This window comes from Myxosarcina sp. GI1(2024) (assembly GCF_053543375.1).
Map to the genome: position 1 here is coordinate 1 of NZ_JBKGTY010000010.1, position 56,865 is coordinate 56,865.

Consider the following 56,865-nt stretch of genomic DNA (forward strand, 5'->3'; position numbering starts at 1 on the left):
CAGCAAAGGTATTCTATCTTATTTTGTCTGTTTAAATTGTTTAAGTACCGTTATGAAACAGAATGTCCAATTCTGTTTCATCAATCCGTGCGCTCTGCCCTGCCCTATCTGCTCTCTCGCTATGCATTTTCAGGCTTTGCCGGCCATAGGGGTTTATGATATTGAAACAGTAATCATGGTATCTGTTTCAAATGGCCAAAATGACCTCCTTCAACCGCTGGAAAACACGCCGCTGGATATGTGGCGATCGCCACTATACCGCCTGCCTACAGCAAGACCTGTTTGGTAGCTGGTGCATCATCAAAGCGTGGGGTAGCTGCTCTTCCGCTCGTGGCCGTAGCCAGACTGTCAATGTATGCAGCTATAGCGACGGGCTGCAGCTGATGGATGCGATCGCCGGTCGGCGCGAGAAGCGTTTGTATAGAGAGGTAGCGGCATGACCACCTCTCTCTATACCGCTGACGGGCATCGCAAGTATCAGCTCGAGGAAGAAGGGGTTTGAGTAGAGTTGTATTTTGGACATTCAATGTCTCATATTATGGACTATTTACCATTACTTTTCATCAACGCCAGAATTCGGAGCAAAGCTTAGCGAAACGACCTTGAACCTACTTACGCTAGAAAAATAGTATCTATTTATGGAGATACTCAGTTACGTTGACAATGCCTTGAAGTTCTCACTGATGAAAATTATCTGTCAATGTTTTGAGGAAAGCTACCACTGCTGCTTCTTCTTCAGCAGTCAAATCGAGATTTCCTAGTTCATTAGTGTTAACATTCTCAGGCACTTCTGGTGGCGGCCAACCCACATTACCAGATCCGGGATCGTCCGCGCTTTCGACACGTCCAAGAACATCCCGAGTATTGTAAAAATGCACGATTTCTTCAAGGGTGGCGAAAATACCATTGTGGCCATAAGGAGCAGTAAGGGCAATATTACGCAGTGTTGGCACTTTAAATTTGCCATTCTGAGAACCATCGGGATGCTTTTCCTTAATATCTGGGCGACTGCCCAAACCGAGATCTGGAGGTAGTTCTTGTTTAGCTAATTCATCGATACGAGGATTTTTGGGAATACCAAGGTTGTCATAAGTGAAATCGGTAAAGAGTGCCGGAATAGTATCCGTTGACTCACTAATATGACAGCTAGCACAGTTGGCTTTGCCGTTAAATAAATTTAAACCTAGTTTTTCTTGGTCATTTAGGTCTAAATCCCCTGCCATCCAGAGATCGTATTTTGAGTTAAATTCTACAAACAGACTAGTCGGTTCAAAGTCGGCTATGGCTACACCAAATTTTTCGTATATCGCTGGTTGAATTGCCTCGATTTTTGAGCGCAGGTCTACACCATAAAGCCGTTGAAACGCTTCCAGATAGGTTGGGTTTTCCGCAAGACGATCGAGCACTGCGTGCCGGTTAGGAAACGCCATTTCAAGAGGATTTAAAGGAGGCCCTGAAGCTTGGGCAGCAAGACTGTCGGCGCGGCCATCCCAGAATTGACCGCCCACATAGGTTTGATTAACTTCATCCCAATGAAAAGGGGGGCTAAATACCGCGTAAGCAGCACTCATAGCATTACGACGGCCAAATGCATCGGGGAGAGAACCCGGAGAGACAGGCATTTGACGGGGGTTATTGGCACTCCTTGGATCTGCAAAACCGGCAGATTTATCGTGACAGGTAACACATCCCATGTTGCGCTCGACAGAAATATTTTTATCTAAGAACAGCATCTCGCCTAGTTGAACGCTGGTGATAGGAGAGTTAGGAGAGTTAGTTGCGTTGGCACCGATTTTGTGCATACAAAACCAAGCGCTCAGAAGAATACTGAGAATAAAATAGGAAAGACGTCTTTTTTGCTTCATCATAAATATCACAAATAAAGAATCAGGATTTAACGATTGAGGGCGTTGTTCAAAAACAGGTTTTTTGCGGAAGCATAAGCAGCGTTGTTATTAGCATCTAGTCTACAGCTATAAAGAGGGGTAAGACCGAGATATGTGCGGAAAAGTGCAAGATAAGTGTCAAAGCTTTACTATATAAAGCTTTGAGGAGTAGGTCATAAATTTGGCTTACTGCGACCGCTAGCAACGAAATAATGGGCGTTTCAGGCTTCAACTTTAACCAAAAATAATTGGCTAGCTTTAGGTTCTGTTGACGTAAAGAGGCAAAGATGAGAAAGTACCTGAAGTTGCTGATTTTAGTCAAAAAATTCTTCATGAAATCTCGTGTTAAGTTGGACGATTCTGCTTGGCAGCAAATTTTCGTTGTTCTGAGCCACCAACAAGACATCCGTATCAAAGACCCCAAAGCTTGTCGTCGTTTTCTGAATGCGGTTCTCTGGATTACTCGCACAGGTGCTCAATGGCGTGAATTACCCAAACGTTTTGGCAACTGGAACAGCCTCTACAAACGATATCGGCGTTGGTGTCAGAAGGGAGTTTGGCATCGTCTCTTGCAAGAAATGTCCCACTCTGCTGACTTAGAAAGTTTAATTCCCGATAGCACCATGATTCGTGCTCATCCCTGTGCAGCAGGAGCAAAAGGGGGTCAGAAAAACACTCTTTAGGAGGTTCTTGTGGCGGATTTAGTACCAAGTTACATGCTGTGGTAGATGCGTTGGGCAATCCGCTGCGGTTGCTTCTGACTCCAGGGCAAACCGCCGATATCAGTCAAGGAGAGGCATTGGTGGCTGGTTATCGAGCTCAACAGGTAATTGCCGATAAAGGCTATGATTGTGATGCTTTTGTGGTCTTGATTGAGGAAACTGGTGCTCAAGGCGTGATTCCGCCTCGTTCTGGTCGCCTCAACCCTAGAGATTACGATTCACATCTGTACAAGGAGCGACATCTAGTTGAGTGCTTTTTTAACAAACTTAAATACTATCGTCGCGTTTTCAGCCGTTTTGACAAAACTGACGAATGTTATTTGGGATTTGCCGAATTTGCTTCGGCTTTAATTTGGTTGCGTTAATTGTGTCAACAGAACCTAATAAAAACCATTTTTTATAATTTTTAACTCAAATTTAACAGGTCCACTACTAAGCTCGACTTTATAATTAAAATTAAAACTGATTTTTTTTAAACCGCACCGCTATTTTTATCAAAAACAACCGCAATTGTTTTAAAAATTAATTTAAGATCGTATTGCAAACTCCAGTTGCGCTGATAGTGCAAATCCAATTTAATCACATCCTCAAAATTACGTACTTGCGATCTACCGTTGACTTGCCATTCTCCTGTCATACCAGGTTTGACATCTAACCTTTGCCATTCTGGTACTTGATAGACTTCTACTTCTTCTGGTGTAGGAGGACGAGTTCCCACTAAGCTCATATCGCCTTTAAAAACGTTCCAAAACTGGGGTAATTCATCCAGACTAGTGCGCCGTAGAAAACGACCGACTTTGGTAACCCGAGGATCGTTATCGTTTTTAAAAAAAGCACCACTAGCCTGATTTTCTATTTGATGCTTCATAGCTTCGGCGTTGGCATACATGGAGCGAAACTTCCAGATTTGAAACTTTTTCCCCATCCATCCGCAACGAGTTTGATGAAAAAACACCGAACCGGGACTATCGAGCTTAATGGCAACTGCTATGGGTACGAAGATAATTGCGGTAAGAGCCAAACCTACCATCGAGCCCACAATATCGATCGCTCTTTTGAACCAAGAACGTACTGAGGGATGTGTTTCTGGTCTTTCTCGATTAGACCATTTTGCCGAAGAATTAATTTTAAGTACCTCGATTAAGCCTGTCATTGACAGAGTTGCCATTACCGGAGGCTGTACCGCTTCTAAAACTAATTCTATTTCTGCTGTTCGTGCCGCTTTATAATTGGCGACCAATGCCCCGATCCCGCTACTATCAATAAATCTGGTTTGACCAAAGTCTAAAATTAACTTTTGATGGGTTTTAACTCGGGTTAGCAGTTGGCACACGGTTTGTTTGAAGGCTACTGCTTCTAACAAAGTTAGACGCTCTGGGAGTTCGACGACAGGATTGTCCTGGGAATATGTAATGGGAAATTCAATTTTAGAAGTTTTATCGGTCATTACTTCTTGAGTTTAACTTATAGCCTACAACCAGAAATCGTTAATCGAGAGTTGTTTGATGAAGATTACCCCATCTGGGCGCTCGAACAAGTTTCACCGCCTAACATCCTTTAATGCTTGCCTAAAAAATAAACATTCAAACAATATTTATTATTTAGGTTAGATTATTCTAAATACACATGTATATTATATTATTGGTAGGCTAGCTTCGCTCTACGATTTTATAATTCAATGCAGATTATAGCTCGAATAAATTTTTAATCGTCTAAACCCTCGCGAACAATGTCTTAGCTTTTTGCGAGACGATTGACACGCAGATAGAAAAAACAACTCTCTCCTTTGTTGCGCTATTTAGGGCTCGGGAAACCCGAGCGAGTTAGATCGCTTTTACAGCGGCGGGTGTTGCTTAACTTCTTCCTAAAGGTTCGCTGCTACGTTCTTTCATTCGCGCTTTAGCTTTAGAGGCACTACGACGTAGAGACTGTAAACGTTCTTCGTATTTTTTACGTCGGCGACGACTGGGAGTTTGTTCGATGAGAGTTTTTAAAGCACTACCCAGACTTTTATAAGCATTGGGTAAAGAATAACCAAACCGAGTTGCTAGGGCAATGGCTTTTTCGTCTGCTTCAATTGCTTCTGTGAGAGTTTTTTCAGCATTGTTTTTTTGCCAGAGTCGATAGCCAGAAACGCCGCACAAAGACAGAGCTAGTAAAAGCAACAGACCATCTTGCACCCACAGTTCCCCTACGGCACCACCCAAACCGATCGCCAAAGCTGCCATTTCCCATCCTTCTCGAGGAATGGTATCGTTTTGAATTCTGGCTACTTCATGCCAAAACAGTAAGTTGCGCTGATCGATCGCCAAACTATCCCATTTTGCCAAATCGATCTGAATTTCGATTTCGTCTTTACCGATTTCTTCACTGCGAATTAGAGGGGGGTTTACTTCTGTCGTACCTTCGACAATTACCCAGCTTTGTAGTTCGGGAGGCAATAGAGTTTTTAAACGTCGTAGTTCGTTTATTTCTGCTCTAGCTGAGGTTGCATAACTCATATTAGATTTACCAATAATTAAATTTCGAGTCTAAATTTTGTAGTCTAGCTACTTTTTTTATCATATCCAAATTTATCGGCTCGATAAAATACCTATAGCTTCGAGAATTCTCAGACCTAGTAATTTTCTAGTAAATAAATTCTCCAGCCAGCTTTAACCGCTGGTAAACTTAGTTGAAGTTTAAAACTCGGAACGGTTGTTTATATGTTTAAGCAGCGCGATCGCTATTTGACATCGATGGTTTTTTTGGGCTTAGGCATTTTGTCTAGCTGGATTTTGAGTTATTCGCTCGAACATATTGCTGCTTGGGCTAGTTCTCCTCAGCTCGTAAGCCAAGCCAATAATGGAGTCGAACTAGGAGCGACAGTATCTCAAGTCAACTGGTTTCAAGCAATTGTCTTGGGTTTCGTTCAAGGGGCAACTGAATTCATTCCGATCAGCAGCACGGCGCACCTTAAAGCCGTACCGGTATTTTTAGGTTGGGGCGATCCTGGAGTGGCTTTTGCCGCAACGATCCAGTTGGGCAGTATTGCTGCAGTCCTGTGGTATTTTTGGGCGGATTTAACCCAAATTACCAGGGGGATGATAACCGCAGTAGCTAAATCCAATTACCAATCTCAAGATTTTTGGCTGGCGGTAGGAATTGCGGTAGGAACGATTCCGATCGTGATTGCTGGTTTGGGAATTAAGATTTTTATTCCCGATTTCGATAATTCTCCTCTCCGCAGCATGACGGCGATCGCCATTGCTTCGATTGTCATGGCTTTGTTGCTGGCTTTAGCTGAAACGGTGGGCAATCAAAAACGGGATTTTAAGGATTTAACGGCAAAAGATGGGGTTGTTGTGGGCATAGCTCAGGTTTTAGCTTTAATACCTGGAGTATCTCGTTCTGGTTCGACGATAACCGCGGGATTGTTTTACAACTTAGAACGGGCGACAGCGGCGCGGTTTTCTTTTTTGTTGGGTATTCCTGCTATTACTCTAGCAGGGTTGGTAGAGTTAAACAGCCTATTAGAAGAGTCCGGTACGGGAAATTCGGGATTGGTACCTTTAATCGCGGGGTTAATTTCTTCGGCAATATTTTCTTATTTGGCGATCGCCTGGCTAATTAAATTTTTACAGAACAGAAGTACTTGGGTATTTGTCTGGTACCGATTGGGCTTCGGGGTGTTTATTTTAATCGCTTTGGGTTTGGATTGGCTGTAAATAGCTAACGAATTAGCTAGAATATAAACCGCTGCGATAACTAGCTTTGAAGAGACGCTCGCAACTATTAACTATTTATGAGTCAAGCTTCGATTCAACCAGCTAAGATAAATAAAGTTCTACCGGGTTCGATCGCCGCGGAGATTGGCTTTGAACCTGGAGATGCGATCGTTTCGATTAACCATACCCGTCCCCGCGACTTAATCGACTATCGCTTTCTCTGTAGCGATGAATATTTGGAATTAGAAGTAGTTGACGAGTCTGGTAAAACTCATTGGGTAGAAATCGAAAAAGATTATGATGACGATTTGGGCTTAGAATTTGCCACTGCTTTGTTTGATGGCTTGATTCAGTGCAATAATCGCTGTCCTTTTTGTTTTATCGACCAACAGCCCCCAGGTAAACGGGAAAGTCTTTACTACAAAGACGACGATTATCGTCTCAGTTTTCTTTATGGCAGCTATCTCACTCTAACTAATCTGACCGAAGCCGAATGGCGCAGGATCGAACAGTTGCGTCTGTCACCTTTATATGTTTCCGTACACGCTACCGAACCAGAAGTCAGAAATCGTCTCTTAAAAAATCCCCGTGCGGGACAAATTATGTCTCAGTTACGATGGTTTCAGGAAAGACGCTTGCAACTCCACGCTCAAGTAGTAGTTTGTCCCGGTATTAACGATGGGATACATTTAGAGAGAACTTTACTCGATTTAGCCTCTTTTCATCAGGGCGAACTGCCTACTGTAGCTTCGGTGGCGGTAGTTCCCGTCGGTTTGACTCGTTTTCGCCCCCCAGAGGATGAATTAACACCCCTCAGTCAGCAACAAGCTGCCGAGGTAATCAATTCCGTAGGGCAACTACAGTCAAAGTTTCGCCAACAGTTTGGTAGTAACTTAGTTTGGTTAGCAGATGAATGGTTTTTAATGGCCAGACAGAAAGTTCCTTCAGAGTCTCACTATGAGGAATATCCTCAAATTGGTAACGGTGTAGGCTCAATTCGTCTGTTTCTTGAGGAATTTCAAGCTACAGCCAACCAGATGTTGCCCAAAAGTATCGCTAAATTCCGTTGCTTGACTTGGGTAGTAGGTAATGCTGTAGAACGGGCTTTTCAACCTCTAGTGGCAAGATTAAATATGGTAGAGGGGCTGAGAGTTAACTTAGTTGCCTTGCGTAGTGAGTATTGGGGACAGGATATTACAGTAACTGGTTTGTTAACGGGACAAGATTTACTCGCCGGTTTGAGCGAGCGAGAATTGGGCGATGGAGTGTTATTACCTTCTGTAATGCTGAAGCATGACGATACTAGATTTTTAGACGATTTCACTGTCAAAGAGCTAGGCGATCGCTTGAGTATAGATATATTTCCCGTCAGTAGTGTTAGGGAATTAATTGAAAAATGTCTTGTTTGAGTTAATTTGTGTCTTGGGTAGTGCTAAAGATGTAATGAAGCATTATAGTAATGCACGAAGTGCCAGATAGCACCTAGATGATTCTCTAATGATTTGGAAAATGATAGGGTTTTTCCCACTAATCGAGATACTCTTTGTCTAAGAGTATTGTTAAACCGTTCAATATAACTTGTTCTTCCTGTTTCTTTTCCCACTGCTTGATGGGGTTGTTGAGGAAATACCGTCTCATAAGCTGCCCAAAAATCAGACGATAGACAGGAGGTAGCGAATTCCACAGTTCTGGCGCTGCTTGTTCGCTGCGATTGCGCTCCGCGCAGTGGCAAAGCCAATCGCCAATTGTTACCCCAACGATTTCACGAGTTTTGGAATCCAAAGCTAACCAGACCCATTGTTTATTTCCTTGATGGTCTACAAATGACACGGGGCTTTCAAGGTGCGGAACCTGTGTCCGCACACAGCCCCTCCACATTGCATCACACTGCTTCGTCAATTTCCCCTTTTTTTGGGTGTGACTTTTATTTCTCTGGGAACTAGAGCATATTTATTTATGGTTAACATAGGTTTGAAGCCACTTTTCTGACACTTCAACTGCTCGTGCAATACCTGCCAAAGAAATTCTTTCTAATCAGAGCCTGTCAATCAACTCCCGTTTCTCTTGATTAACGACGATTTTTTGCGGTTTCTCTACAAATTGACGATGACATTGATTACATCTAAACCTTTGTTTTCCGTTGTGAATCCGACCATTTTTGACAATTTTCTCAGAATGGCAGCTTGGACAAGTAGGCTTTGCTCTCGAGTTATTTAAGCTCGACGTTTATTTTAGATCGTTACTTCTACAGGACTACCGATAATTTTTAGAGCGAAATAGCTGGAATTGTAGCTTTCGAACAATTGAATTTTTAAAGTATTGTTCGCTCGCCAATTACCTCGTCGGTCTTAGCTGCGGCTAAATTGGTCTGGCGAAAGTCGGCATTGATTAAAATGGCTCTTCTAAAATTGGCTCCTGCTAAATTGGCACCGCGAAAATCAGTTTTGGTGAGATTGGCACCGCTAAAGTCGGCTCCTTGCAAATTGGCATTTTTGAAACTGGAATAGCTGCAGTTCGTCCATCGAAAATCTGCACCAATAGCGATCGCCTCACTGAGATCGACGGCAAATAAATAAGCTCGGCAAAAATGAGCGGCGATCGCCTTGAGACGATGTAAATTAGTTTTGTAAAAATGGGTCTCTTGAAGTTCGGCTTCGTAAAAATTAGCCGCTGCTAAATTAGCTTCCATAAAATTGGCTTGAGTTAGCTCGGCTTCACTAAGATTGCTGCGATCGAGCTTGGCTCCGATAAAACTAGCCTGGTAGAAATTGGCTTTTCTCATCGAAGTTCCAATCAGATTGGCATGGTAGAAATTTGCCCGTTGACAGTTAGCTCGACGTAAATCTGCACCAATTAAATTACTCAGACTGAGATCGGCAGCGATTAGGTTGGCAAAACGTAGGTCGCTATTGCTTAAATTGGCTTGTTGTAAATTGGCATCGCTCAATTCGGCTGCCTGCAGATTAGCACTGCTGAGGTCGGCATCACTCAATCCTGCCGCACGCAAATTAGCGCGAGTTAAATTAGCTTTCGCCAGATAAACTTCTCGCAAACAAATGCCGCTGAGATTGGCATCAATCAGATCTGGTTCTTGGCGATCGCCATCGTCGATCCATTCAATCCAGCTTTGAGTACCTCGTTTTAATCTCGTTAAGTGTTCTACATTTGCCATCTCCATTACCTCCGCTATGCTAGCGGCTACTGCACTCCGATCTACTATCGCTCATTAAGATCTTTATTATCCCTCGAATTAGTCTTTGACTGTTCTCGATACTAGAAATAGAAATTAAACTGGAGCTATTCATGCCCATTTTGGCTAAAACTATCTCGTCCCGCTACGCTTTCAATTGCTGTTAAAGCTGCCTGGGAACCAGCGATGATATCTCTTTCTTCTCCTCCTAAATACAATCGCCCAAAACTACCTACTGCATTGACCTGAAGAATATTAATCAGTGCTGCTTTTTCTGCTTCATTAGCTGCTAGCGCGGCATAGGCGGCAGGCTGAACTTCTAAAACGTAAAGAGTTTGTCCCGCTAACAACATCTGACCGCGACGATTGCGGTTGACCAACTGAGCTTGATAAGCATCGATATTGCGAATGATTTGACTAGAGACTACTTTTGGTTTGAGACAATCGCTTTGACTGGCTTCTAAAGCCTGTAAAATTGCTCTTCCGGCCGCTCTAACTTCTCCTTGTTTGTTGGCATGAATTTCTAACAAACCATACAATCTCTCGACAAATTGAACTCCCGGTCTAACTACAGCCGCCTTGAGAGCTACATCCGTAATTCGATTAATTTCAATACCAGGAGAAATTTCGATCCACAAAGAGGCATCTCCAGGCAAAGGTAAAAAACCCAACGCTACAGTACCAATATATGCTGCGTGCTGGAGTTGTAATCTGTCTAAATATACATAACTGCGAAGTTCTACACCCAAAGCATCAATCCTCTTCTCCAAAATTAAGTCCAGACCACCAAAGTAATCTTCGACCATTCTCCAGCTAAGCAGTTTCTGTCTGCAATTGTAAAGACTCAATTGCTATTTGAGAGGCTAAACTAAAATTTAATCCCCTCAGCTCGTTTGGTAGCAAATAACTGAAAAGGAGGTTATATTTTAGGCTTGATATTTTCTGTTTCTTTCAGACTTAACGAATACCTAGTTCGTTGGACGCTCACGTATATTTAACCGAAAATATTATAAATTTATTTTGTTTGGTAAGAGTGAGCGAGCTTCAATCTTGTTAGGTAAAACTTAAAAATTTCGACTGTAATTTTAAAGTATGCAGAGATGAATCCATTTTTATTTGTAACTGACTTGGACAATACATTAGTTGGAGATGATGGAGCTTTAAAAACTCTCAATCAACTCTTAGCCGCTCACCGCCAACAGTTTGGCACTAAGATCGTTTATGCCACCGGACGTTCTCTCTATCTCTATCGGCTACTGGCAAAAGCGAAATTTTTGTTACCTCCAGATGCTTTAATTACTTCTGTCGGTACAGAAATGTATTTCGATTCGAAGCGAGAAGTTTGCGATCCTGAGTGGGCAGAGATTTTGTCTCAGGGATGGAATCGCGAAGAAATAGTATCGATTGCAAGTAATATAAAAGAGCTACAGTTTCAGCCCGATTCCGAACAAAATCCGTTTAAGATTAGTTATTATCTAGCGCAATCGATAGCCGAGGAAGTAATCGATAAATTAAAAACCAAGCTGAGCGACCGCGGTTATCAAGTAAAATTAATTTACAGTGGCGGTCAAGATTTAGATTTATTACCTCCTAATGGTGATAAGGGTTTGGCGGTCAAATTTCTACGAGAGCGATGGAATATTGCTGCTGCTAAAACCGTGACTTGCGGCGATTCTGGCAATGATATCGCTCTATTAGCAGGTGAAGAAAAAGGAATTATTGTCGGTAATGCCAAACCCGAATTAAGTCAGTGGTATCGAAAAAACCAACATCAATCTCTATATTTTGCTCGGGCAGCTTGTGCTGGAGGAATTTTAGAAGGCTTGAGATATTTCAAGTTTCTTGAAAGTTAATTGCCAACTTTTTAGCTCGCAACCTTACTAATGATTAGTTATCTTAAAGGAAAGACCGCCGAGATTATTAAAACTACTAACAATCGCCTCATCTTAGTCTTAGAAGTTAATCACATCGGCTACGAAATTCAAATTCCTTCGCGTTTGGCACGTCAGCTATCGAGCGAAAACCCGGAACCCGTAAGAATTTTTACTCATTTGCAAATACAAGAAGACAGACAAGTTCTCTATGGTTTTGCCACTGCAGCAGAAAGAGATTTATTTCGTCAGTTAGTGGGGGTTAGCGGTATTGGAATGCAGTTGGGAATTGCAGCGATCGATACTTTGGGAATTTCCGATTTAGTAGGAGCGATCGTTTCGGGTAATGTCTCTACACTGTGTAAAATTCCTGGAGTAGGCAAAAAGACTGCTGAACGGATCGCCCTCGAATTAAAAACCAAACTCGCTCAATGGCGAAAACTAGCTGGAGTAGAAATCAAAACATCTAGCTCTTCTTTGATGCCTCAGCCAGAAATTCTCGAAGATTTGGAAATGACTTTACTGGCTTTAGGATACACCAATGAAGAGATCGAACAGGCAATTAACGCGATCGCCCAAAACGAGCTACTGTTAAAAAATCCCAATGTTGAAGAGTGGATTAGAAGTGCCATTGCTTGGTTTGGCGAATAACTTCAAGATTCATACTCAACGTGGTAAGCAAGATTAAGTATCTCTGCTCAGCAATTCTCTGACTGCCTCTCTAATAAATCTCTCATCTTCAGGGTTTTGAGCGGGATTGCCTGCCCGATGTCCCCAAATTGAGGGAATGGGGCGATATTCGGCATTGGGAATTAATTGGGCTTCAGTATGACAGTCTTCAGGAGTGAAATATAAATCTGTCGTTCCTGGCATTATTAAAGTTGTAGCGGCGATCGACTGTAGTGCTCGTTGATAATCTCCTCGGTAAGTTGGGTTATCGCTGACATCGCAGTGCAGCCAGGTGTCGATCGCTGCCAATAAATCGTGAGGATCCCGTCTGCGGTAGTTAGCTTCCCATCCTCGCAGCAAATAATCTTCTAAAGTCGCGTATCCAAACTGATAATAAATTCCCTCTCGATAGTATGCCTGAGATGCCGCCCAACTGGCATAAATGCGGGCAAAAGCTCGAAAACCGCGCTCTGGTATACTCTCAAACTTAGTGCCATTCCAAGCAGGATCGGCGGTTAGTGCAGTACGCAGGCTTTGTAGAAAAACTTTATTGTGATCGGTAGTACGAGCGGTGCCACAGAGGACAACGATACGCTCGACGCGATCGCGATATAATCCTCCCCAATGATAGGCTTGCTGCGCCCCCATCGACCAACCATAGACTAATGCTAGCTTTTCAATTTGAAATACTTCTCTTAACAACTGTTCTTGGGCGCGAACGTTATCTAAATGGGTAAACCAAAACCCCGTTTCTGCCAAACCACAAACTTCACAGTTACTTGGAGAACTGGACAAACCATTGCCAAACATATTGGGAATGATAATAAAATACTGGCTCGGATCGAGAATACTGTCAGGACGAATTAACCAGTCAATATCTGTATGTTGCGCTCCGTAGGAAGTCGGATAGAGAATGGCATTAGTGCGATCGCTGTTTAGTTCTCCGTAAGTTTGGTAAACTATGGTTGCTTCTGGCAATATCGCACCGCACTGCAAAGAGAAATCGGCGATCGTCAATTGGCTCTCCTTGTTCTTCATGAGATTAATTCTCAAAAGTCACTGGAGACTTAGCATAGATTATGCACATATTAAAACTGCCTCAAAAATCTTAAATCGCTATTATACAAACGGCGAATATCGTCAATTTGGTGTAATACCATGGCAAATCTCTCTACACCAAAACCCGCAGCAAACCCCGCGTATACTTCAGGATCGTAACCGACTGCTTTGAGTACGTTAGGGTCTACCATACCGCAACCCATGACTTCCAACCATTTTCCTTGCCACTGCACGTCTACTTCGGCTGAGGGTTCGGTGAAGGGGAAGTAGCTGGCGCGAAACTGAACTGGTAACTCCGAACCGAACATTCGCTGTAAGAATTCTTTAATCGTACCTTTGAGATCGGTAAATTTTAATCCTTTGTCTACTGCTAATATTTCTACCTGATGGAAGACTGCTGAATGAGTAGCATCAACCGTATCGCGGCGATATACGCGACCGGGGGCAATAATTCTTATTGGCGGTTCGTGATTCTCCATGTAGCGAATTTGCACCGAGGAAGTATGTGTACGTAGTAAGTTTCCCCCTGGCAAATAAAAAGTATCCTGCATATCTCTAGCGGGGTGGTCTGGGGGAGTATTGAGAGCCTCAAAGTTATAATAGTCACTTTCTATCTGAGGTCCCGTAGCAACCGTATAACCCAAACCGACAAAAATATCTAAAACGCGATCGACCGTACCATTTAGGGGATGAATTCTACCCAAAGGACGACTGACTCCAGGCATAGTAACGTCAATAGTTTCAGCGGCGATCTTGGCGGCAATTTCTGCTTGCTGTAGTTTATCTTTTTGCTGGTCTAATTTAGTTTGAATTGCCTCTTTGACCACGTTAGCTTTATTACCTACAGCAGGACGTTCTTCGGGGCTTAATTTACCCATTCCTCGCAAAATTTGGGATAGTTGTCCCTTTTTGCCTAAATATCGAACTCTGATTTGTTCTAGTTCATCTAAGCTACTAGAACCAGCGATCGCACTGATGGCTTCGGTTTGTAGTTTTTCTAGTTGGAACTGAATGGGGGAGGTACTCATTACTAATTAGATTTACAATTTGGAGGGATCGAAGATAGATGTTATTTAATTGCGGCACATCTTAGTTTACCGAAAATTACCAGCCAAATATTTAACCAGGTTAAAAAATACTCTATTACTGTTAAACATGACTGACCGACAATCGCTTAATATTTTAATCAGCAACGATGATGGTATTTTTGCTTTAGGAGTGCGGGCTCTTGCCAATACACTAGCCCAAGCAGGTTACCAAATTACCGTCGTCTGTCCCGATCGCGAACGTTCGGCAACAGGACACGGACTGACTATCCATCACCCACTTCGCGCCGAGCAGATCGATTCGATGTTTGACGAGAGAGTTACTGCCTGGTCTTGTTCTGGTACCCCTGCCGACTGCGTCAAGTTTGCTCTCAATGCAGTATGTAGCGATCGCCCCAGTTTGGTTCTGTCGGGGATCAATCACGGTCCCAATCTCGGTACAGATGTATTGTATTCGGGAACGGTTTCGGCGGCGATGGAAGGTGCTTTAGAAGGAATACCCAGTGTCGCTTTAAGTTTGGCAAGCTTTAGCAACTTTGAGTTTCAAACTGCCGCTAATGTCGCGCTTAAGTTAGTCAATCGCCTAGTCAAAACTGAGTTTTCCCAACCGCCCTTACTCAGCGTCAATATTCCGCCAGTAGACGAAACAGAGATTGCGGGAATGCTGGTCACTCGTCAGGGATTGCGCCGCTACATCGAAAAGTTTGAAAAAAGACTCGATCCTCGTGGCAAAAGCTACTATTGGCTGGCAGGAGAGATTGTTGAAGATATCGAGCAACCAATAGATAACAACTTACCGCCCTATATTTTGACTGACGTACAGGCAATCCGCGAGCATTATGTTACTATTACCCCTTTACAATATAATTTAACTAACGCCGCGATCGCCAAACAGCTTTACGGACAAAATTGGCTGAAAGTGTAATATGGTTTATTTTTTAGTTAATACAAATGATTAGTAGGGAGATGGGGAGATAAGGAAATAGGGAGAAATTATCTGTCTCATGACTAGTGGAGCTTAGCTTAAATACAACCACGATTAAGATGGTCTCAATTTATTTACCGCTCGGCTTGGCTATGGTAAGGATATTTACGCTCTCGTCTACAGGGATTAATTTAAATTTTGTCGCTCTAAAGTTAAATTATTAAATTTTGTCGCTCTAAAGTTAAATTAGCAATCTCAAACCCGCAATTATTAGCAAAGCCAGGGTAATGCGCCTGAAAATAATAGGATTTAGTTTAGTAGAAAATACGATCCCCAGCCATAGTCCGCAAGCAAAACCAGGAAGGCTACAAACGGCAAACTTCCAGACGGATACGGTTATGTTTCCCTGCCAGCCATGAGCGATCGTGGCCAGTAAAGAATTAAAGAAAAATAAAGCAGTTAAGTTACCTTTAAATTCTTTCGAACTCCAGCGACGACAGTTAGCATAGATAATTACTGGAGGACCGCCAACGGTGTACGCTCCAGTAAGAAGCCCCGATACGCCACCAAAAATATAAGTCCAGATAGTCGATTTCAAACTAGGCAAAGACAAATTGAGCCAATCATAGACAGCGTAACTAATAATTAAAATGCCCAAACCTTTTAGGGCAATTGCTTCAGGAAGGCGATCTAGTAATAAAGTACCCGTGGGAGTAGCAATTAAACAAGCGAGCGTCAGTCGCCCCACTGCTTTGAAATTGCAGTCGCGCCGATGATAATACCAAATTATCGCATTAAGCGTAATACTGACTAGGGTAACTAATGGTACTGCAATTTGTAGACCGATCGCTTGAGGCAAAAAAGACATGGCAACAATGGCAAAGCCAAATCCAGTAATGCTTTGAGTCAATGCTGCCAGAAAAGTAATACCACTAACAATCAGATATTCATTTCCATACAGATCCATTTATTTGAGAATCAGAACTGGACAGGGAGACAGCCGGACTACCCGCTCCGCTACCGAGCCCAGTAGAAAGCGACTTACGCCCTTGCGTCCGTGAGAAGGCATGACGATTAAATCCGTTCCAATTTCCTGAGCATAGTCTACAATTTCCGTGCTGGGATCGCCAATCTCCACGCCAATTTCGACTCCTTTATATCCCATTTCTTCGACCTTACTTTGTAGAAAGGCTGTAACTTTTTGCTTGCGTTCGGCATCGTTTAGTGTATTCCACATCGCTGCGGGATCGGCTGGATGGAGTGGAGTTAGAACGTGAATTAGCTTGAGAGATGAAATATCTTCTACGTATTCTTTAGCTGTGGCGATCGCCTGATATGACAGTTCCGAAAAATCAATCGGAACGAGAATGGATTTTTTAGTAGTGCTCATAGTTTACTTCCTCTATTTCAACAAGGGTTCTCTGGCTTCTATCGTCTCTGCTAGCATTTCTCCAGACTTGAGTACGAGACATATAATTTTTTAGCTCTCTAGCAATTAACCCCGACATAAAAAAACAGCCTAATAGATTGAGTAGGGACATAACCAGTGCCAAAATATCGCTAAAATCGAGCACGGAACCGAGATTGACTACCGAACCGATGAAAATGCAAAGCAGAAATAATATTTTGTAAGAGTTAATAGTGCAATTGTCATAATTTCAGTGATTTGGGCTAAGAACAACTCGGCAATCCAAGTAGCCTAATTTATAAATATTCGTTTTACAAAAAAAATACGGAAGTAAGAAGATCTGTTTCTAAAATCTCGATATTTTTTAAAGATAGAGCGGTAGAGGCAGGATTACCGGCATAGGTATTAATTAATATGGCGAAAATGGCAAGTAGCATCAGTTTTGTCTAAAAATGCTTCAAAGATATGTTCCTGGGTAACTGTTGCCTACAGGGGTAAATAATCACTGGTAATACCTTTTCTCAAAGTAATTATATCTGGTTTGACTTCCCAGTGTTCGTGTCCGAACATCTTGCCCAAGCTTCCGAAACCACTAACCACCTCATCAAAGATTAATAGAATACCGTAGCGATCGCAAATATCCCTCAGCATAGGTAAGTACTCATCGGGAGGTATGATAACACCACCGCCAGAAATCACTGGTTCGACAATAATTGCCGCAACGGTTTTGGCTCCTTCGGGAATAACCGTATTTTCAATTGTTGATTATCGATCGTCGGAAATTTCGAAATTATAGTCATTCGAGTTAATTTCCGTACGCTTTGATTATTGTCAATTTATAGTTATGTTTGACTTTTGTTAACCTTCATAACTACGATTTCTATTGGAAATCACTATAAAATTGAGTCTGCGATCGCGCTGTAGGTTCTTAAAACATCTAGAAAAGCAAAAACTGCAGGAGTATGGAGAGCATCTTTTAGCATTGCCGCTTGAATGTTTCTCTCTAGAGGAGTCGGTAAAGAATAAACTGTTAATTGTTCGGGAATGGGTTCGGCAGCTAGTCGCGGCATAATTGCCGCACCCAAACCCTGCATGGCTATAGCAACTATAGTAGAGTCTTCCCGCATTTCATAGGCAATATTTACTGGTTTTGGCGACTGCTGTAAGTATTTACGAATTGCTAAAGAACAGCTACTTTTTGCCGAAAGAATTAAAGGAAATTTAGCCAGTTGTTTCCAAGTTAACTGTGTCTGTTTTAATTTTGAACTGCGACGCAACAAGACTACATATTCATCGCGATAAATTTCCCAGGTTTCGAATTCTTCGGAACAAGGTAAGTCAACTATTCCAATATCAGCTTGGCTCGAACGTAGAATACTTTCAATCTCAAAATGTTCGTCAACATCGTTAACATCAATCTTAATTGAGGGAAACTTACTGCGAAACTGAGCCATTAATGAGGGTAATATATGAGTCGCAGCACTGCGAAAGGCTAGTAATCTAACGTTACCTCCTCCCAAACCCTTAGCTCGATTGGCTTCTGTCGCTATCTTTTGGAGTAAACATAGTATTTCTCTAGCTGGCACGATTAACTGTTTTCCTACAGAAGTGAGATTTGCTCCATTACGTCCGCGATGAAATAAAATGACTCCCAATTCCGTTTCTAAAGTTGCGATCGCGTGACTGACTGCCGACTGAGAAATCTCTAAATGTAAAGCCGCCTCACTAAAATTGTGATAATCTGCTACCGCAACCAGAATTCGTAGCTGTGAAATTTTTAGTTTGTATGGATCGATCGCGCTCATAGATTTAATTGTCAATCTCTGGGAAATATCCAGTGAGATTAGTAATTGGCGTTCTCAGTCTTATTTCTACAGATTATCGTAAGAGCCGAGTAAGGATAGAAATATTTATCTATTAATTTTATTCATGTTTACCATGCAAACAATTTTTTGTTACTAAAAACTTTAATCGCTACAGTTTATTTAAAGCAAGTAAATAGAAGCAAAACATGAAAATTATTTTACGATCGATTGTAACTGGTAAAATAAGCACGAATTAAACTAATATAGCCAAACACAACTTATAGGCAAACTTTTTTGTCTATTCGCCAATTGAGTAAAAACAATACCCTATTTTTCTAAATTCAAAATTACGATGAATCTCAAGTTGTTTTTTATTCTAAAAGTGAATGAACCTTTTGTTTTAATAGTTGCTATTAATTAACCATTTTTGCTGGAGGTTTTAACTGTGAAAATTATTAGCTTGGTTGCCAAAACCTTGAGAAACATCGGTCATAACTTGCTAGTTAAAAAAACCGAGTTTCAAGTCGAACAAAAACGCGATCGCTACGGAAATTCATTTTGGCGGGTTTACGATTATACCACTAAAAAATCACATACTTTTGGTTCAGATCGAGATGTAAGAGCCTGGATTGAAAAACATCATCACAGTTTATAGAGCTATTTGTAAAAAACACCCAAACAGGAGAAAAAAATGAATTATTCTAATAATTCTTTAACCATTTCTGGATCGAGTGCCGAGGTTGGTTTGTCAAACAGCATTACTTTGGGCTGCCTCGCCAAAGCAGGACCGATCGCCAGTTGCTGTTGTTGTCCGCCAGAAAGCTGACCTGGATATTTATTGGCTTAAAGTTTAAAAAATACTGTGTTTTTCTATACGTTTACCCCAACTCGTAGTTACAAATCTTCATTAAACCAAGGCAAAACTATTACAATAAATACTAAAGAGCATATTTTAAACCTAACTGTATAAAGATATATGGCTGCTGCCGTCGTAATCGAACATTTACAAAAAAGTTATGGAGATGTCCAAGCCGTCAAAGACATCTCTTTTACTGTCAGGCAGGGAGAAATCTTTGGTTTACTCGGACCTAATGGTGCGGGTAAAACTACCACAATTCGCTGTCTGTGTACTCTCACTAAACCCGACGGGGGGAAAATTGAAGTAAGTGGCATTAGCGCGATCGCCAATCCCAAAGCAGTACGCAACCGATTGGGATATGTGGCACAAGAAGTAGCGATCGATAAGGTGTTGACGGGTCGAGAGTTACTGGAACTGCAAGCCGCACTGTATCATCTTCCCAAACAGGGAATGAAGCAGAGAATCGATCGATTAATCGAAGTTTTAGGATTAACTGACTACGCCGATAAAAAAACCGGTACATATTCGGGCGGTATCCGCAAACGTTTGGATTTAGCGGCGGGATTATTACATCAACCAGAAGTATTGGTTTTAGACGAACCTACCGTTGGTTTGGATATTGAAAGCCGCATAGTAGTATGGGAATTTTTGCGACAGCTAAAAGCCGCAGGAACTACAGTATTAATCACCAGTCATTATCTCGAAGAAATTGATGCTCTAGCCGATCGCTTGGCAATTATCGGTGACGGATTGGTAATCGATGAAGGTAGCCCTTCCGAATTAAAAGATAAAATCGGTGGCGATCGCGTCACTCTCCGTATCCGTGAGTTTACTCCCGACTCAGAAGCCGATAAAGCCAAGCACGTTTTGGAGTCTTTGCCCTTTGTTGAAGAAGTGATTATTAACCGAGTTCAGGGAAACTCAATTAATTTAATCGTGCAATCGGGACAGAGTTCTCTTAGCAACATCGAGCAATCTCTGGCTGAAGTAGATTTACCCACCTTTAGCCTCGCCCAATCTCGTCCCAGTCTCGATGACGTTTATCTCGCAGCCACGGGACAAACTATATTAGATGCGGAAATGGCAGCAGCGAGTACCAGAGATTTGAAAAAAGAGAAAAAACAACAAATGAAGTAATTTTTTATTTTGTAGGGGCAAAGGGTGAGGTGGCGTGGTCTTGGAAGGGGCTTAGCACCTGAAATTAATTCAGGTGACAGCCCCTCATCTTTCCCCTATGAGCGACTACCGAACCCGAAGGGCTATTTGCTCTATCTCAAAAGATCGATAATCAGAACATCAAGTAAACATTATGGATGCCAGTCAAAAAATTGATTCAGTATTAGCTCCCAACTCGGCACTCGATCGGGAAACTAAATATCGCTCCAGTCCGATTCAAGATTTTATCCAAGAGACTTCAGCACTTACCAAACGACTATTCATTCAACTGCAACGTCGTCCCTCGACTTTAATCGCAGGAATCATTCAGCCCTTTATGTGGTTGGTCTTGTTTGGTGCATTATTTAGCAAAGCTCCTCAAGGACTATTTGGTAACGACCTGAGTTATGCTAAATTCCTCGCCCCTGGAGTAATCGTGTTTACCGCCTTCTCTGGTGCCTTAAATGCCGGTTTACCCGTCATGTTCGATCGCGAGTTTGGCTTTCTCAACCGTTTGCTCGTTGCCCCGTTAGCAACTCGCTATTCGATTGTCGCGGCTTCAACGGTTTATATTATTGCTCTCAGTGTCATTCAAACTGCAGTAATTATTGCTGCCAGTGCCTTTTTGGGTGCGGGATTGCCAGGCATTGCTGGCTTGAGCGCGATCGCGGCGATCGTATTCCTCATTGTTTTAGGCGTAACGGCATTGAGTCTGGGTTTGGCATTTGCCCTACCAGGACACATCGAACTAATTGCAGTAGTATTTGTCACTAATTTACCTCTCTTGTTTGCCAGTACTGCTCTCGCGCCTTTAGAGTTTATGGCGGGTTGGCTACAAGTTATCGCCAGTTTCAATCCTCTGACTTATGCGATCGAACCAATTCGCTACATCTACCTGCATGGAGATTGGGCAATTGGCAGCATCGTGTTAAGTACTCCTTGGCTGGAATTTAGTTTTGGAGGTGTTATTCTGGTGTTGTTAGTTTTTGATGCTGTAGTCTTACTAACGATCCAACCTTTATTGCGCCGCCGCTTTGCTTAACGAATTTTGTTTGAATGTCTTCCCTCGTGAGGAGTTAAAAATGCCAATCAATAAAAGTCTTTTCTTGACGTTTGCCACAGCTTTTACCGTACTGGGTTCTGGTAGTTTATACGAATCTGCTTTGGCGCAATATCGCGAACCCGCCGATTCTGGTTATCAATCCAATGAAAAAGATTCTCTTTATGGTGATGGTATTACTGGAATCGATCCTGTAGATTTAATTCACCGCGCCAATCTGAGAAATAGTCGTACTGCTGAAGAGTTTCAAGTAGAATCCCAAGGACAGATTAATAATTCTGCTGCTGAATTCAAACAACTACAAGAGCAGAGAATCTTAGAGCAGCAGCGCTCTCCAAACGATGAAACTACTGCCAATTAATTATCATAGCCCGCCTGGCTGCTGGGGATTTAACTCGGACATTGGCAAACAAATCGGGGCGATCGCTATAGCGATCGCCCCAAAAAACTAATTGAATTAAATTATCAGACTTATAGCTGAGGAACGAATTGTTCTTTTTCTGGTACTTGAGTGTATTCAGAAACAATTTGTTTGAGCTCTTCACCGCTAATAGTTTCTTTTTCAATCAACAGATCGACTAAGCGATCGACTACTTCGCGGTTTTCTCTGATGATTTTGCGAGCTAAGTTGTGTCCTTGTTCGGTAATTTGACGGACGCGATCGTCAATTAAAGAAGCAACTTCTTCTGAATATTCAGAACGAGAGGTCAAACCCGCACCGAGGAAGACTTCTCCTCCTTGTCCTCCCAAGGCGATTGGACCGAGATCGCTCATACCGTAAATCGTAACCATTTGTCTTGCCATTTGGGTAACCTGTTGTAAGTCGCCCCCAGCACCAGTAGTCACTTCATCGTGACCGAAAACTTCTTCTTCAGCAGCTCGTCCGCCCATGGCACCCGCAATTCTCGCCATTAACTGCGATCTGGCAATCAATCCTTGCTCTTCACTAGGAGTAAACCAGGTCAAACCTTGAGCCTGTCCGCGAGGAATTAGAGTTACTTTCTGAACCGGATCGTGGTCTTTAACCAAAGTTCCTACGATGGCGTGTCCCACTTCGTGATAGGCAATTAAACGTTTGCTCTTACCATCTACTAAAGGCGTTCCTTCCATACCCGCCACTACGCGGTCTACGGCATCATCGATTTCTAGCATGGTGATAGCTTCTTTACGTCTTCTGGCGGTGAGAATGGCTGCTTCATTGAGTAAGTTAGCTAAGTCAGCACCAGAGAAACCGGGTGTCCGACGAGCGATGGTTTCTAAAGAAACTTCGGAGGCAATTTTTTTGTTGCGAGCGTGAACCTCTAAAATTTCCAAACGTCCTTTAATATCGGGATTATCGACGCTAACCTGGCGATCGAAACGACCGGGACGCATTAATGCCGAGTCTAGTACGTTGGGACGGTTGGTAGCAGCAATAATAATAATTCCTGTATTACCTTCAAAACCATCCATTTCGGTCAGTAACTGGTTGAGAGTCTGTTCTCTTTCGTCGTTACCGCCACCGATACCGGCACCTCTTTGACGACCGACTGCATCGATCTCATCGATAAAGATCAAACAAGGTGCGCTTTCTTTGGCTTTTTTAAACAGGTCGCGGACGCGAGAAGCACCGACACCGACAAACATTTCCACGAATTCCGAACCAGAAATACTAAAGAAAGGTACGCCAGCTTCACCAGCGATCGCTTTAGCGAGTAGGGTTTTACCAGTTCCAGGAGGTCCGATTAACAATACTCCTTTAGGGATTTTTGCCCCTACGGCAGTAAAGCGTTCGGGCTGTTTGAGAAAAGTAACGACTTCTTGTAATTCTTCTTTAGCCTCGTCAATTCCGGCGACATCATCGAACATAATTCCCGTTTTCGCTTCCATCTGGAAACGAGCGCGAGATTTACCAAAATTCATTGCCTGACCGGGACCGCCTGGCATATTGTTGGAACGGCGGAAAAGGAAAAATAAGGCACCAATCAACAGTACGGGAAAGATCAAGTTACCTAAAAGTCCCCAAACTGCTCCATCATTGCCGGCAGGATGATAATCAAAATTAACATCTGCTTCTCTCAGTTTGGCAATTAGTTCCGGGGAATTAGCCGGTAAATCGACTCTTAATTTTTGCAAACGATTATCTAACTGTGGATCTGCTGCCTCGACGATCGCCGTACGACCGTTTTCGTATAGTTCTACACTATTGACTCTGCCAGAGTTTAGATAGTCGAGGAAACGACCGTAGGTCATTCTAGTGCTAGCAGTATTACCTCCCAAGCCAGAATTAGCGACTGAGGAAAAGCTTCCCTGCCAGAGGAAAAAACCCACGACTAGCAAGGGTAATGTCCACAGGATGACGATTCTCCAAGAAAATTTTTTCATAAGGTAGATTGATTGTTATTTGAATTGAATATATTTAAGATTATTTTGGTTTTTATGGGCAATCGATACCTAATTATAATTTTTAGCGATGGTTACAACACGCTTAGTGGTATTATCTAAAGCCGATTGAATTAGTTTTTGTTCTTATTCAAAAAAAAAAAATTGTCAAGTCTATTTTACCTTTTATTATTTCTTCTTAATTAAATTTAACGTAATTCTCATTTTTAAAGCAAGCGGTAAACCGAAAAGCTAGAAAAATTAGAGGGCTAGTTGCCAAAAATTGAGATAAACAGTAAGTTTGATGGGCAGTACTTTACTGTATGGCTAAGCTTCCTCTTCTGATCATTGGTCAATATCTATAGTGCATACTAGGAACGAGAATCGAGATCGGGGTTTCTACTACGATAGTTGATGTTCGTCCTTAAATGGGGCAAATAGTAACGACCCATAACACTCTAATATCGAGATGAAAAATTCATCTTTACCGAAGAAAAAAAGTTTTCGTAGATCGAACCGTTGGTATAAGTGGCTATCACCTGGATTGTTTATCAAACGCTGGCTGCTGCTTAGTGCGACCGGCTTTTTTTTGGCAGTTATTGGTAGCGCGATTTGGGTCAAGCTAACTCCAATATACCGCCTATTAGAATTGACTTCACGACTTTTGGGATTTTTAGCTACGATTATTCCCAACTATATTTCTGGTCCGCTTGTCTTAATCGCAGGACTATTTTTAATGTTTTGGGGTCAATCGCGCACTGTAGGATCGATTAGCGATGTTTTCAAATTAGACAAAGATAAAGAATTAGTCGATCTCCTGCTCGCTCGTCGCCGCTTAAATCGCGGACCCAAGATTGTTGTCATTGGCGGTGGTACGGGGCTTTCAACTCTGTTAAGAGGGCTCAAACAATATAGTAGTAATATTACCGCAATCGTGACTGTAGCTGACGATGGGGGGTCTTCAGGGAGATTGAGACGAGAAATTGGCGTACAGCCCCCTGGAGATCTGCGTAATTGTCTGACAGCTTTAGCTGATGAAGAAGAGTTGCTGACAGAATTATTTCAATATCGCTTTCAAGCCGGAGATGGTTTGGTAGGTCACAGCTTTGGTAACTTGTTTCTCACGGCAATGAGTGAAATTACTGGCGATTTAGAACAGGCTGTGGCAGCTAGTTCTCAGGTATTGGCAGTTAGAGGAAAAGTCTTACCTGCCACCCTTAGCGATGTAAGTTTGTGGGCAGAGATGGAAGATGGCAGATTAATTGAGGGAGAATCGAATATTTCCCAAGCTGGCGGTCGAATTCGCGGTATCGGTTGTACGCCAGCATTTCCACCAGCATTACCTGCGGCAGTAGCGGCAATTAAAGAAGCTGAGTATATCATTATCGGTCCCGGTAGTCTCTATACCAGTATCATTCCTAATTTTTTAGTACCAGAAATTTGTGATGCGGTAGCTCGTTCTCGCGCACCTAGAATTTATATTTGTAACATCATGACCCAACCAGGAGAAACCGAAGGTTATACTGTTAGCGATCACATCAAAGCGATCGATCGCATTGGTAAACAGCAATTATTCGATGCGGTTTTAGTCCACCATGAATCTCCTTCTACCAAGTCTTTGGAACGTTACGCTAGAGAAAATTCTTATCCCGTTTATCTCGATCGCGAAGAAGTTGGCTATCTCAATCGCAGGGTTGTAATCGCTAATGTCATGGAAGAAGACCAGAAAAACGGTTATGTCCGACACGATCCGATTCAGTTGGCTAGAGTGCTACTGCGCTGGTATAGCGGTAAGTGGCACCCTAAGCTTTAAATACAACTATTTTTTTACTTCTAACGATTAACTGCTTTGTAGTTCGAGCGAGAAATAAAATTAAGTTTGACTAGGTTCTGTTGACACAATTAACGCAACCAAATTAAAGCCGAAGCAAATTCGGCAAATCCCAAATAACATTCGTCAGTTTTGTCAAAACGGCTGAAAACGCGACGATAGTATTTAAGTTTGTTAAAAAAGCACTCAACTAGATGTCGCTCCTTGTACAGATGTGAATCGTAATCTCTAGGGTTGAGGCGACCAGAACGAGGCGGAATCACGCCTTGAGCACCAGTTTCCTCAATCAAGACCACAAAAGCATCACAATCATAGCCTTTATCGGCAATTACCTGTTGAGCTCGATAACCAGCCACCAATGCCTCTCCTTGACTGATATCGGCGGTTTGCCCTGGAGTCAGAAGCAACCGCAGCGGATTGCCCAACGCATCTACCACAGCATGTAACTTGGTACTAAATCCGCCACAAGAACCTCCTAAAGAGTGTTTTTCTGACCCCCTTTTGCTCCTGCTGCACAGGGATGAGCACGAATCATGGTGCTATCGGGAATTAAACTTTCTAAGTCAGCAGAGTGGGACATTTCTTGCAAGAGACGATGCCAAACTCCCTTCTGACACCAACGCCGATATCGTTTGTAGAGGCTGTTCCAGTTGCCAAAACGTTTGGGTAATTCACGCCATTGAGCACCTGTGCGAGTAATCCAGAGAACCGCATTCAGAAAACGACGACAAGCTTTGGGGTCTTTGATACGGATGTCTTGTTGGTGGCTCAGAACAACGAAAATTTGCTGCCAAGCAGAATCGTCCAACTTAACACGAGATTTCATGAAGAATTTTTTGACTAAAATCAGCAACTTCAGGTACTTTCTCATCTTTGCCTCTTTACGTCAACAGAACCTAGTTGTCTGTTGAATTTTTGGCTGAGTTTGGGCATGTATTAAATGTTGGTTTCTAATCTGTACTTTATAACTAAACTCAATGGTGATTTTGTACCGAATTTTTGTGATAAGTTTGTTTTCCATGGGGACAATTTTCTGGTTTGATGCTTCTGTTTTAGCCGTGTCCCAGATAAATACTGTCGATATTTTTAATGCTGGAGTCAATAATCTACGTCAGCATAACTATCGACAAGCTTTAAATAATTTTACTCAAGTAATTACTCGCCAAGATAATTTTATTGATGCGGCTTATAGCAATCGCTGTTTGGTTAATTTGCAGTTACAAGACTATGCTGCTGCTGAAGCTGACTGTACTATGGCTATCGCTGGCAATCCTAAAAATGTTGAAGCCCATCTTAATTTAGGATTGAGTTATTATCATCAAGATCGATACGAACGAGCGATCGCTCAATATCGGCAGGTTGTTCGACAAAATACTAATGACTATCGAGCTTATTACAATTTGGGTTTAGCTTATTTTGCTTTGAAAAATTATCAACAAGCCAGAGAAAATTACAATTTAGCTTTAATATCTCCTCGTTCTATTCCTACTCCACAAAAAACTCTAATTTATAACGATCGCGCTCTAACTTATATGATGTTGAGCGATTACAAACGAGCGATCGCCGATACCGAACGAGCTATTGACTTGGAACATCGTAACTATACAGCTTACTTTAATCGAGGTTGCGCTCATCATCGACGGGGAAATTATCTAGCAGCCATTGAGGATTTTACTAAAGTATTGCAGCTAAAACCCGAATTTACTCAAGCATACGTCAATCGGGGAATTTTGCAGCATCGAATGGGAAACGACCGTGCGGCATTTATCGATTTGGATGCTGCCTTACGGCAATACAAAGAACGAGAAGAGCTTTCTGCTTACGAACGAGTTTCAAATCTCAAACAGCAGCTTATTTACTCTCAACCGAGTCAAATAGGGTAAATTCTAAGTACTCGCGCGATCGAGTAGCACGAAGTCAAATATAATTTGACCTTACAAGACACTGCTAAAATTTTAGCTCTAACAAAATGAAGAATTCGTTTGAAAAAAATTTAGTCATAGGGTTGTTGTTGACCACGTTAGCAATTCCAGTAGTAGCTCATAATGTAGAAATATCAAATGAAGTAGCAGCTACATTTCATATCGAACCCAATCACAATCCTCGTGCGGCAGAATCAACTGTAGCTTGGTTTGCCCTTACTCGACGTGGTGGCAAAACAATTCCCTTATCTCAATGCAACTGTGAATTAAACGTGTACACTCTACCTCGTGCTGCCAACCCTAGCCCAGTCCTAAAACCTACTTTGCAAGCAATTGATGTGGAAAAATATCGAGAAATTCCTAGTGCTAGTATTAGCTTTCCTCAAGCGGGAGCCTACGAACTAGTAATCAGCGGCACGGCAAAAGATGGAACTTCCTTTCAACCATTTGAGTTAAGCTATACAGTTAATGTCAGACCTTAAAGTGAACATATTACTCCTTAAAAGGATTACTAAGAGCGGGATTATTAATAAACTCTTTATCAGTTAAACTACGTAAGAAAGCCAGTAAATCTTGCTTTTCGGAAGAATTTAGTTTGAAACCTTTAACAAATCCGCTTTTGTAGGGGTTATAACCTTTGGAACTCGCTCTACCTCCAGCTTCGTAATGTTCGATAACCTCTTCTAAAGTAGCAATACTACCATCGTGCATATAAGGAGCGGTTAGAGCTATATTACGCAGGGTAGGAGCTTTAAAATGTCCCATATCTTCAGGGTTTTGCGTAATTTCATGTACTCCCGTATTTTGTGGGGGATAAGAGCCTTTACCGTCAATATTGTACAAACCAGTATTGTGAAAGGCAATCTCGGTAAATGCCAAGCGCTCGTGAACTACCGAGTCGCTGAAATTAATCCCGCCGTGACAGTGAAAGCATTCCAAACGCTCGCTATTAAAAAGTTTTTTACCTCTTTTAGCTGCCGCACTAATCGCATCGCTTTTGCCTTCATAACGATAGCGATCGTAAGCTGAATTAAAAGATAGCAAAGTTCTTTGAAAGCTAGCTAATGCTTTGGTTAAGTTGTCAATGTTTACGGGATTTTCTGCTGAAAAAGCCTTGGCAAACATTTGAGAATATTCAGGATCGTTTTGCAACCGCTCGATTATTTCTCGCTCTCTACCTACCATACCCATTTCTAGGGGATGTTCGCCAAATATGGGAATCAGTGCTTGACTTTCCAGGCGAGTTATTAGAGGATTTGCCCAAGTCAATACTGGATTATAGGCAATATTGGTCAAGCTCATAGTGTTACGGGGGTGGAGATCGTCTTTAGCTCCAATTGCCACTCGTCTACCATCGGTAAAAGCTAGGGATTGTTTGTGACAGGTAGCACAAGAATATTCACCCGTAATTGACAAAGCGCGATCGTAGAATAAATGTCTGCCCAACTCTACTTTAGCGGTACTCATGGGGTTAGTTTCTGGAACGACTGGTTCGGGTGTCCACTGTGGTAAATTCCAGTCGTATTCTGTAGCTACAGCCGAGTTACCGTCCATTGCCATAACTCGGCTCAAACCAATTGACAGGCAAATAGACAATGCAAAAACTAAAGCCCAACTAAACCAGCGATCGCGCATCAAACCAAACTATTTTTACTTCCACGGTTATTATTACTCAACACGAAAGAAAGTAAGTTCCTCGACAGTTTCTTCATTAAAGGACAAACCGAGGTTATTAAAGATCGGCATACAGTCCATGTCCTCTGGAGAAGACATACAGCCAGCAGGGGTATCTGGTTGATTGCTAGTTAAATCGGCTTGCGATACTAGGTTGGCTAAATCTGCTACTACAACATTGTTTTCGGGGTCAAAATTTTCTAACACGACATCGCTGCGATTAGGGTTACTGCATTCATAAGATTGGCTTCCTGTCTCCTGGCAGCCAGTACTACCAATATGAATTAAGAAAGTATTATTGCTACTGACATTTCGCTCGGTTTCACCGTGCTGCATTTCGCCATGATTCATTTCACCGTGATTCATCTGTTTGTTATTCATCGCGGTAGCTCGATTTTCCCAATCTACTCGTAAGAATTTATAGCCTCCTTGCCAATTCCACCACATTGAAGTGAGGTTTAAAGGCGAAGGTGCGATCGCAGCATCTTCGTGATTGAGTTGAGATGGTACTCCCAAGGTAAACTGTAAACCTCGATAATCTACTTGAGGCACCGTACCTACTACTATATTTCTGGTTTCAACCGTACCGTTAGCACAAGCACCAGTTTTATCTTCAAAGTCGAGCAGGGCAACATTTTGATACTGCCATTTACCGTCTTGCTCTAATTCTACAGGGACGGGATTTCCCTCGACATCTATTACAGCTACATCGGAAACATAAAAGCGAAAATCTGTAGCAGTTACGGCGGCTTCAGAACTACCTAAACCCGAATAGGTTTCGCCACAGCTAAATTGCTCGTCGCCTACTCGTCCGTCGAAGGTGATAATTATTTCTTGAGTATCCGTTTGAGCCTGTGTGTCCTGAGAAAATAAAGCGGGAGTTGCCAAACCTGTAACTGCACCAATGAATAATAGAGATTTATGGACAGAAGAAAATAACATTGTTTTTGTTAACACTGAACGAAAGATACTTTTGTATCTACTAATCTTTCACTTTAAGTAAAGTTAACTTCTCTTGTCCAACGACAGGCTGTCATACTTTAATTACTTGCATAGAAGCGAGATAGGATGAATTCGATCGAGTTTATAGAGTTTATGAAAAAAACAACTAATCACTAATCACTGCAAGATGATAGATTTGCTTTCGGTCGTCGCTTTGGGATTTTTAGGAAGTTTTGGTCACTGCGTGGGGATGTGCGGTCCTTTGACGGTAGCTTTTTCTTTGTCTCAGCCAGACAAATCTCAGAAATTTAGCGGGTTGAGATGTCATTTACTGCTAAATAGTGGCAGAATCATAAGTTATGCTTTGGTAGGCGCAGCTTTAGGCGGTTTGAGTTCGATTTTGATTGCTGGCGGTCAACTAGCAGGAATTGGCAGTAGTTTACGTCAAGCCATAACAATCTTTACGGGAGTGCTACTAATTTGGTTGGGTTTGAGACAAATAAAGCCTAACTGGTTGCCTCAGATGCCCTTTTTACATCCTATCAAGGGAAAATTGCACGAGCGGCTCAATTCTAGAATGATGAAGCTTGCCGTTCGAGAAACATGGTGGACACCTGCTTTATTAGGAGGAGTTTGGGGACTAATACCCTGTGGCTTCTTGTATACGGCACAGCTTAAGGCAGTAGAAACGAGTAATCTTTGGTTGGGTGCGCTGACAATGCTTAGTTTTGGTTTGGGCACCATGCCGACGATGCTGGGAGTAGGAGTATCGGCTTCTCGCTTAAGCGTAGACAAACGGGGACAACTATTTCGTATGGGTGGTTGGATAACGCTGGCGATCGGTATCTTAACTCTGTTACGAACGGATGCGATGATAGACTACACGGGACATGGCGCATTAATTTTGTTGATGCTAGCGTTGGTAGCTCGTCCCCTCAGTAGTTTTTATGCTGCACCTTTACGGTATCGCCGAGGGATTGGCGTTGCCTCTTTTATCTTGGCATTAGCTCACACCGGACATATGCTAGAGCATTCTCTAAACTGGAATACTCAGGCGATCGCTTTTATGCTGCCTCAACATCAGATAGGTATTATTGTTGGTATATTGGCACTATTATTGATGTTTCCTGCTGCTGTTACCAGTAACGATCGCTTTCAGCAAAGTTTGGGAAAATACTGGCGTAGAATTCATTTGTTAACCGTTCCTGCTTTAGTGCTAGCCGTAGCTCATACTATCTTGTCTGGTTCCCATTATCTAGGAGAATTGCAGTTAACTGATGCCCATCGCCTGCGAACTGTAGTAATTGGTGTATTGTGTATTTCAGTGCTAACAATGCGATCGCCCCTTTTCAAAAAAAGAATCATTTAGCCCAGAAGCCCTGTTGCTATTGACTACTATATTTTAGCTGCTGCTCAAACATCACTCACGTTACCAATTAAATACAGTAACGCCATGCGGACTGCTACCCCATTAGCTACCTGTTGGGGAATTAAACTCAATTGGGAATCGTCCATTAAGTCTGAAGTTATTTCCACGCCGCGATTTGTCGGACCTGGATGCAAAATTTTAACCTGGGGATGACACAATTTGAGGCGATCGCGTGTAATGCCAAATTGTTGGTGATATTCTCGCAAACTAGGAATAAAATTAGCGGTCATTCTTTCTTTTTGCAATCTTAAAGTCATGACAAAATCAGCATTATTTAAAGCTGGTACTAATTCCCAATGCAAAAATAATTTATCTTTCTGTGGGCGACCGACTAAATCTAAAAACAGTTTGGGTAGTAAAGTTGGTGGCGCAGCTAAATGTACTTCTGCTCCTGCAGTAGTCAAACTGTAGATATTGGAACGTGCCACTCTAGAATGAAGAATATCGCCAATAATAGCGATTTTTTTACCTTCTAATACTTCTAATCGCGGATTTTCTCGGTCTAGTGCCGTGGTGAGAGTAAATAAGTCTAATAACGCTTGGGAAGGATGTTGGTGTAAACCATCTCCCGCGTTGAGAATGCTAACTCCCGAATTGAGTCGATCCATCTCTGTGGCGATCGCCTGGGGAACTCCAGCCTGTTGATGTCGAATTACCATGATGTCCGCACCCATGGCTAGATAGGTTTTTGCCGTATCCAATATAGTCTCACCTTTGCTTAAGGAGGAGGTACCAGGAGAAAAGTTGAGAATATCTGCCGATAGTCGTTTGGCAGCCAATTCAAAACTGCTACGAGTTCTAGTGGAAGGCTCGAAGAACATATTAGCAACTACCTGTCCTTGAAGAGCGGGGACTTTTTTAGTTCTACCCGATAGCACTCCCCGGAAACCGACGGCAGTTTGCAAAATAGTTTCGTATTCAGCAGCAGTAAAATCGATTAAAGATAGGATGTGTCGTCGCGCCCATGTAGTTGCCATCACCCAAAAACTAGTGGAATGTAATCGGCAACCACAAGATTATCAGCTAATTTCATTTTCAACAATTACTTGTATGAAGATACATTAAATACCGATTGGTATTCTGTGCTTTTGTCAATCGTCCCTGGTTGACGATCGATTTTAGAGCTAACAGAACCGGAACATAAACAATAAAAGCGATCGCCTGAATAATCGAACGATAAGATAGAATGCGATCGCCTCGTCTAACCCACAAATATTTACGGCACTATTCGTAAAGCCAAGATTTGCGAATTGGTTCCCAATTAACTAATTCTTCGTCGTCAAACCAAAGAGCTACTTCTTTGCGAGCCGTCTCAATGGCATCAGAACCATGAATGAGATTGCGTCCGATACTCACGCCAAAATCGCCTCGAATCGAACCAGGAGCGGCAGAAATGGGGTTAGTTGCCCCAATCAAGTTTCTAGCAGCAGAGACGACGCTTTCACCTTCCCAAACCATCGCAATTACAGGAGCGGAAGTAATAAAATCGATTAAACCAGAAAAAAAAGATTTATCTTTATGAACTTCATAGTGTTTTTCTGCCAGTTCCCGCGAAACCGACATCATTTTTAGTCCTACTAAGGTAAAACCTTTGTCTTCAAATCTATTAACTATTTCTCCTACTAAATGACGCTGTACGCCATCTGGTTTAATCATGATAAAGGTGCGTTCCATCAACTCCCTCCAAATTTAGTTACAATTTTTTACAAATCCCAGATTAACTCAAATTTCCCCTTTTTTAACCTGTCGTCTAGTCAAAGCTAAATTTTAAGAATCTTCGCTGCGCTCTAATGCCAACTCAATTAGGCGATCGACTAACAGAGGAAAAGGTATGCCCGTAGCCGCCCAAAGACGAGGATACATACTGGTAGCGGTAAAACCAGGTAAAGTATTGATCTCATTGATAAAAACTTCTCCCGTAGCTTCGACATAGAAAAAATCAACTCTAGCTAATCCAGCAGCATCAACTGCGGCAAAAGCTTCAAGAGACATCGAGCGCAAGCGATCGCTTATTGCCTCGGGAAGGACTGCGGGTATGTTTAACCGTGCTAATCCCTCAGTGTATTTAGTCTCATAATCATAAAAATCGCTGTCAAAGGTAATTTCTCCCAATACCGAAGCCTGGGGATTATCGTTACCCAACACCGCACATTCTATTTCTCTGGCGACGACACCAGCTTCAACTACGATACGGCGATCGTAACTTGCAGCATTGTCTAAAGCCGCTTCTAATTCGTCGCGCGATCGCACTTTAGCAATCCCGACAGAAGAACCCAAATTCGCAGGTTTGACGAAACAGGGATATTCTAAGGTTGATTCAATCTCATCGCAGAGCTTGGGAAAACGGTGCGACCCCGCGTCAGCGTAAGACGCACTGGGTAGCGCACCAGAACAGGAGCTAGAACAAACATCGGCACGATTTACCGCTACATACTTTACTTGAGGTAGTCCCGCCCGAGCAAAGGCTACTTTCATCGCAATTTTATCCATACTCAATGCCGAACCCAAGACACCAGAACCGACAAAAGGAACTTGCATCAGTTTGAGTAAACCCTGTACGGTGCCGTCTTCGCCATTTGGTCCGTGTAAAATGGGAAACCAAACCTCTACTTCTCCGGCTTGTGGGGGAAATTGCCAAAGATTATCTTGACTTTTTCCTTCTAAAGGTTTGCCTGTAGTTAAAACCCGATCTGCCGACTCTCCGCTATGCCAAGCACCATTCTTATCGATGTAAACGGGCAAAACTTCGTATTTATTAGTATTTTCCGCCTGAGTTAAAGCCGAAGCGATCGCTCTTGCTGAAGTAATGGAGACTTGATGTTCTCCCGAACGTCCGCCAAATAAAAGCCCAATTTTTTTCTTTGCCATTAAATTCAATCGACTCAAAAATTTTATCTAGATGCTACATCATCTCGATCGGTTCTGGTCAAACCTATTGGAGATCTGGTGTTTGAAAAATACTTTTTAACAATAATCTTCATAACGGTACTCAAACAAAAATTATGCCCAAACAAAGCCTAAACTAGCTTTATAAGCTACGAATACGTCGCGATTTTGGTTCAGCCATGCGACAAAACGATAAGATATACCTGTACGAAAAGCTTCTAATGCTTCAGGAAATGTATTCAAAGGTTTGTTCGCCCAACGTCGTCTTAAACCTCCAGTTAACTTATGCCAAAGGATAAAAGTATAAGCACAAAAAACTAGAATGAAATGTCTTTCTAAACTCTTCTTATCTCTAACTTGATATTCTTTTAATCCTAACCATCCCTTGGCTTCTCGATAGAAAACTTCTACCCAGTTTCTCTGAGCATAAGTTTTAACTATCCATTGCTCTGTTACTATTTCTTCTTCAACGTTAGTGAGTAAGTAGTCAATATCTTCGGCATTTTCAACGACTGGTGCACTCATGACGATAGCTATTTTTCTGATTCCGTCTAGCCTTGATATTTCTGCTTTTACGATTGCCACCCACACAGTTCTAAGTTTTTCACCCTGAATTTGAATCTCCTTAAACTCCTTTGGGGATATTGATTTGGCATATTTATCTATTCTGATTGTTTCCGACTTTTCAGCGGAGCTTTTAACTAAAATTTTACGATTTTTTGCGATTCCTCCTATGTACTTTAGCTTGTTTATTTCTAATTGCTTCAGAAAAGATGTAAGGTAAACTTTTTTTACCATCATAGAGATGAGTTGTTACTAACACATTGCCATTATCTGTTTTGCCAATTTCCCCTATATACTGCCGTCCTACTCCTGCGGTAAAGTTGCCGCTCTTTCTATGTCCTGAATCGTCAATAATTAAGCTAAATCCTCTACTGATTTGGGTCTGTCTGCACTGGTTCATTACTTTTAGACGACGCTCGTTTATTTCGTTTGCCGACCAGGTTGCTTCAGTTAAGAAATGATGTAATTTATGGTACGTTACTCCTACCGCATCAGAAGCCATCTGATATATGTTTTTTCGCTCACTTTCTCCTAATAATCCTCCTAAATAATCTCTATACCCTCTTTTTTGCGCTTTGGTTTTCAATAAATCGTCAAAGCGTTTGCACCATTTATCAAAACAAGGAGGCATTGCTGCGGGAGTGGTTTCTTTCATTGGTTACTTCTTTGACGTAAAACACAACTTTGGCAAGTATTTTATCTCTTTTTGGCTTTGTTGATTGTTTAAGTACCGATAAGTTTGCCACTAAAATGCCACATTTAGTTGCTATGTTTGGGCATAAATAAATAGAATCGATAGCAGAGCGACTGAAATCGTGATGACAGCAACTTTACCTCACACACAAACTAAAACTAAGATCGAGCCTACTCAAGTCGAGCAACACAAACGCACTGTAGGAGTATTCGTTCATCATCGAGATGCCAAAGTAGCTATAGAAGACTTACGAGATGCAGGTTTTCCTCTAAATTGGATTAAACTTATTTCCCGTGACTGTTGGCGATATCATTGGCTGGATGGTTTGCATACTTGCGATCGCTTTGACGGACAATTTTTTGGTACTTCTGACCAATGTTGGCGATTTTTTCAGCGGCTTTTCCAACGGGGTAAATATTTAATTGCGATCGAAGCCCCTGGTCATTCTCTAGAGTATGCTGAAGCTATTTTAAGTCGTCGTCGCGGACGTGGAGAAGTTTGGCATCTTTAGAAAGTAAAAAGTAAAAAGTAGTGTTTTGTCAATTGACAATTGACGGGTAAAGGGAAAGGGGAAAAGGTTAAAGGAATTTATTTGTTTTTAGACAAATACCCATCAAAACAATGTTGACAGAGTAGTAGCAAGTTTTAAAAGGCAAAATTAAGCTCATCCCATTGGTGAATAGCGTGGAATTTCGTGTTAATTGTTGATGGTTGATAGTCAATGGAAATGAAGAATTAACAATGAACCATCAACAAATGTGGAGTGGGCTTTCCTCGTCGCTTTTAGTATAATTTCTCTGTCTGCAATAATCTCTGAGCTTTAATCCATCCTCATGTCTTTAACTGTTTACAATACTCTTACTCGTCGCAAAGAAGCTTTTGAAACTATCGAACCCAATCGAGTACTGATGTATTGTTGTGGCATTACCGTCTACGATTATTGCCATTTGGGTCATGCACGGACTTGTCTGGTGTGGGATGTAGTGCGTCGCTATTTACAGTGGTCTGGCTACGAGGTGGAATATATTCAAAATTTTACCGATATTGATGACAAAATTCTCAATCGTGCTAGAGAAGAAAAAACCTCGATGGAGGACGTATCGGAAAGGTTTATCGCAGCATATTTTGAAGATATGGAGAGATTGGGTGTGGGCAAAGCCGATGCCTATCCCCGTGCCACTCATACTTTAGATGGAATTAAACGTTTAGTATACGAACTAGAACAAAAAGGTTTTGCCTATCCTACTGCAGGAGATGTTTACTATACGGTGCGTCAATTTCCCGAATACGGTAAGCTATCGGGACGCAAGCTAGAAGACCTCCAGGCTGGTGCTAGCGGTAGAGTGGCGGTAGAGGATACCGAAGCTAGCAAGAAACGGGATCCGTTCGATTTTGCTCTCTGGAAAGGAGCGAAAGAAGGCGAACCAGCATGGGAATCACCTTGGGGAAAAGGTCGTCCTGGCTGGCATATTGAATGTTCGGCAATGGTTAGAGAGAGATTGGGGGAAACGATCGATCTGCACGTAGGCGGTAGCGATTTAGTATTTCCCCATCACGAAAACGAAATCGCACAGTCAGAAGCGGTAACGGGTAAGCCTCTGGCGAAATACTGGCTGCATAACGGTATGGTTAAAGTCGGTGGGGAAAAGATGTCAAAGTCGCTGGGCAATTTTACCACTATTCGCGAGCTTTTAGACAGACCTGTAGATCCTATGGCGGTAAGATTGTTTATTTTACAGGCACAGTATCGCAAACCAGTTGATTTTACTGACGAGGCATTAGAGGCGGCGACTAATGGCTGGCATACTCTCAAAGAAGGATTGCTGTTTGGCGATCGCTTTGGCGAGCAGTTAGGTTTGAATACGTCAGCCATAGAGGAAAAAACACGCCAATCTCTGATAAATCGCTTTAAAGATGCAGTAGATGACGATTTTAACTTTGCTGGTGGTTTGGCGGTTCTGTTTGAAATTGCTAAAAATTTGGCTAAAGAAGGTAACATCTTAGTTCACCAGGGAGAAACCCAAACTACTGCTGCAGAACTAGCATCCCAGTGGCGTACTTTAGTAGAGCTTGCCGAGGTTTTGGGTTTTGTCGTCCAACCAGAAACAGATAGTCAGGAAGCTACAGGCGGCTTAAGCGATGCCGAGATCGAAGCTTTAATCCAGCAGCGTCAAGAAGCCAGAAAAGCGAAAAATTATGCTGAAAGCGATCGCCTTAGAGATAAACTACAGGCACGAGGTATTACTTTAATCGATAAACCAGGTGGCGTAACTGTGTGGAATCGCAATTAATTTTAATTTTTAGGGATAATGTCTAATTATGCGCCATAAATCTTCTTAGCGAGTATTAATGACTATCAAGCGAATAATCTTATCTTTAATTACTTTAGTGGCGATCGCCAGAATTTTTCTCTCCCTCAACGACAGTCTTTCTCAGCCCCAGATTCAAAGCCGCCTAGAACTCTATCAAACCAATCTGGTGCTTTACGTTTCAGAATTCCAGCCACAGCGTGAGAACAATCCCGAGTATCTCAAAGCAGTCGATTCTTTGATCGGTGAAGAACCTTACGCCAAAGCGATCGAACAATACCAAAAAGCCCGTAAAGAAGCTAAAATCAGCCGCGAAAAATATACTGCACAATTACAGCAAGTAGAGATGAGTGGCGATCGCCGCGAGGCTCAAATAGTTGCCGATAACGAACCAACTAACCTCACTCCCCCTCAGCGACTGCAAATTGACAAACAAATTGGGGAAATAGACCGATTCATTAACGAACTAGATTTAAAACAGGGCATCCTCTACACCGCGCAAGATAAACTATCTCAAGCTAGATCTCTCTGGCAGCAAATAATTTCCCGCGATGGTTCTCAAGACAAATATGAGCAAACAGCAAAAGTATTAATTGGTCTATGGCAAGAACGACCGACTATAGCCAACAATAGCGAAGAGATTATTCAAACTAATCTCGATGGCTGGTTTCGCGATCGCGCTTTGGCAAGGCTATATCGGTTAGAAGATCGTTCCCAAGATCTAGCGATACTTCAGCAACGAGAACAACAACTGGCTAGAGACTCTCTGGTCAAACTAGCTTTAATTAGTGGTATTCCTGTATTTGGAGGCTTTGGCGGCATAATCTTGGCGATTTACTTAATCGTTCAACTGTTTCTCAACAAAGAGAAGGCCATTTTAGCTACAAACAGCGATAAAACTTGGCAGACGCCCTGGAATTGGGAAATTACCTGGCAAGTTTTGATTGTCGGCTTCTTTTTTATCGGTCAGTTTGCCTTGCCCTTTGTCCTTGGTTTATCGGGCTTGAACCCTGCTAACTATTCCTTAAGACTAAAAGCCATATACGTTTTTGGCACTTATATTTTGATGTCGGCTAGCGGAATTTTAGTGTTATATCTTTCGATTAAATCTTTTTTACCTTTACCCAAAGATTGGTTCAAATTTAAGTTTCTCAGCAACTGGATACTTTGGGGCTTCGGTGGCTATTTAGTTGCCGTACCTTCAGTGTTGCTAGTATCTTTAATCAATCAGCAAATTTGGAACGGACAAGGGGGCAGCAACCCACTATTATTTTTAGCTTTACAGGCTCAAGATCGAGTAGCTCTAACAATATTTTTTATTACCGCTTCGATTGCCGCACCGATTTTTGAAGAAGTAATGTTTCGTGGCTTTTTACTACCTTCTCTAACTCGTTACGTACCAGTGTGGGGTGCAATTGTGATTAGCGCACTAATCTTTGCCGTCGCTCATCTCAGCTTATCGGAAGTTTTACCCCTAGCCACATTAGGCATAATCTTAGGAATAGTTTACACGCGATCGCGCAATCTTTTAGCTCCGATGTTACTGCACAGCTTATGGAATAGCGGTACTCTGGTCAGTTTATTTATCTTGGGTAGTGGAATTTAGATGCAAGACAGAAGGCAGAAGAAATTATCAATTCAATTTAAGATCTCACCCCCCATCATGCGGCGATAGCGAATCTCCAACTCCTGCTGCAAACTGGGAAAGCCGGTCAAATTATTATCTGCCGTAATTATTTTTTCTGCTGCTTCTCGCGCCAAATTTAGCACTTCTTGGTCTTCTACCAGACTCGCCAAGGCAAAATCGGGCAAGCCAGACTGACGAGTTCCTAGCACTGCGCCTGGTCCGCGAAAACGCATATCGGCTTCGGAGATAAAGAAACCGTCGTTGGACTGTTCCAATACGGTCAATCGCTGGTTGGCATCGGGAGTTTTACTGCTACTCATTAGAAAACAGTAGGATTTGTGGCTGCCTCTGCCTACTCTTCCCCGTAACTGGTGTAGTTGGGATAGACCAAAGCGTTCAGCGTGTTCGATAACCATTACTGTGGCGTTGGGTACGTCTACTCCTACTTCAATTACCGTCGTGGAAACGATAATTTGACATTGATTGTCTCGAAAAGCAGTTAATGCTGCATCTTTATCTGCCGAACTCATGCGTCCATGTAGCAGGGCAATTTGAAATTCCGGAAAAATAACTTCGCTCAGACGTTGGTGTTCTTCGACTGCGGCGCGAAGATCGAGTTTTTCTGATTCTTCTACTAAGGGAAAGATAATATAAGCTTGTCTTCCCTGAGCCACTTCACGGCGAATTAGATCGTAAACTTTACTACGATCTCTACCAGTTTTCATTTTAGTAGTAACTGTCTGTCTGCCTGGAGGTAATTCGTCGATTTGACTGACATCCAAGTCCCCATGTAAGGTTAATGCTAGGGTACGGGGAATGGGAGTGGCAGTCATGGTCAGAACGTGGGGCGATTTACCCTTACTCAAAAGTCTGGCTCTTTGCTGCACCCCAAAACGGTGCTGTTCGTCAATTACTACCAAGCCTAACTTGTGAAAGTTAACGGTATCTTGAATTAGAGCGTGAGTTCCTACCAACAGAGGCAATTCTCCAATTTCAAGTTGGGAGTAAATTTCGCGGCGTTTGGCGATTTTAGTCGAACCAGTCAACAACTCTACGGGAAGATGCAGCAGATTGAACCAGGTAACTAACTTGCGATAGTGCTGTTCTGCCAAGACTTCAGTCGGTGCCATTAGTGCCGCTTGATAGCCAGACTGAATTGCTGCCAGGATAGCAAACACCGCGACGATAGTTTTTCCCGAACCGACATCACCTTGAACCAGGCGGTTCATTGAGACATCGGCTTTACCTAAATCTTGAAAAATTTCCGTGACTACTCGCTGTTGAGCATTTGTTAGTTGAAACGGCAAGAGGTGCTGTAACTTTTCGACTAATCGTCCAGTAGGGGCGAAATTAACACTCGTTTGGTTCTGCCTGAGCTGTTGGCGACGCTGTAAAAAGCCTAGCTGGAGGTAGAAAAATTCGTCAAATACTAGTCTGCGTCTAGCTTGAGCCAATTGCTCTTGAGTGTCGGGAAAATGAATATCGGCGATCGCCTGTTTGAGTTTTATCAAGCCATAGTGGTTGCGAATTGCCGCTGGTAAAGGGTCTTTGAGCTGGGCGGCGGCTGGTAGTACCGCGATTACCGATTTTCTTACCGTATCGGCAGGAACCCCCTCCGTCAAACTATAGACGGGCAATACTCGCCCCACTTTAATCGATTCGATACTCGCCCCCGCACCGTCTAAAACTTCTATCTCTGGTTTATCTAAGGTAATCCCGTATTTATTTTGCTTGACTAACCCCGAAGCGGCGACAATCGAACCTTTAGGATATCTGCGCTTTTGACTTTCTTGGGAAGCGCGACTGCTAAAACGATTGCCGGTTAAAAAACGGTTGATTTTAAGTCTTCCCGTGGCATCGCTCATAATTAACTCAAAGATGGTTAATTTTTTATTTTTCGGACTGCTAAAGCACTTACAGCTTACGACCGTACCGATGACCGTTACCGTTTCTCCTGGAGTAAGATGGGCAATTTGCATCTGACGGGCATAGTCGAGATGTTCCCGAGGATAATAAAATAGCAAGTCGCGAACGATATACAGACCCAAGCGTTCTAAATAATGACTTCTCCGTCCCACATCGATGACTTGACTTAAAGGTCGATCGAGAGTCAGCTTAGGTGTAAAATAGCTAGAATTGCGAGTGTTATTTAAAGACGCAGTGCGGGGCAATTTAGGCTTAGGAGGTTGGCTGGCAGTTTCGGCGATCGCCCGTTGCTGGTGCAAAAAGTTACGAGTGCCAACTACTAGTTGATGTCTTTGGGCTGAAGATAGTCTTGGATAGTGAGCAAATTTAGCCGCCAAATCTTGCCAGCGGGATCGCTCTTGCCGAGGTACATTTGCTGGTGGTTTTCCCAAACTCAGACAGAGAAACTCACTAAAGCGATATTCCTTACCTACCAAATCGCCGTAACCTCGTTCTGCTTCTATTGCCAGTGCTTTTTGCAACCTAATCCAATCTGGCTCGCTCATCCCTAGTATTATGGTGTTACTGTTACTCCATTATTCTTCATACCAACTAGATCGCCAAGCTGCTTCCGCCTCTGCCACAGTATAGTCTCGTTTGAGATCTTGATATTGACGTTGTAATTTGCTAATTTTATCCACTACAGCGCGAATCTGGTTGCGTCGAACATTCAACATCGTATCGGTAAATTCAATTTCTGATAAACGCAAACGCAGTAGATCGATCTGTTCGATCTTCGAGGATTTAGATTTTTGTTCTTTGTCGGTTTCAATAACTAAACTGAGAATATTAGGCAAATTTTTATTACGGCGATCGCCAAGATTAGAGTTGACTTCCTCAGCTTGAAGTGCTACTTCAAGAACTTTAGATGGTAGGCGAGTGGGAATAATTGTAGCTTCTTGCAAACACTTATTTGCTTTTTTAGACAGATTGTCTAAAGTATTTTTTATTTTGCTTTCCACCTGTTGATGCCAAAGAAGGAGATGTTCGGGATTTTTGAAATCTAATTTTTGTTGCAGGGGTTGGAAATTGCCTAAATCTCCTTCGCTCGAAGAAAAGATTGTGTTTGCCGCTTCGCTGGTATCGGAGTCAGAGACTGCTCCACCGTGTCCGTCACCAACGACGGAACCATAACTCTCATTTAGTTCGACTTCCTCTAACTCTTGTCTTGAGGTTTCTTCAGGCGAGGCAGGGTTATAAATGGGCTGTGAACCTGAGGAAGTTTCTTCCGCACCTCTTGTTTCTCGTTTCTCCAACGAGTCTTCCTCGTCTTCCGACGCTGACTGGTCTGTCTGTTGAGGGAATTTTTCTCGATTGAGTTCGATTAACTCCTCTTTACCAATTGAGGTTATAGGCAGATTTTTAATCATTTCTGCCAGTAAATTGAGTTCGCGCTGAGCTAACTGAAGTTCTTCTGCAGCTCCACAGTCAATTATTAATGGCTTAAGTTCTTTGCCTAAAGTTCTCAGTTTTTGCTGTAATTTTTGTTTTTGGCTTAAGGACAGGCGTAAAAAAGACTCGGGATAAATTTGGGTGCATAACTGATAGCTTGCTAAAATAAGCTGTTGTTTTGCCGACTGGCTCAATAGCTCTAAATATTGAGCGTAAGCATCTTGAAGTTCTCGCCCAGTCTTCTCTACGCTTGATTCTAATTTTTCTAAATTTTGTTGAATTTGCTGAATTGATTTTGCCATCTTATTTTTTTTTAGTTATAGCAAAACTAACTTGTAAGCAACAGGACTGAGTTGAAATTAATGGTACGATCCTGCCGACCTATGTGTTTATGGCTACAAAACCACTACGCGACATAATTCTAAATCATCTTCGCTATAACCCGAATGAATTTCAGTAACTTCAAAACCCCACGCTACTAAATCACGCTCGATCCAGCCTCGGGTCAAATTATCGCGGCGGTTGCGGTATTGCGAAATGATTAATCGACCATCTTTAGAAACAAACTTCGCTATCAATCGCTCGACAAACTGTTTTTGATAATTGCGCGGGACGTAATTCAGTTCAGTCCGCACGTAGTCAAAGCGTTGAGATGGAGACCAATTCCAAGCATTACCGACATACATATGGTCGGCATAAGTTGACAAACGTTCTCGAGCTAGGGCAACCAGTTTGACTGAGTAATCGATACCGTATGGGGTTAGCTCGATTCCCTTCAGCTGCGACCATGCAACTAAACACTCCAGCAAGTATCCATTAGCACAACCAATATCGAGATACTTGCCAGGTCGATTCACCGCTGCTAGGTTAGGCACGCGCAGTCGCGTCCACTCCTCAAATGTGCCACTCATACCCGATTGCTGCCAAGGTGTTGGTGCTGCAGTATACGAACTTTCTAGAACTTGTTTGACCTGGAGAAACCAAGCTGGTAAATCTGTTGATAACACGTCATCAAACGCAAACCCACACTGACAGCGTTTAATTGCTTTGTTGACATCTTCTAAACATCGAGGACAACGCATTACAAAATTGCAACAAATCGAAGCAATACGACACTAATTTATCAAACCCATAGAAAGCTAATTTCTTAATTGAGACGATCTTTTAACAAGTTCACTCCGCCTTCAGGCGACGGAGTAATTCTCGAGCTTAGTTGGCTATAGCTTAAACTTGAGTAAGTTGCGATCGCCCATTAGCTAGATAAGGACATTCTTAACTTAAGAATAACCGTTTTTGACTATTTCTGTTCCGTTTACGCCGCAACTTCTTTAGCAGAATTAGACTATTCTTTTTCGATGCCTTCACCCAAAACAAAGCGAGCAAAACGTCGGATTTGAATGTTTTCTCCCAACAGGGCGATGCTTTGCTTGACTAATTCTTCTACTGTAATGCTTTGATCGCGAATATAAGGCTGAGGCAGTAACGAAAGCTCATTAAGACGCTTGCCAATTCTACCACTGACAATTTTTTCTTTGATCTCTTCTGGTTTGCCGGCTAAGTCTTCGCGACCTTTTTCGATTTCTTTTTCTCTAGTTACTATTTCTTCAGGAATATCATCTACTCTAACGTATTCAACGTTCGGGCAAGCTGCAATCTGCATGGCAACATTTTTGACTAATTGCTGAAATTCCTCACGGCGAGCTACAAAGTCGGTTTCGCAGTTTACTTCTACCAACACGCCAATACGTCCGCCAGTATGAATATAGCTTTCTACTAAGCCTTCTGCGGCTACTCTGCCTTGTTTCTTATCCGCTGAAGTGATGCCTTTTTGGCGTAACCACTCGATAGCTTTGGACATATCTCCACCACTTTCAGCGAGAGCTTTTTTGCAGTCCATCATTCCCGCACCTGTTTTTTCGCGGAGTTCTTTGACTAATTTTGCCGATATGTTTGCCATGGGTTTTTTCCTAATGTGAGACTTAAAATATAGTGATGACAAGATGATTTTAGATCCTAAGAGGATGATTTTTACGCCGGATAGTTAACTAAAATCGGTCTTTCTCAGAGAGACTCCACTGAGGAAGCGGCGAGCTCGTGGAGAAGAAACCTTTCCACAACAAGTCTCGCCAAGACAGGACGGAGCTTCTGCCAACTCAATCAAATTACGTTACTCTTCGCTGTCGTCTGCAGTGACTTCAGGGTTAGCAGCAACGGCAGCAGTTTGAACTTGAGATTCAGCAGAATCGGCAGCTTCAGCAGTGGTTGCGACTTCTTCTTCTGCTTCAGCAGAATCCATGTCTTCGATACCCTCTTCAAACTCTTCATAATCGTAATCTTCTTGAGTATCTAATTCGCCATGACGACCTTCGTAAATTGCGTCTGCTAGTTTGCCGACAATTAGCTTAATCGAGCGAATGGCATCGTCATTAGCAGGAATTGGTATATCGACAATTTCGGGGTCGCAATTGGTATCTAGGGTAGATACTACGGGAATGCTTAGTTTTTGACACTCAGAAATAGCGTTATGTTCGCGTTTTTGATCGATAATTACTACGATATCGGGAACCCTACGCATAGTTTTAATCCCGCCGAGATACTTTTGTAGTTTACTCAGTTCCCGGCGTAAAACGGCAGCTTCTTTTTTCGGTCTTTTAGCTAATGCTCCGCTTTCGTCTAAATGTTCTAATTCTTTAAGTCGTTCGACTCTAGTTTTGATGGTTTCCCAGTTAGTCAGCATTCCTCCCAGCCATCTTTGGTTGACATAGTATGCTCCACAACGACTGGCTTCTTGGGCGATAATTCCTGCTGCTTGGCGTTTGGTACCGACAAATAAAACTCGTTTGCCCTGTTCGGAAGCAGAACGCATATATTCGTAAGCTTCTTCCATCAACTGAGCGGTTTGCACTAAGTCAATAATATGAACGCCATTCCGAGCCGTATAAATATACTGAGACATTCGAGGATTCCAACGGCGAGTTTGATGTCCGAAGTGAACCCCAGATTCTAATAGTTCTGCGAGAGATACAACTGGCATATTTTATTTACTCCTGTTCGGGTTGATGCCTCCATTCAAGGGGGACTCGGTTACTGCAATCTCTGTAGCTGAGGAGTCCAGTGTCGATTTTCTGTGAATTTAGAAAACACCCGAAACCTTGAATGTGTGAATTTGAAAAACCTATATAGTCTAACATGAGAAGGAAAACCCAGGGCGGCGCAGGGAGAAGACGAGGTGACTGGACGACGGGGAGAAAAAGTAATATTTAATAATTACACTAAATAAAAAATCGCTCGCCTAGCTGATATGGATTTTCTATTTTTATCAAAACTGTTGCCTTTGTTGGTTTATCCCGTAGGGTTGAGCTGTATTTTGTTACTGTGGGCGTTATTTTTCGCTAGAAAGCGATCGCGCGATACTTTCGTTCCTGTTTTGTTGGCTTTAATAATTTTATTTCTGGCTGGCAATGAAAGGGTAAGTACTTTTCTGGTTAAGTCTCTAGAATGGCAAAATTTACCTCCAGAAAATTTGCCCACTGCTGAAGCCATAGTAGTTTTGGGCGGTGCTACCCAAAGTAACGATTCACCAAGGCTGATGCCTGAGATTAACCAACATGGCGATCGCTTACTCTATGCCGCTAAACTATACCGAGATAATAAGGCTCCCGTGATTATTCTTTCTGGCGGACGTATTCCCTGGTATGGTGAAAGTATCTCAGAAGCAGAAGATATGGCGGTTTTGCTGGAGTTGATGGGAGTTCCCCAAGGAGCGTCGATCTTAGAACCGGATTCTTTAAATACCTATCAAAATGCCGTCAATACTAAAAAAATTTTGTCAGAAAAAGGGATCGAGCGAATTTTATTGGTAACTTCTGCCATGCATATGCCGCGATCGCTGGCTATCTTTGCCAAACAAAATATTGCCGCTATTCCCGCACCTACAGATTTTACAGTTACCGACCGTAAATTCAATGAAGCTAGAGACAATCTTCAAACCAGAATTTTAAGTTTGATTCCTTCCTCTGGTAATTTAGATCGTACTACTATGGCACTTAAAGAATATATTGGCTTATTGGTTTATCGGCTCAAAGGCTGGCTTTAATCGAGTGCAATCGTCGAGTGGATCGGGGAGCGAGCGCATCTTTAAAAGTTATTTTGGTGCTGGTGCCACAGCGCGAGCGCCTGTTGATGAATGTCGCGCCAAGGAAGTTGGTATTGACTGGCGAGAGCGGCACAGTCTTCATATTCTGGGTGTATGTTGACAATTTGTTTCTCGTTGCCCTCTCCCCAACTGGCGACTTTAATCCTTACCGCTCCATATTCAGTTGCTACTGTCTCTATTTCGCGATTTAAAATAGTTCTCGATTGAGTTGTTTCTCTAATGCCCAAGGTAGTAGTTTCACGGAAGATAATCGTTTTGCAAGTAGACGCTAATTCTGGATGAGAGATAACCGTTAACAACACCCCTACTCGCGATTTTTTCATGGCGATCGCTTGGGTAAATACGTCTAGGGCACCAGCTTGGAATAGTCTTTCTAGAGTATAGGCGATAGCTTGAGGACTGAGATCGTCGATTTGAGTTTCTAAAACAGTTACAGTTTCCCGTTGGAGACGATCTACAGGCATTGCTGAAGCAGCGTTATTGTTTGAAGTTCCCAACCACAGCCGCAGAATGTTAGGTATGGTTAAATCTCGCGAACCCGCACCCAAGCCAATTTTTTCGATGGTCATGGCGGGGGGAGAACCAAAGCTATTAGCTAAAGTAGTGGCGATCGCCGCACCCGTTGGGGTAACCAGTTCTTTGGCGATCCCATTACTATATACTGGTACTTTCGCCATTTCCCACAGCTTGACTACTGCAGGTACGGGGACTGGCAATTTACCATGAGCAGTCTCAATTATACCACCACCCGTGGGCAGAGCAGAGCAATGTAGCTCATCGATTCCCAACCAGTCTAGACCCAAGCAGGTACCGACGATATCGATAATCGCATCAGTCGCACCGACTTCGTGAAAATGCACTTTTTCTGGTGGGATGCCGTGTACTGCTCCTTCGGCAATTGCCAATTGCTTAAAAACTCGCAAACTCCAGTCTTTGGCACGATTGCTTAGAGTAGCCGCAGCGATAATTGCTTCGATTTGAGGTAAGTGTCTGCGGTGATGGTGATGAGAATTATGGTTGGACAGAATTACGCCAACTTTAGTAGCTAGCTGACCATTACGGTTAACTTTTTCCTGTTTTAACTGATATTCTTGTTCGATACCGAGACTACGAAGGCGATCGAGCAAATATTCCCAGGGTACACCCAAATCCACTAATGCACCCAAGCACATATCCCCAGCAATTCCCGTAGGACATTCCAAATAAGCGACTTTACTCATAAAATAAAACTACCACGAGTATTCTGTAAAACCTCCACTCGATCTTAACTATTGACATTTGCTCGTTGCTTATTAAAGATTTTTTATGGCTACTTTATACGAACTACATCCTGAAAATCCCCAACCACGTTCGGTCGAACAAATAATTACTGCCTTAAAAAAAGGAGCGGTAATGCTCTACCCTACCGATACGGTTTATGCGATCGGCTGCGACTTAAACGATAAATCTGCTGTAGAAAGAGTCAGACAAATCAAGCAGCTTTCAAACGATAAGCCGCTAACTTTTTTATGTTCTTCTCTATCTAATATTGCCGAATATGCTAAGGTTAGCGATCGCGCCTATCGCATTATGAAACACCTGATTCCTGGAACGTATACTTTCTTATTGCCCGCTACCAAACAAGTACCGAAGATGGTTCTAAGTCCCAAACGTAAGACTACAGGTATTCGCGTTCCCAATTCTATCTTATGCCAAGAATTGCTTAAAAATTTGAACAATCCGATTATCTCAACCTCGGCACATATCCCCGATGAAGAAGGAGATTTTCCCACTATGGGAGTAGAAAAAGCTGTATTGTTTGATGCTTTAGAAAAACAAGTCAATATTATCATCGATAGCGGTCTAGAACCAGGATTTGAGGTTTCGACGATTATCGATTTTACAGAAGAGCAACCCGCGATCGTCCGTAAAGGGATGGGCTTTCCAGAAGTAGAAAAGTGGTTGGAGATCGTTTAAAAGCAAAAATTGCTCGATGCTAAAATCATCTTTTGTCCTCATACAGCGGTTTGCACGACTAACTAGTACGGTTTAGTTTCTTAAGCTTGATTAACTACCTTGTCAGTTGTCAGTTTCGCACCGCTCTGGATCTTGAAGCCAGTCGGCAAATTCTTCTTTGAGATCTTGAGCTTTTGGATTGAGTTGCAAGTCGGTCAAAACCTGCTCATATCCAAAATTGCTAGTAAATAAATTGACTACTCGTTTTATATATAAGTAGTCGTTTGCGCGAACTAAATTATCGAGTTATCTGTTTGCCTAAAGTTGCTCGTCCAGACGGTACTGTTAAAAATATTGGCGATGAGCTAAAAATTTGTATCGATATTTTAAACGAAGTCAAGCCAGGCGATCGCCTTATTTTAATCAGTGGCGATGGTGATTTTTATCCTGTCATCGAAGAAATTAAGCAACGTAATGTAGAGCTAACAGTTGTTGCTTCCCAAGATTCTGTCAGAAATAGATTGCAATTTTTGGCAGATAAGTTTGTCGAGATCGATACCATTCAAAACTCGATTGCCAGCAAAGTAAATTTATACGCTGCTTAAGCTATAAAACCTCTTACCCTATAATCTTAATCTTACAGCAGTTTTCGTTTGGGTAGACCATATCTCGATTTGAGGCAGGAGGCAGAGGAAAAAAGTCGATCTGTTGTGTTCTATTCAACTGAAAAGCGCAGTTACTCTGTGTCACAATACAATTTAATTTAGCAATCTACATTTACTCTAATAAGTATCGATTTATTGCTGATACTCATCATCACGCCAAGTTCCTTCAACTACCGTACCGTCGGCAAAAGTATAAATACCAGTACCATGTTTTTGACCGTTACTAAATTCTCCTTGATAAGTATCGCCACTGACATAGTCACAAACCGCTTCGCCATTTAGCTGTCCATCCTGAAAATTTCCTTCACAGCGATCGCCATTAGCAAAAATATAAGTTCCCTCACCATTAAACTTACCGTTACTAAACTCTCCTTCATAACGGTTCCCCGAAGCATCGGTAAATACTCCCTGACCAGAAAATTCTCCCCGACTCATTTGACCTCGATAACTGCTGCCATCGGCAAAAGTATACGTACCCGTACCCTCTGGTTTACCGTTGGCGAATTCTCCTTCGTAGGTGTTACCGTTGGCGTATTTTCTTACTCCGTTGCCATTGAATTCACCTCGAGCAAAATCACCCTGATAACTACCACCACTAGCGAAACTGTAAGTTCCCCGACCCGATGGTTTGCCATTACTAAACTGTCCTTTATAGGTGTCGCCATTGCTATAGGTGCATTCTCCTTCACCATTTAGTTGACCGTTACTCACTACTCCCGAACAACGGTCGCCATTGGGATAGATGAAAGTACCAGCACCGCTTGGAGTACCATTGCTAAACCGTCCTTCATAGCGTCCCCCATCGGCAGAAATGTAGGTGCCTTCACCATTGGGTTGTCCGTTGCTAAATTCGCCTTCATAGCGATCGCCGTTAGCATAAGTTCTCGTGCCGCTACCGCTTATCGTATCGTTCTCAAAAGTCCCCTGATATTTGCCGCCATCAGCAAAAGTATAAGTTCCCCGACCTTGCTTTTTACCATCGACAAACTGTCCTTCATAGCGATCGCCATTACTATAGATACAAACTACCTTGCCATTAAGATTGTCGGCAGTAATATCTCCTTCACACTTACCACCACCGCTAACCTCTACTACCTCGGCTAAAGTCGCAATTTGGCTACTTAGACTCAAACCGGAAGTCAAAGCGAAAATTATCGTAAATTTAGAGATTAGATTAGTCCGATTAATCATTACTTATTACTTATTACTTATTACTTACTCTTGTTGATGCTGCTCGATGCGCTCTCGAAACTTACGTAACATTTCCGAATCTACTTCAGTTTCTGAGGTAGTGGGCATTGGTTTGGGTTCGATTGAAGGATCTAAAACGGGTTGCTGCTGTTGTGTTTCAGCTTGTCTTTCTCTTTCTAACTGTTCCTGACGTGCCTGTTTTTCCTGTTCTAACTGCTGTTGACGTGCGGCTTCTTGTTGTTGGCGTTCTCTTTCTAATTGTTCCCGCTCTCTTTGTTCTTGACGTGCAGCGCGGTCGTATTCCGAACCGGCTACAGTAAAATCGATTTTGACTCTAACTGACGCGCTACCACCACCAGGAGGAGAATCGAATTTCATCTTTCTAGCGGCGAGTAATGCTTGACGATTTAGTTGGCTATTGCTGTTAGCTGAAGCAAGTTTGGCACCGATAACATTACCGCCAGCATCGATAGTCAGTTTAACTCCTGCACTACCTTCTGCTCCCTCTAAAGCCGCCGGATACTCTGGCTCGCAGTTACTGACACAGCTAATTCCTTCACTAGTGCTCGGTTCTGGACGTGGTGGCGCACTACTACCGATAGCAACTGTCCCTGGTGTCCCGGGATTGCTACCGCTACTGTCAGAGGACGCTGACACCGAGCTACTCTCAGCAGTAAAGCTTTGACTTAGAGAGTTCTGTCGAGCAGTACCTTGAATTGGTGCAGAAACAATTGAAGGTGTGGCTGCTGGAGTAGGAGAAGTTAGAACTTTTTGCGGTGTCGGTTTGGGCGGAGACGTTTGCGTTTTTACTGGTTCTGGAGGTTTTACCGGAGGAGGGGGTGTTTTGGCTTTGACTGGTTCGGGTTGGCGTTGGGGCTTGGGTTCTGGTTCGACTACTGGTTTGGATTCAATTTTAGGTTCGGGTTGGGGTTTATCTTTCGGTTTGGGCTTATCGACAATAATCAACTCCATCGGTTTTTCGGTTTTGGGCGATTCAATCGACCACCGAGGAACAGCATAAGCGAGTATGCCGTGAAACAATCCCGAACTAGCAAAACCAAATATAAGTAATTTTTTAAGTCGCTGTCGTTCTTGCTGACGTTTTTGAATGCAGAAGTTAGAGGTAAACATAACAGGCAATTTACTTTCCCAGATGGACGATTGAGATTAACCGATGCTCAGACAGGCAAAGACAAGCTCCGCAGTTATCTCAGACGAAGATCGAGGAAGCTCCGCTGCTGAAGAGTGAAGTCTCTCTGTGATAATTGCAGTTATCACTCCGACCTGTTGAGAAGCTTTTGAAATAATTAACGAGTTTTTACACCATGCTTGTCAAGCTTATTGTTAATATATATCATTTAATTCGAAAAAATAAATCGCTACATCAAGATCTCTTTTGTGTTCGAACTCACAATTTTGACTTGCTAGAAGACATAATACTCTTTAAAAAAGCATAATTATCTGACTTGTCTGCAGAAGTACCCAATTGGCAAAGCGATCGCCGTACTTAAAAAAACTCAATGATTAACTCAATAATAACTCGCAATAACTTGTGGTAGAGTTTTAAATCAGTAAGATGAAAATTGTTTGCAATTAGCTTGAGTGCAGTTTATGTCAATCGATAGTATTTGGACGGCGGGGGGTATCGTCAGTATTCCCTTGCTGGGATTTTCCCTCTTAGCATTAGCTTTAATTATAGAACGAGTTATTTTTTGGCTGCGAATTAAACGCAAACAGCGCCGTGTAGTCAAGGAGGCAATGTCTCTCTATCGCCACGATCCTCTTGGTGCTACAGCCAAACTCAAACAAAATGCTCAGTTACCGATTGCCCGTATTTTTCTTGAAGCTTTAGAGTTGGAACAACCGACACCCGATGAGTTTCGTTTGGCATTAGATAGTGCCACTCAAGCAGAAATACCAACTTTAAGGCGGTTTGGGACTTGGTTTCAGACTATTATTGCCGCCTCTCCCCTTTTAGGACTACTCGGTACGATTTTGGGTTTAATTCGCTCCTTTGCTTCGATGGAGTTGGGTAATGTTGCTGGCAGTAACTCGGCAGGAATAACGGGGGGCTTGAGCGAAGCTTTGGTTTCAACGGTAATGGGTTTAGTAGTAGCAATCTTTACCCTGTTGTTTGCCAATGCTTTTCGCGGACTATATTTGCGAGAATTGGCGTTCATTCAAGAAGCAGGAGGTCAATTAGAATTGCTCAATCGTCGTTTTCACCAGGGAGTTAGAGAGTATGCGTCCACTAAATGAACCAGAAGAGGGTTTTGAAATCAATCTCGTACCGATGATTGACGTAATCTTTTCGATTTTGGCGTTTTTTATCATTTCATCTTTATTTTTAACGCGATCGCAAGGTTTACCAGTGGATTTACCTTCGGCACAAACGGCAGAACCAGAGCAGACGGTACAGATGAATATCACCATTGAAGCCGATGGCAAGATGTTTCTCGATCGTCAACCAATTCAGCTCGATGAATTACAAAGTACATTGACGGAAAAAATTGCCCCAGATTCTGATTCGGTGGTGATTATCAATGCCGATGAAAAAGTCGAACACGGAACGGTAGTCCAAGTGATGGATCGCTTGCGTCAAGTACCAGGAGCCAGAATGGCGATCGCTGCCGACAAAGAATAAATTGTGAGGAAATTAATTAAAAACATGAACGAAAAATTAAAATCCCTAGAATTATTTTTAGCTTTAGGTTTGGCAACTACTATTGGTGTTGCGAGTAACCCGATGGTTAATGCCGAAGAAATTATTCAAGAACCTACCGCATCTACTCATATCATCGCCCAAGAAGGCGGTGAAGGTGCAGAAGGGAGCGAAGAATTGAGTCCTGGAGAACAGGCTAATGCCGACTTTCAAGATAAACTCTCTGGTACAGAGTTACTAAATGCTTTACAGCAAGGCGGTCACGTCATCTATATTCGACACGCTAAAACCGAAGAGGATTATGCCGACCAGGTTAGTGCCGATGTCAATGATTGTTCGACGCAACGCACTCTCAGTGAGGAAGGATGGCAGCAAGCCGAGGCGATTGGTGAAGGATTTGCAGAAAATTCGATTCCCGTGGGGGATGTAATCTCTAGCGAGTATTGCCGAGCTTGGCAGACTGCGGCGATCGCTTTCGACCGCTACGAAAAAAATCCCGCGCTCAACTTCCTGCCCTATGAAGACTACACCGAGGAACAAGTAGTACAGATGCAAGAAAACGTGATGCCATTATTGACTGCCGAACCAGAAAGCGGCACGAACACGGTAATTGTCGGACATGACGATATCTTTGAGGCGGCGACGGGAATCTATCCCGAGCCAATGGGTATTGCCTATGTGCTCGAACCCGATGGTAATGGCGATTTTGAGCTAGTAGCGAATGTGCTGCCTGAAGAATGGTCGCAACTATCAGAAAATTAATCAAGAATTGAGCGGTTGCATCGAGCGCAAATCATTAAAGTGAATCAAGCTATTTCTCAACCAGCCCAGCAAAAGAAATTATTACTAATAATTGGTTTAATCGGAGGATGTCTGGTTCTGCTGACCTGTCTTTTGGCTAGTATTACCTGGGGAGCAGCCGATATTGCTTTTAACGATATCTATCAGGCATTTACCGCCTTTGATGGTTCTACCAATCAATTAATTATCCGTACAGTACGCCTACCGCGATCGCTGATTGCCATGTTAGTCGGTGCGTCTCTAGCCGTAGCGGGTGCAATTATGCAGGGGCTGACACGCAATACTTTAGCATCTCCAGGCATTTTAGGAGTTAATGCGGGAGCAGCTTTTGCTGTCGTAGTAGGAACGTTTATCTTTGGCAGTAGTTCTCTAACTATCTATACCTGGTATGCATTTGCGGGAGCGGCTATTAGCGCGATCGCCGTATATTTTCTCGGTTCTCTCGGACGAGGAGGACTGACTCCTTTTAATCTAAATATCGCTGGTGCAGCACTGACGGCATTTATCACTTCAATTACTAGCGGTATTTTAATACTCAGCCAGCGTACTTTGGAAGAAATTCGGTTTTGGCTAGCTGGTTCGGTAGCGGGTAGAGACATGAATTTACTGCTGCAAGTATTACCTTATATCTGCATTGGGTTAGTACTAGCGATCGCTCTAAGTCGACAGATTACCATCCTCAGTTTGGGAGAAGATACTGCCAGAAGTTTGGGACAGTCTACAGCATTAATCAAAATACTCGCTGCAATTAGCATTATTTTACTGGCAGGTGCGAGTGTGGCGATCGCTGGACCAATTGGCTTTGTCGGTTTGATCGTCCCTCACATAGCTCGTTTTCTAGTGGGAGTCGATTATCGCTGGATTTTGCCCTATGCCGCCATTTTTGGCGCAACCATTGTCTTAATTGCCGATCTTTGCGGTCGATTAATAATTCAACCGAGTGAATTGCCAGTGGGTTTGGTAATGCCTTTAATTGGTGCGCCGTTTTTTATCTATTTGATTAAGTCTAAGATGAAGCGGTAGAGTAGGGAAGACTGGGAAGAAGACGAAAGAACGAGGAAAGATTGATAATTGATATTAGGTTCTGTTGACGTAAAGAGGCAAAGATGAGAAAGTACCTGAAGTTGCTGATTTTAGTCAAAAAATTCTTCATGAAATCTCGTGTTAAGTTGGACGATTCTGCTTGGCAGCAAATTTTCGTTGTTCTGAGCCACCAACAAGACATCCGTATCAAAGACCCCAAAGCTTGTCGTCGTTTTCTGAATGCGGTTCTCTGGATTACTCGCACAGGTGCTCAATGGCGTGAATTACCCAAACGTTTTGGCAACTGGAACAGCCTCTACAAACGATATCGGCGTTGGTGTCAGAAGGGAGTTTGGCATCGTCTCTTGCAAGAAATGTCCCACTCTGCTGACTTAGAAAGTTTAATTCCCGATAGCACCATGATTCGTGCTCATCCCTGTGCAGCAGGAGCAAAAGGGGGTCAGAAAAACACTCTTTAGGAGGTTCTTGTGGCGGATTTAGTACCAAGTTACATGCTGTGGTAGATGCGTTGGGCAATCCGCTGCGGTTGCTTCTGACTCCAGGGCAAACCGCCGATATCAGTCAAGGAGAGGCATTGGTGGCTGGTTATCGAGCTCAACAGGTAATTGCCGATAAAGGCTATGATTGTGATGCTTTTGTGGTCTTGATTGAGGAAACTGGTGCTCAAGGCGTGATTCCGCCTCGTTCTGGTCGCCTCAACCCTAGAGATTACGATTCACATCTGTACAAGGAGCGACATCTAGTTGAGTGCTTTTTTAACAAACTTAAATACTATCGTCGCGTTTTCAGCCGTTTTGACAAAACTGACGAATGTTATTTGGGATTTGCCGAATTTGCTTCGGCTTTAATTTGGTTGCGTTAATTGTGTCAACAGAACCTAAAAGCACTATCGTCTTGAGATGCTGATTCAGCAGCTTCATCGATTAAGTCTTCTACTGAACTACCAACAAAATCAACTCGTCCACCTAAAACTAAAATCAAGCGATCGTCAAAGAATTTTATTTGGTCTTGTAAATAAATCCCCACTCCATCATTGGTATATAATTCTCTACCAGAAGAATCTTCTATTGCCTCTCCCACCCCTGTAAATTCTGGATCGAAGAGGTCTATGTTTCCCACTTCAAAGTCTTCAAATTCAAAAAAATCTTCATCAAAGACATAATCTACACCTGCCAGTAATTCGTGAGCGATACCGCCAGACTTAAATTTACCAGTTACATAAGCAGTAGCTTGATAATTATTGATATCTTCACTAGTTTTATCGGCATTACGTTCTAAGGTTCGGAAGTCATCTCCTAAAGCCCTAACAAATGCTTCTCTTTGCTCAACCTGAAGATTCGTATAACGAAAAGCATGACGCAATGACCAGTTATCGCTAAAACTATGCTCTAAGTCATACCCAATCTGGGCAATAATGCGATCGTTAGCATCAAAATCAGGTTCGCCGACAAAT

General features: G+C 42.6%; 56 protein-coding genes and 3 pseudogenes (1 of these 59 only partly in view). 25 read left to right on the top strand and 34 right to left on the bottom strand.

All coding sequences use genetic code 11. The features are described 5' to 3' along the window. Positions 1–266: 266 nt before the first annotated feature. Both ACLFKQ_RS25185 and ACLFKQ_RS25190 read right to left on the bottom strand, forming a co-directional pair. Positions 267–527: a hypothetical protein gene (locus tag ACLFKQ_RS25185; RefSeq protein ID WP_449002431.1), complete on the bottom strand. Its 261-nt coding sequence runs from the start codon at positions 525–527 to the stop codon at positions 267–269. 150 nt (positions 528–677) lie between these two features. Beyond that, a complete protein-coding gene (locus ACLFKQ_RS25190) occupies positions 678–1,868 on the bottom strand; it encodes a cytochrome-c peroxidase (protein WP_449002432.1) in 1,191 nt (396 codons plus the stop codon). A gap of 350 nt (positions 1,869–2,218) precedes the next feature. Between ACLFKQ_RS25190 and ACLFKQ_RS25195 the strand changes: the two genes are divergently transcribed. Further along, positions 2,219–2,973, top strand: a protein-coding gene (locus ACLFKQ_RS25195) for an IS5 family transposase (protein ID WP_448998612.1) whose coding sequence is annotated in 2 segments (ribosomal slippage) — positions 2,219–2,539 and positions 2,542–2,973 — 753 coding nt in all. Because the reading frame shifts where the segments join, the coding sequence is not laid out codon by codon here. A gap of 107 nt (positions 2,974–3,080) precedes the next feature. On the opposite strand, the gene ACLFKQ_RS25200 is transcribed toward ACLFKQ_RS25195, so the two are convergent. Both ACLFKQ_RS25200 and ACLFKQ_RS25205 read right to left on the bottom strand, forming a co-directional pair. Further along, positions 3,081–4,055 carry a sugar transferase gene (locus ACLFKQ_RS25200; protein WP_449002433.1) on the bottom strand — a complete coding sequence of 325 codons (975 nt, stop codon included), beginning with the start codon at positions 4,053–4,055 and terminating at the stop codon, positions 3,081–3,083. A gap of 406 nt (positions 4,056–4,461) precedes the next feature. Beyond that, entirely contained in the window at positions 4,462–5,109 is a 648-nt protein-coding gene (locus ACLFKQ_RS25205; protein WP_449002434.1) for a DUF3318 domain-containing protein, read from the bottom strand. A 204-nt stretch (positions 5,110–5,313) separates the two neighbouring features. On the opposite strand from ACLFKQ_RS25205, the gene ACLFKQ_RS25210 reads away from it, so the two are divergent. Together ACLFKQ_RS25210 and ACLFKQ_RS25215 are read left to right on the top strand one after the other, a co-directional pair. Beyond that, positions 5,314–6,315: an undecaprenyl-diphosphate phosphatase gene (locus ACLFKQ_RS25210; RefSeq protein ID WP_449002435.1), complete on the top strand. Its 1,002-nt coding sequence runs from the start codon at positions 5,314–5,316 to the stop codon at positions 6,313–6,315. Positions 6,316–6,392: 77 nt separating this feature from the next. Further along, positions 6,393–7,724: a TIGR03279 family radical SAM protein gene (locus tag ACLFKQ_RS25215; protein WP_449002436.1), complete on the top strand. Its 1,332-nt coding sequence runs from the start codon at positions 6,393–6,395 to the stop codon at positions 7,722–7,724. Between the two features lie 23 nt (positions 7,725–7,747). Here ACLFKQ_RS25215 and ACLFKQ_RS25220 read toward each other — a convergent pair. The 3 genes and pseudogenes from ACLFKQ_RS25220 to ACLFKQ_RS25230 all read right to left on the bottom strand — a co-directional run bounded on the left by ACLFKQ_RS25220 (position 7,748) and on the right by ACLFKQ_RS25230 (position 10,254). Next, positions 7,748–8,481, bottom strand: a pseudogene (locus tag ACLFKQ_RS25220) (IS1 family transposase). A 145-nt stretch (positions 8,482–8,626) separates the two neighbouring features. Further along, positions 8,627–9,487 carry a pentapeptide repeat-containing protein gene (locus ACLFKQ_RS25225; protein WP_449002437.1) on the bottom strand — a complete coding sequence of 287 codons (861 nt, stop codon included), beginning with the start codon at positions 9,485–9,487 and terminating at the stop codon, positions 8,627–8,629. Positions 9,488–9,612: 125 nt separating this feature from the next. After that, positions 9,613–10,254, bottom strand: coding sequence for a hypothetical protein (locus ACLFKQ_RS25230; protein ID WP_449002581.1), 642 nt, complete (start codon positions 10,252–10,254; stop codon positions 9,613–9,615). Between the two features lie 351 nt (positions 10,255–10,605). Between ACLFKQ_RS25230 and ACLFKQ_RS25235 the strand changes: the two genes are divergently transcribed. Both ACLFKQ_RS25235 and ruvA read left to right on the top strand, forming a co-directional pair. Beyond that, positions 10,606–11,358, top strand: a complete 753-nt coding sequence (locus tag ACLFKQ_RS25235; protein WP_449002438.1) for a sucrose-phosphate phosphatase — start codon at positions 10,606–10,608, stop codon at positions 11,356–11,358. Positions 11,359–11,388: 30 nt separating this feature from the next. Then, positions 11,389–12,027 carry a Holliday junction branch migration protein RuvA gene (ruvA, locus tag ACLFKQ_RS25240; protein WP_449002439.1) on the top strand — a complete coding sequence of 213 codons (639 nt, stop codon included), beginning with the start codon at positions 11,389–11,391 and terminating at the stop codon, positions 12,025–12,027. Between the two features lie 33 nt (positions 12,028–12,060). Here the strand turns inward: ruvA and ACLFKQ_RS25245 are convergent, their stop codons facing one another. Beyond that, positions 12,061–13,083: an alpha/beta fold hydrolase gene (locus ACLFKQ_RS25245; RefSeq protein ID WP_449002440.1), complete on the bottom strand. Its 1,023-nt coding sequence runs from the start codon at positions 13,081–13,083 to the stop codon at positions 12,061–12,063. A 50-nt stretch (positions 13,084–13,133) separates the two neighbouring features. Continuing rightward, positions 13,134–14,132: a phenylalanine--tRNA ligase subunit alpha gene (pheS, locus tag ACLFKQ_RS25250; protein WP_449002441.1), complete on the bottom strand. Its 999-nt coding sequence runs from the start codon at positions 14,130–14,132 to the stop codon at positions 13,134–13,136. A gap of 127 nt (positions 14,133–14,259) precedes the next feature. Here pheS and surE point away from each other — a divergent pair, with 127 nt between their 5' ends. Then, a complete protein-coding gene (gene surE / locus ACLFKQ_RS25255; RefSeq protein ID WP_449002442.1) occupies positions 14,260–15,075 on the top strand; it encodes a 5'/3'-nucleotidase SurE in 816 nt (271 codons plus the stop codon). 241 nt (positions 15,076–15,316) lie between these two features. Here surE and ACLFKQ_RS25260 read toward each other — a convergent pair whose 3' ends face one another. From ACLFKQ_RS25260 to ACLFKQ_RS25285, 6 genes are all read right to left on the bottom strand, one after another. Next, complete coding sequence (locus tag ACLFKQ_RS25260; RefSeq protein WP_449002443.1) at positions 15,317–16,042, bottom strand: sulfite exporter TauE/SafE family protein; 726 nt, start codon at positions 16,040–16,042, stop codon at positions 15,317–15,319. After that, a complete protein-coding gene (locus ACLFKQ_RS25265) occupies positions 16,043–16,465 on the bottom strand; it encodes a universal stress protein (protein ID WP_449002444.1) in 423 nt (140 codons plus the stop codon). Continuing rightward, positions 16,452–16,715, bottom strand: a complete 264-nt coding sequence (locus tag ACLFKQ_RS25270) for an alanine:cation symporter family protein (protein ID WP_449002582.1) — start codon at positions 16,713–16,715, stop codon at positions 16,452–16,454. The genes ACLFKQ_RS25265 and ACLFKQ_RS25270 overlap by 14 nt, the downstream gene beginning before the upstream one ends. Before the next feature lie 79 nt (positions 16,716–16,794). Continuing rightward, positions 16,795–16,920: a hypothetical protein gene (locus ACLFKQ_RS25275; protein WP_449002445.1), complete on the bottom strand. Its 126-nt coding sequence runs from the start codon at positions 16,918–16,920 to the stop codon at positions 16,795–16,797. A 49-nt stretch (positions 16,921–16,969) separates the two neighbouring features. Then, a complete protein-coding gene (locus ACLFKQ_RS25280; protein ID WP_449002446.1) occupies positions 16,970–17,182 on the bottom strand; it encodes an aminotransferase class III-fold pyridoxal phosphate-dependent enzyme in 213 nt (70 codons plus the stop codon). 194 nt (positions 17,183–17,376) lie between these two features. After that, the gene (locus ACLFKQ_RS25285; protein WP_449002447.1) at positions 17,377–18,288 is read right to left on the bottom strand and encodes a LysR family transcriptional regulator; all 912 of its coding nucleotides are present in this window, start codon (positions 18,286–18,288) and stop codon (positions 17,377–17,379) included. 445 nt (positions 18,289–18,733) lie between these two features. On the opposite strand from ACLFKQ_RS25285, the gene ACLFKQ_RS25290 reads away from it, so the two are divergent. Beyond that, positions 18,734–18,943 carry a hypothetical protein gene (locus tag ACLFKQ_RS25290; protein ID WP_449002448.1) on the top strand — a complete coding sequence of 70 codons (210 nt, stop codon included), beginning with the start codon at positions 18,734–18,736 and terminating at the stop codon, positions 18,941–18,943. A gap of 44 nt (positions 18,944–18,987) precedes the next feature. On the opposite strand, the pseudogene ACLFKQ_RS25295 reads toward ACLFKQ_RS25290, so the two are convergent. Beyond that, positions 18,988–19,131 (bottom strand): annotated as a pseudogene (locus ACLFKQ_RS25295) (ATP-binding cassette domain-containing protein); the annotation flags it as partial. A gap of 133 nt (positions 19,132–19,264) precedes the next feature. On the opposite strand from ACLFKQ_RS25295, the gene ACLFKQ_RS25300 reads away from it, so the two are divergent. The 3 genes from ACLFKQ_RS25300 to ACLFKQ_RS25310 all read left to right on the top strand — a co-directional run bounded on the left by ACLFKQ_RS25300 (position 19,265) and on the right by ACLFKQ_RS25310 (position 21,723). Next, positions 19,265–20,284, top strand: a complete 1,020-nt coding sequence (locus ACLFKQ_RS25300) for an ATP-binding cassette domain-containing protein (protein WP_449002449.1) — start codon at positions 19,265–19,267, stop codon at positions 20,282–20,284. 172 nt (positions 20,285–20,456) lie between these two features. After that, entirely contained in the window at positions 20,457–21,344 is an 888-nt protein-coding gene (locus ACLFKQ_RS25305) for an ABC transporter permease (protein ID WP_449002450.1), read from the top strand. Positions 21,345–21,384: 40 nt separating this feature from the next. Further along, entirely contained in the window at positions 21,385–21,723 is a 339-nt protein-coding gene (locus ACLFKQ_RS25310; RefSeq protein WP_449002451.1) for a hypothetical protein, read from the top strand. Between the two features lie 110 nt (positions 21,724–21,833). Here the strand turns inward: ACLFKQ_RS25310 and ftsH2 are convergent, their stop codons facing one another. Next, positions 21,834–23,726 (bottom strand): ATP-dependent zinc metalloprotease FtsH2, encoded by a 1,893-nt coding sequence (ftsH2, locus tag ACLFKQ_RS25315; RefSeq protein ID WP_449002452.1) that lies wholly within the window; start codon positions 23,724–23,726, stop codon positions 21,834–21,836. Between the two features lie 466 nt (positions 23,727–24,192). On the opposite strand from ftsH2, the gene ACLFKQ_RS25320 reads away from it, so the two are divergent. After that, positions 24,193–25,536: a gluconeogenesis factor YvcK family protein gene (locus tag ACLFKQ_RS25320; RefSeq protein WP_449002453.1), complete on the top strand. Its 1,344-nt coding sequence runs from the start codon at positions 24,193–24,195 to the stop codon at positions 25,534–25,536. 89 nt (positions 25,537–25,625) lie between these two features. On the opposite strand, the gene ACLFKQ_RS25325 is transcribed toward ACLFKQ_RS25320, so the two are convergent. Next, a protein-coding gene (locus tag ACLFKQ_RS25325; protein WP_448998612.1) for an IS5 family transposase occupies positions 25,626–26,380 on the bottom strand; the annotation gives its coding sequence in 2 pieces (ribosomal slippage) (positions 25,626–26,057 and positions 26,060–26,380; 753 coding nt in all). A gap of 193 nt (positions 26,381–26,573) precedes the next feature. Here ACLFKQ_RS25325 and ACLFKQ_RS25330 point away from each other — a divergent pair. Both ACLFKQ_RS25330 and ACLFKQ_RS25335 read left to right on the top strand, forming a co-directional pair. Further along, entirely contained in the window at positions 26,574–27,437 is an 864-nt protein-coding gene (locus ACLFKQ_RS25330; protein ID WP_449002454.1) for a tetratricopeptide repeat protein, read from the top strand. A gap of 86 nt (positions 27,438–27,523) precedes the next feature. Further along, positions 27,524–27,958, top strand: coding sequence for a hypothetical protein (locus ACLFKQ_RS25335; RefSeq protein ID WP_449002455.1), 435 nt, complete (start codon positions 27,524–27,526; stop codon positions 27,956–27,958). Between the two features lie 10 nt (positions 27,959–27,968). Here ACLFKQ_RS25335 and ACLFKQ_RS25340 read toward each other — a convergent pair whose 3' ends face one another. Then, positions 27,969–29,111: an MbnH family di-heme enzyme gene (locus ACLFKQ_RS25340; RefSeq protein WP_449002456.1), complete on the bottom strand. Its 1,143-nt coding sequence runs from the start codon at positions 29,109–29,111 to the stop codon at positions 27,969–27,971. Between the two features lie 33 nt (positions 29,112–29,144). After that, on the bottom strand, positions 29,145–30,092 hold the full coding sequence (locus ACLFKQ_RS25345) for an MbnP family copper-binding protein (RefSeq protein WP_449002457.1): 948 nt from the start codon (positions 30,090–30,092) through the stop codon (positions 29,145–29,147). Between the two features lie 187 nt (positions 30,093–30,279). Here ACLFKQ_RS25345 and ACLFKQ_RS25350 point away from each other — a divergent pair, with 187 nt between their 5' ends. Then, on the top strand, positions 30,280–31,461 hold the full coding sequence (locus tag ACLFKQ_RS25350; protein ID WP_449002458.1) for an urease accessory protein UreH domain-containing protein: 1,182 nt from the start codon (positions 30,280–30,282) through the stop codon (positions 31,459–31,461). A 44-nt stretch (positions 31,462–31,505) separates the two neighbouring features. On the opposite strand, the gene ACLFKQ_RS25355 is transcribed toward ACLFKQ_RS25350, so the two are convergent. From ACLFKQ_RS25355 to ACLFKQ_RS25375, 5 genes and pseudogenes are all read right to left on the bottom strand, one after another. Next, positions 31,506–32,498, bottom strand: a complete 993-nt coding sequence (locus ACLFKQ_RS25355) for an aspartate carbamoyltransferase catalytic subunit (RefSeq protein ID WP_449002459.1) — start codon at positions 32,496–32,498, stop codon at positions 31,506–31,508. A gap of 58 nt (positions 32,499–32,556) precedes the next feature. Beyond that, complete coding sequence (locus ACLFKQ_RS25360) at positions 32,557–32,733, bottom strand: hypothetical protein (protein ID WP_449002460.1); 177 nt, start codon at positions 32,731–32,733, stop codon at positions 32,557–32,559. Between the two features lie 12 nt (positions 32,734–32,745). After that, entirely contained in the window at positions 32,746–33,195 is a 450-nt protein-coding gene (ndk, locus tag ACLFKQ_RS25365; protein WP_449002461.1) for a nucleoside-diphosphate kinase, read from the bottom strand. Positions 33,196–33,288: 93 nt separating this feature from the next. Next, positions 33,289–34,389, bottom strand: a complete 1,101-nt coding sequence (locus ACLFKQ_RS25370; RefSeq protein WP_449002462.1) for a D-alanine--D-alanine ligase family protein — start codon at positions 34,387–34,389, stop codon at positions 33,289–33,291. 132 nt (positions 34,390–34,521) lie between these two features. Then, positions 34,522–35,626, bottom strand: a pseudogene (locus tag ACLFKQ_RS25375) (transposase). A 163-nt stretch (positions 35,627–35,789) separates the two neighbouring features. On the opposite strand from ACLFKQ_RS25375, the gene ACLFKQ_RS25380 reads away from it, so the two are divergent. The 3 genes from ACLFKQ_RS25380 to ACLFKQ_RS25390 all read left to right on the top strand — a co-directional run bounded on the left by ACLFKQ_RS25380 (position 35,790) and on the right by ACLFKQ_RS25390 (position 39,580). Next, a complete protein-coding gene (locus ACLFKQ_RS25380; protein ID WP_449002463.1) occupies positions 35,790–36,176 on the top strand; it encodes a hypothetical protein in 387 nt (128 codons plus the stop codon). A 322-nt stretch (positions 36,177–36,498) separates the two neighbouring features. Further along, a complete protein-coding gene (gene cysS / locus ACLFKQ_RS25385) occupies positions 36,499–37,956 on the top strand; it encodes a cysteine--tRNA ligase (RefSeq protein ID WP_449002464.1) in 1,458 nt (485 codons plus the stop codon). Between the two features lie 58 nt (positions 37,957–38,014). Further along, a complete protein-coding gene (locus ACLFKQ_RS25390) occupies positions 38,015–39,580 on the top strand; it encodes a CPBP family intramembrane glutamic endopeptidase (RefSeq protein WP_449002465.1) in 1,566 nt (521 codons plus the stop codon). Positions 39,581–39,612: 32 nt separating this feature from the next. Here the strand turns inward: ACLFKQ_RS25390 and recG are convergent, their stop codons facing one another. The 5 genes from recG to rpsB form a co-directional block, all read right to left on the bottom strand. Further along, positions 39,613–42,072 (bottom strand): ATP-dependent DNA helicase RecG, encoded by a 2,460-nt coding sequence (recG, locus tag ACLFKQ_RS25395; RefSeq protein ID WP_449002466.1) that lies wholly within the window; start codon positions 42,070–42,072, stop codon positions 39,613–39,615. Between the two features lie 30 nt (positions 42,073–42,102). Beyond that, entirely contained in the window at positions 42,103–43,260 is a 1,158-nt protein-coding gene (locus ACLFKQ_RS25400; protein ID WP_449002467.1) for a hypothetical protein, read from the bottom strand. A gap of 93 nt (positions 43,261–43,353) precedes the next feature. Then, the gene (locus ACLFKQ_RS25405; RefSeq protein WP_449002468.1) at positions 43,354–44,040 is read right to left on the bottom strand and encodes a class I SAM-dependent methyltransferase; all 687 of its coding nucleotides are present in this window, start codon (positions 44,038–44,040) and stop codon (positions 43,354–43,356) included. A 260-nt stretch (positions 44,041–44,300) separates the two neighbouring features. After that, the gene (gene tsf / locus ACLFKQ_RS25410; protein WP_449002469.1) at positions 44,301–44,915 is read right to left on the bottom strand and encodes a translation elongation factor Ts; all 615 of its coding nucleotides are present in this window, start codon (positions 44,913–44,915) and stop codon (positions 44,301–44,303) included. A gap of 210 nt (positions 44,916–45,125) precedes the next feature. Continuing rightward, positions 45,126–45,992, bottom strand: a complete 867-nt coding sequence (gene rpsB / locus ACLFKQ_RS25415; protein WP_449002470.1) for a 30S ribosomal protein S2 — start codon at positions 45,990–45,992, stop codon at positions 45,126–45,128. Between the two features lie 267 nt (positions 45,993–46,259). Between rpsB and ACLFKQ_RS25420 the strand changes: the two genes are divergently transcribed. Continuing rightward, on the top strand, positions 46,260–47,054 hold the full coding sequence (locus tag ACLFKQ_RS25420) for a YdcF family protein (RefSeq protein ID WP_449002471.1): 795 nt from the start codon (positions 46,260–46,262) through the stop codon (positions 47,052–47,054). Between the two features lie 41 nt (positions 47,055–47,095). Here the strand turns inward: ACLFKQ_RS25420 and larC are convergent, their stop codons facing one another. Beyond that, on the bottom strand, positions 47,096–48,334 hold the full coding sequence (larC, locus tag ACLFKQ_RS25425) for a nickel pincer cofactor biosynthesis protein LarC (protein ID WP_449002472.1): 1,239 nt from the start codon (positions 48,332–48,334) through the stop codon (positions 47,096–47,098). A gap of 85 nt (positions 48,335–48,419) precedes the next feature. Between larC and ACLFKQ_RS25430 the strand changes: the two genes are divergently transcribed. Then, complete coding sequence (locus tag ACLFKQ_RS25430; protein WP_449002473.1) at positions 48,420–49,070, top strand: L-threonylcarbamoyladenylate synthase; 651 nt, start codon at positions 48,420–48,422, stop codon at positions 49,068–49,070. 263 nt (positions 49,071–49,333) lie between these two features. Further along, positions 49,334–49,654, top strand: coding sequence for an NYN domain-containing protein (locus ACLFKQ_RS25435; protein ID WP_449002474.1), 321 nt, complete (start codon positions 49,334–49,336; stop codon positions 49,652–49,654). A 192-nt stretch (positions 49,655–49,846) separates the two neighbouring features. On the opposite strand, the gene ACLFKQ_RS25440 is transcribed toward ACLFKQ_RS25435, so the two are convergent. Beyond that, positions 49,847–50,905 carry a hypothetical protein gene (locus tag ACLFKQ_RS25440; RefSeq protein WP_449002475.1) on the bottom strand — a complete coding sequence of 353 codons (1,059 nt, stop codon included), beginning with the start codon at positions 50,903–50,905 and terminating at the stop codon, positions 49,847–49,849. 24 nt (positions 50,906–50,929) lie between these two features. Beyond that, a complete protein-coding gene (locus ACLFKQ_RS25445; protein WP_449002476.1) occupies positions 50,930–52,036 on the bottom strand; it encodes a TonB family protein in 1,107 nt (368 codons plus the stop codon). 480 nt (positions 52,037–52,516) lie between these two features. On the opposite strand from ACLFKQ_RS25445, the gene ACLFKQ_RS25450 reads away from it, so the two are divergent. From ACLFKQ_RS25450 to ACLFKQ_RS25470, 5 genes are all read left to right on the top strand, one after another. Beyond that, positions 52,517–53,164, top strand: a complete 648-nt coding sequence (locus tag ACLFKQ_RS25450; protein WP_449002477.1) for a MotA/TolQ/ExbB proton channel family protein — start codon at positions 52,517–52,519, stop codon at positions 53,162–53,164. Continuing rightward, positions 53,148–53,549, top strand: coding sequence for an ExbD/TolR family protein (locus ACLFKQ_RS25455; protein WP_449002478.1), 402 nt, complete (start codon positions 53,148–53,150; stop codon positions 53,547–53,549). The genes ACLFKQ_RS25450 and ACLFKQ_RS25455 overlap by 17 nt, the downstream gene beginning before the upstream one ends. 24 nt (positions 53,550–53,573) lie before the next feature. After that, positions 53,574–54,329, top strand: coding sequence for a histidine phosphatase family protein (locus ACLFKQ_RS25460; protein ID WP_449002479.1), 756 nt, complete (start codon positions 53,574–53,576; stop codon positions 54,327–54,329). 39 nt (positions 54,330–54,368) lie between these two features. Next, positions 54,369–55,391 (top strand): FecCD family ABC transporter permease, encoded by a 1,023-nt coding sequence (locus ACLFKQ_RS25465; RefSeq protein WP_449002480.1) that lies wholly within the window; start codon positions 54,369–54,371, stop codon positions 55,389–55,391. A gap of 128 nt (positions 55,392–55,519) precedes the next feature. Next, positions 55,520–56,274 (top strand): IS5 family transposase gene (locus ACLFKQ_RS25470; protein WP_448998612.1). Its coding sequence is split into 2 segments (ribosomal slippage): positions 55,520–55,840 and positions 55,843–56,274, totalling 753 coding nucleotides; the frame shifts between segments, so codons are not numbered across the junction. A 5-nt stretch (positions 56,275–56,279) separates the two neighbouring features. On the opposite strand, the gene ACLFKQ_RS25475 is transcribed toward ACLFKQ_RS25470, so the two are convergent. Next, positions 56,280–56,865, bottom strand: partial view of a TonB-dependent siderophore receptor gene (locus ACLFKQ_RS25475; protein WP_449002481.1) — the end only. Its footprint extends 704 nt past the window's final position; only the last 586 of its 1,290 coding nucleotides appear in the window; its start codon lies beyond the right edge, outside the window — the gene reads right to left on this strand; its stop codon occupies positions 56,280–56,282.

Excerpts from the sequence above, each read along its gene's own strand:
- ACLFKQ_RS25190 (WP_449002432.1), bottom strand. The coding sequence starts at position 1,868 with ATGATGAAGCAAAAAAGACGTCTTTCCTATTTTATTCTCAGTATTCTT.
- ACLFKQ_RS25200 (WP_449002433.1), bottom strand. The coding sequence starts at position 4,055 with ATGACCGATAAAACTTCTAAAATTGAATTTCCCATTACATATTCCCAG.
- ACLFKQ_RS25205 (WP_449002434.1), bottom strand. The coding sequence starts at position 5,109 with ATGAGTTATGCAACCTCAGCTAGAGCAGAAATAAACGAACTACGACGT.
- ACLFKQ_RS25210 (WP_449002435.1), top strand. The coding sequence starts at position 5,314 with ATGTTTAAGCAGCGCGATCGCTATTTGACATCGATGGTTTTTTTGGGC.
- ACLFKQ_RS25215 (WP_449002436.1), top strand. The coding sequence starts at position 6,393 with ATGAGTCAAGCTTCGATTCAACCAGCTAAGATAAATAAAGTTCTACCG.
- ACLFKQ_RS25225 (WP_449002437.1), bottom strand. The coding sequence starts at position 9,487 with ATGGCAAATGTAGAACACTTAACGAGATTAAAACGAGGTACTCAAAGC.
- ACLFKQ_RS25235 (WP_449002438.1), top strand. The coding sequence starts at position 10,606 with ATGAATCCATTTTTATTTGTAACTGACTTGGACAATACATTAGTTGGA.
- ruvA (WP_449002439.1), top strand. The coding sequence starts at position 11,389 with ATGATTAGTTATCTTAAAGGAAAGACCGCCGAGATTATTAAAACTACT.
- ACLFKQ_RS25245 (WP_449002440.1), bottom strand. The coding sequence starts at position 13,083 with ATGAAGAACAAGGAGAGCCAATTGACGATCGCCGATTTCTCTTTGCAG.
- pheS (WP_449002441.1), bottom strand. The coding sequence starts at position 14,132 with ATGAGTACCTCCCCCATTCAGTTCCAACTAGAAAAACTACAAACCGAA.
- surE (WP_449002442.1), top strand. The coding sequence starts at position 14,260 with ATGACTGACCGACAATCGCTTAATATTTTAATCAGCAACGATGATGGT.
- ACLFKQ_RS25260 (WP_449002443.1), bottom strand. The coding sequence starts at position 16,042 with ATGGATCTGTATGGAAATGAATATCTGATTGTTAGTGGTATTACTTTT.
- ACLFKQ_RS25265 (WP_449002444.1), bottom strand. The coding sequence starts at position 16,465 with ATGAGCACTACTAAAAAATCCATTCTCGTTCCGATTGATTTTTCGGAA.
- ACLFKQ_RS25275 (WP_449002445.1), bottom strand. The coding sequence starts at position 16,920 with ATGCTACTTGCCATTTTCGCCATATTAATTAATACCTATGCCGGTAAT.
- ACLFKQ_RS25285 (WP_449002447.1), bottom strand. The coding sequence starts at position 18,288 with ATGAGCGCGATCGATCCATACAAACTAAAAATTTCACAGCTACGAATT.
- ACLFKQ_RS25300 (WP_449002449.1), top strand. The coding sequence starts at position 19,265 with ATGGCTGCTGCCGTCGTAATCGAACATTTACAAAAAAGTTATGGAGAT.
- ACLFKQ_RS25305 (WP_449002450.1), top strand. The coding sequence starts at position 20,457 with ATGGATGCCAGTCAAAAAATTGATTCAGTATTAGCTCCCAACTCGGCA.
- ACLFKQ_RS25310 (WP_449002451.1), top strand. The coding sequence starts at position 21,385 with ATGCCAATCAATAAAAGTCTTTTCTTGACGTTTGCCACAGCTTTTACC.
- ftsH2 (WP_449002452.1), bottom strand. The coding sequence starts at position 23,726 with ATGAAAAAATTTTCTTGGAGAATCGTCATCCTGTGGACATTACCCTTG.
- ACLFKQ_RS25320 (WP_449002453.1), top strand. The coding sequence starts at position 24,193 with ATGAAAAATTCATCTTTACCGAAGAAAAAAAGTTTTCGTAGATCGAAC.
- ACLFKQ_RS25330 (WP_449002454.1), top strand. The coding sequence starts at position 26,574 with ATGGGGACAATTTTCTGGTTTGATGCTTCTGTTTTAGCCGTGTCCCAG.
- ACLFKQ_RS25335 (WP_449002455.1), top strand. The coding sequence starts at position 27,524 with ATGAAGAATTCGTTTGAAAAAAATTTAGTCATAGGGTTGTTGTTGACC.
- ACLFKQ_RS25340 (WP_449002456.1), bottom strand. The coding sequence starts at position 29,111 with ATGCGCGATCGCTGGTTTAGTTGGGCTTTAGTTTTTGCATTGTCTATT.
- ACLFKQ_RS25345 (WP_449002457.1), bottom strand. The coding sequence starts at position 30,092 with ATGTTATTTTCTTCTGTCCATAAATCTCTATTATTCATTGGTGCAGTT.
- ACLFKQ_RS25350 (WP_449002458.1), top strand. The coding sequence starts at position 30,280 with ATGATAGATTTGCTTTCGGTCGTCGCTTTGGGATTTTTAGGAAGTTTT.
- ACLFKQ_RS25355 (WP_449002459.1), bottom strand. The coding sequence starts at position 32,498 with ATGGCAACTACATGGGCGCGACGACACATCCTATCTTTAATCGATTTT.
- ndk (WP_449002461.1), bottom strand. The coding sequence starts at position 33,195 with ATGGAACGCACCTTTATCATGATTAAACCAGATGGCGTACAGCGTCAT.
- ACLFKQ_RS25370 (WP_449002462.1), bottom strand. The coding sequence starts at position 34,389 with ATGGCAAAGAAAAAAATTGGGCTTTTATTTGGCGGACGTTCGGGAGAA.
- ACLFKQ_RS25380 (WP_449002463.1), top strand. The coding sequence starts at position 35,790 with ATGACAGCAACTTTACCTCACACACAAACTAAAACTAAGATCGAGCCT.
- cysS (WP_449002464.1), top strand. The coding sequence starts at position 36,499 with ATGTCTTTAACTGTTTACAATACTCTTACTCGTCGCAAAGAAGCTTTT.
- ACLFKQ_RS25390 (WP_449002465.1), top strand. The coding sequence starts at position 38,015 with ATGACTATCAAGCGAATAATCTTATCTTTAATTACTTTAGTGGCGATC.
- recG (WP_449002466.1), bottom strand. The coding sequence starts at position 42,072 with ATGAGCGAGCCAGATTGGATTAGGTTGCAAAAAGCACTGGCAATAGAA.
- ACLFKQ_RS25400 (WP_449002467.1), bottom strand. The coding sequence starts at position 43,260 with ATGGCAAAATCAATTCAGCAAATTCAACAAAATTTAGAAAAATTAGAA.
- ACLFKQ_RS25405 (WP_449002468.1), bottom strand. The coding sequence starts at position 44,040 with ATGCGTTGTCCTCGATGTTTAGAAGATGTCAACAAAGCAATTAAACGC.
- tsf (WP_449002469.1), bottom strand. The coding sequence starts at position 44,915 with ATGGCAAACATATCGGCAAAATTAGTCAAAGAACTCCGCGAAAAAACA.
- rpsB (WP_449002470.1), bottom strand. The coding sequence starts at position 45,992 with ATGCCAGTTGTATCTCTCGCAGAACTATTAGAATCTGGGGTTCACTTC.
- ACLFKQ_RS25420 (WP_449002471.1), top strand. The coding sequence starts at position 46,260 with ATGGATTTTCTATTTTTATCAAAACTGTTGCCTTTGTTGGTTTATCCC.
- larC (WP_449002472.1), bottom strand. The coding sequence starts at position 48,334 with ATGAGTAAAGTCGCTTATTTGGAATGTCCTACGGGAATTGCTGGGGAT.
- ACLFKQ_RS25430 (WP_449002473.1), top strand. The coding sequence starts at position 48,420 with ATGGCTACTTTATACGAACTACATCCTGAAAATCCCCAACCACGTTCG.
- ACLFKQ_RS25440 (WP_449002475.1), bottom strand. The coding sequence starts at position 50,905 with ATGATTAATCGGACTAATCTAATCTCTAAATTTACGATAATTTTCGCT.
- ACLFKQ_RS25445 (WP_449002476.1), bottom strand. The coding sequence starts at position 52,036 with ATGTTTACCTCTAACTTCTGCATTCAAAAACGTCAGCAAGAACGACAG.
- ACLFKQ_RS25450 (WP_449002477.1), top strand. The coding sequence starts at position 52,517 with ATGTCAATCGATAGTATTTGGACGGCGGGGGGTATCGTCAGTATTCCC.
- ACLFKQ_RS25455 (WP_449002478.1), top strand. The coding sequence starts at position 53,148 with ATGCGTCCACTAAATGAACCAGAAGAGGGTTTTGAAATCAATCTCGTA.
- ACLFKQ_RS25460 (WP_449002479.1), top strand. The coding sequence starts at position 53,574 with ATGAACGAAAAATTAAAATCCCTAGAATTATTTTTAGCTTTAGGTTTG.